Annotated in this window: 54 protein-coding genes and 2 pseudogenes (1 of these 56 running past the window's edge); 12 read left to right on the plus strand and 44 right to left on the minus strand. The window is 41.1% G+C overall.

Features of this window, described 5'->3' with window-relative positions:
• Nucleotides 1-561: 561 nt before the first annotated feature.
• The 8 genes and pseudogenes from ACPV3A_RS02035 to ACPV3A_RS02070 all read right to left on the minus strand — a co-directional run bounded on the left by ACPV3A_RS02035 (nucleotide 562) and on the right by ACPV3A_RS02070 (nucleotide 15,406).
• The gene (locus ACPV3A_RS02035) at nucleotides 562-2,322 is read right to left on the minus strand and encodes a TniQ family protein (protein ID WP_426197976.1); all 1,761 of its coding nucleotides are present in this window, start codon (nucleotides 2,320-2,322) and stop codon (nucleotides 562-564) included.
• Nucleotides 2,323-3,359: 1,037 nt separating this feature from the next.
• Entirely contained in the window at nucleotides 3,360-5,903 is a 2,544-nt protein-coding gene (locus ACPV3A_RS02040; protein ID WP_426197977.1) for a DEAD/DEAH box helicase, read from the minus strand.
• Nucleotides 5,904-5,906: 3 nt separating this feature from the next.
• On the minus strand, nucleotides 5,907-7,454 hold the full coding sequence (locus ACPV3A_RS02045) for a Hachiman antiphage defense system protein HamA (protein WP_426198225.1): 1,548 nt from the start codon (nucleotides 7,452-7,454) through the stop codon (nucleotides 5,907-5,909).
• A 28-nt stretch (nucleotides 7,455-7,482) separates the two neighbouring features.
• Entirely contained in the window at nucleotides 7,483-8,730 is a 1,248-nt protein-coding gene (locus ACPV3A_RS02050; RefSeq protein WP_426197978.1) for an MBL fold metallo-hydrolase, read from the minus strand.
• Nucleotides 8,731-9,074: 344 nt separating this feature from the next.
• Nucleotides 9,075-10,520, minus strand: a complete 1,446-nt coding sequence (locus ACPV3A_RS02055) for a hypothetical protein (RefSeq protein WP_426197979.1) — start codon at nucleotides 10,518-10,520, stop codon at nucleotides 9,075-9,077.
• A gap of 3 nt (nucleotides 10,521-10,523) precedes the next feature.
• Nucleotides 10,524-11,819 (minus strand): hypothetical protein, encoded by a 1,296-nt coding sequence (locus tag ACPV3A_RS02060; protein ID WP_426197980.1) that lies wholly within the window; start codon nucleotides 11,817-11,819, stop codon nucleotides 10,524-10,526.
• Between the two features lie 806 nt (nucleotides 11,820-12,625).
• Complete coding sequence (gene dhaK / locus ACPV3A_RS02065; protein ID WP_426197981.1) at nucleotides 12,626-14,386, minus strand: dihydroxyacetone kinase subunit DhaK; 1,761 nt, start codon at nucleotides 14,384-14,386, stop codon at nucleotides 12,626-12,628.
• 1 nt (nucleotide 14,387) lies between these two features.
• Nucleotides 14,388-15,406 (minus strand): annotated as a pseudogene (locus ACPV3A_RS02070) (glycerol dehydrogenase).
• Between the two features lie 204 nt (nucleotides 15,407-15,610).
• Between ACPV3A_RS02070 and ACPV3A_RS02075 the strand changes: the two are divergent.
• Entirely contained in the window at nucleotides 15,611-16,657 is a 1,047-nt protein-coding gene (locus ACPV3A_RS02075; RefSeq protein ID WP_426197982.1) for a PocR ligand-binding domain-containing protein, read from the plus strand.
• 86 nt (nucleotides 16,658-16,743) lie between these two features.
• Here the strand turns inward: ACPV3A_RS02075 and ACPV3A_RS02080 are convergent, their stop codons facing one another.
• The 8 genes from ACPV3A_RS02080 to ACPV3A_RS02115 form a co-directional block, all read right to left on the minus strand.
• Entirely contained in the window at nucleotides 16,744-17,322 is a 579-nt protein-coding gene (locus ACPV3A_RS02080; RefSeq protein ID WP_426197983.1) for a GNAT family N-acetyltransferase, read from the minus strand.
• A 1-nt stretch (nucleotide 17,323) separates the two neighbouring features.
• Nucleotides 17,324-18,337, minus strand: coding sequence for a nucleoside-triphosphatase (locus ACPV3A_RS02085; protein ID WP_426197984.1), 1,014 nt, complete (start codon nucleotides 18,335-18,337; stop codon nucleotides 17,324-17,326).
• Nucleotides 18,338-18,477: 140 nt separating this feature from the next.
• The gene (locus tag ACPV3A_RS02090) at nucleotides 18,478-19,236 is read right to left on the minus strand and encodes an ABC transporter ATP-binding protein (RefSeq protein ID WP_426197985.1); all 759 of its coding nucleotides are present in this window, start codon (nucleotides 19,234-19,236) and stop codon (nucleotides 18,478-18,480) included.
• 4 nt (nucleotides 19,237-19,240) lie between these two features.
• On the minus strand, nucleotides 19,241-21,448 hold the full coding sequence (locus ACPV3A_RS02095) for an FtsX-like permease family protein (RefSeq protein ID WP_426197986.1): 2,208 nt from the start codon (nucleotides 21,446-21,448) through the stop codon (nucleotides 19,241-19,243).
• 144 nt (nucleotides 21,449-21,592) lie between these two features.
• On the minus strand, nucleotides 21,593-22,240 hold the full coding sequence (locus ACPV3A_RS02100) for a TetR/AcrR family transcriptional regulator (RefSeq protein ID WP_426197987.1): 648 nt from the start codon (nucleotides 22,238-22,240) through the stop codon (nucleotides 21,593-21,595).
• Nucleotides 22,241-22,344: 104 nt separating this feature from the next.
• Complete coding sequence (locus tag ACPV3A_RS02105) at nucleotides 22,345-22,899, minus strand: GNAT family N-acetyltransferase (protein WP_426197988.1); 555 nt, start codon at nucleotides 22,897-22,899, stop codon at nucleotides 22,345-22,347.
• Nucleotides 22,896-24,005, minus strand: a complete 1,110-nt coding sequence (locus tag ACPV3A_RS02110) for a sensor histidine kinase (protein WP_426197989.1) — start codon at nucleotides 24,003-24,005, stop codon at nucleotides 22,896-22,898. The genes ACPV3A_RS02105 and ACPV3A_RS02110 overlap by 4 nt, the downstream gene beginning before the upstream one ends.
• Entirely contained in the window at nucleotides 23,996-24,715 is a 720-nt protein-coding gene (locus ACPV3A_RS02115) for a response regulator transcription factor (protein WP_426197990.1), read from the minus strand. Before ACPV3A_RS02115 ends, ACPV3A_RS02110 begins: the two co-directional genes overlap by 10 nt.
• 178 nt (nucleotides 24,716-24,893) lie before the next feature.
• Between ACPV3A_RS02115 and ACPV3A_RS02120 the strand changes: the two are divergent.
• The 3 genes and pseudogenes from ACPV3A_RS02120 to ACPV3A_RS02130 all read left to right on the plus strand — a co-directional run.
• A pseudogene (locus ACPV3A_RS02120) lies at nucleotides 24,894-25,622 on the plus strand (ABC transporter ATP-binding protein); the annotation flags it as partial.
• Nucleotides 25,618-26,316 (plus strand): ABC transporter permease, encoded by a 699-nt coding sequence (locus tag ACPV3A_RS02125; protein ID WP_426197991.1) that lies wholly within the window; start codon nucleotides 25,618-25,620, stop codon nucleotides 26,314-26,316. The pseudogene ACPV3A_RS02120 and the gene ACPV3A_RS02125, both read left to right, overlap by 5 nt.
• 32 nt (nucleotides 26,317-26,348) lie before the next feature.
• The gene (locus ACPV3A_RS02130) at nucleotides 26,349-27,215 is read left to right on the plus strand and encodes a DUF4097 family beta strand repeat-containing protein (RefSeq protein ID WP_426197992.1); all 867 of its coding nucleotides are present in this window, start codon (nucleotides 26,349-26,351) and stop codon (nucleotides 27,213-27,215) included.
• A gap of 123 nt (nucleotides 27,216-27,338) precedes the next feature.
• Here the strand turns inward: ACPV3A_RS02130 and ACPV3A_RS02135 are convergent, their stop codons facing one another.
• The 6 genes from ACPV3A_RS02135 to ACPV3A_RS02160 all read right to left on the minus strand — a co-directional run bounded on the left by ACPV3A_RS02135 (nucleotide 27,339) and on the right by ACPV3A_RS02160 (nucleotide 31,730).
• The gene (locus ACPV3A_RS02135) at nucleotides 27,339-28,127 is read right to left on the minus strand and encodes a hypothetical protein (protein WP_426197993.1); all 789 of its coding nucleotides are present in this window, start codon (nucleotides 28,125-28,127) and stop codon (nucleotides 27,339-27,341) included.
• A gap of 216 nt (nucleotides 28,128-28,343) precedes the next feature.
• Nucleotides 28,344-28,574, minus strand: coding sequence for a hypothetical protein (locus ACPV3A_RS02140; protein WP_426197994.1), 231 nt, complete (start codon nucleotides 28,572-28,574; stop codon nucleotides 28,344-28,346).
• Nucleotides 28,567-29,106, minus strand: coding sequence for a DinB family protein (locus tag ACPV3A_RS02145; protein ID WP_426197995.1), 540 nt, complete (start codon nucleotides 29,104-29,106; stop codon nucleotides 28,567-28,569). Before ACPV3A_RS02145 ends, ACPV3A_RS02140 begins: the two co-directional genes overlap by 8 nt.
• An 89-nt stretch (nucleotides 29,107-29,195) precedes the next feature.
• Entirely contained in the window at nucleotides 29,196-29,537 is a 342-nt protein-coding gene (locus ACPV3A_RS02150) for a hypothetical protein (protein ID WP_426197996.1), read from the minus strand.
• A gap of 16 nt (nucleotides 29,538-29,553) precedes the next feature.
• Nucleotides 29,554-30,102 (minus strand): HAD-IIIA family hydrolase, encoded by a 549-nt coding sequence (locus ACPV3A_RS02155; RefSeq protein WP_426197997.1) that lies wholly within the window; start codon nucleotides 30,100-30,102, stop codon nucleotides 29,554-29,556.
• Between the two features lie 593 nt (nucleotides 30,103-30,695).
• On the minus strand, nucleotides 30,696-31,730 hold the full coding sequence (locus tag ACPV3A_RS02160) for an alpha/beta fold hydrolase (RefSeq protein ID WP_426197998.1): 1,035 nt from the start codon (nucleotides 31,728-31,730) through the stop codon (nucleotides 30,696-30,698).
• Between the two features lie 363 nt (nucleotides 31,731-32,093).
• On the opposite strand from ACPV3A_RS02160, the gene ACPV3A_RS02165 reads away from it, so the two are divergent.
• The 3 genes from ACPV3A_RS02165 (at nucleotide 32,094) to ACPV3A_RS02175 (ending at nucleotide 34,183) form a co-directional block, all read left to right on the plus strand.
• Complete coding sequence (locus ACPV3A_RS02165) at nucleotides 32,094-32,525, plus strand: BlaI/MecI/CopY family transcriptional regulator (protein ID WP_426197999.1); 432 nt, start codon at nucleotides 32,094-32,096, stop codon at nucleotides 32,523-32,525.
• Nucleotides 32,522-33,322, plus strand: coding sequence for a M56 family metallopeptidase (locus tag ACPV3A_RS02170; RefSeq protein WP_426198000.1), 801 nt, complete (start codon nucleotides 32,522-32,524; stop codon nucleotides 33,320-33,322). Before ACPV3A_RS02165 ends, ACPV3A_RS02170 begins: the two co-directional genes overlap by 4 nt.
• A 102-nt stretch (nucleotides 33,323-33,424) precedes the next feature.
• Nucleotides 33,425-34,183 carry a prolipoprotein diacylglyceryl transferase gene (locus tag ACPV3A_RS02175; RefSeq protein WP_426198001.1) on the plus strand — a complete coding sequence of 253 codons (759 nt, stop codon included), beginning with the start codon at nucleotides 33,425-33,427 and terminating at the stop codon, nucleotides 34,181-34,183.
• Nucleotides 34,184-34,333: 150 nt separating this feature from the next.
• On the opposite strand, the gene ACPV3A_RS02180 is transcribed toward ACPV3A_RS02175, so the two are convergent.
• The 18 genes from ACPV3A_RS02180 to ACPV3A_RS02265 all read right to left on the minus strand — a co-directional run bounded on the left by ACPV3A_RS02180 (nucleotide 34,334) and on the right by ACPV3A_RS02265 (nucleotide 47,086).
• Nucleotides 34,334-34,858: a GNAT family N-acetyltransferase gene (locus ACPV3A_RS02180; protein ID WP_426198002.1), complete on the minus strand. Its 525-nt coding sequence runs from the start codon at nucleotides 34,856-34,858 to the stop codon at nucleotides 34,334-34,336.
• 96 nt (nucleotides 34,859-34,954) lie between these two features.
• On the minus strand, nucleotides 34,955-35,602 hold the full coding sequence (locus ACPV3A_RS02185) for a FusB/FusC family EF-G-binding protein (protein ID WP_194543827.1): 648 nt from the start codon (nucleotides 35,600-35,602) through the stop codon (nucleotides 34,955-34,957).
• Between the two features lie 277 nt (nucleotides 35,603-35,879).
• Nucleotides 35,880-36,338, minus strand: a complete 459-nt coding sequence (locus ACPV3A_RS02190) for a GyrI-like domain-containing protein (protein ID WP_426198003.1) — start codon at nucleotides 36,336-36,338, stop codon at nucleotides 35,880-35,882.
• Nucleotides 36,339-36,446: 108 nt separating this feature from the next.
• Nucleotides 36,447-36,854 (minus strand): NUDIX hydrolase, encoded by a 408-nt coding sequence (locus ACPV3A_RS02195; protein WP_426198004.1) that lies wholly within the window; start codon nucleotides 36,852-36,854, stop codon nucleotides 36,447-36,449.
• A 46-nt stretch (nucleotides 36,855-36,900) separates the two neighbouring features.
• Nucleotides 36,901-37,368 carry a GNAT family N-acetyltransferase gene (locus tag ACPV3A_RS02200; protein ID WP_426198005.1) on the minus strand — a complete coding sequence of 156 codons (468 nt, stop codon included), beginning with the start codon at nucleotides 37,366-37,368 and terminating at the stop codon, nucleotides 36,901-36,903.
• A 242-nt stretch (nucleotides 37,369-37,610) separates the two neighbouring features.
• The gene (locus tag ACPV3A_RS02205; protein ID WP_426198006.1) at nucleotides 37,611-38,099 is read right to left on the minus strand and encodes a GNAT family N-acetyltransferase; all 489 of its coding nucleotides are present in this window, start codon (nucleotides 38,097-38,099) and stop codon (nucleotides 37,611-37,613) included.
• A 51-nt stretch (nucleotides 38,100-38,150) separates the two neighbouring features.
• Nucleotides 38,151-38,696 carry a GrpB family protein gene (locus tag ACPV3A_RS02210; protein ID WP_426198007.1) on the minus strand — a complete coding sequence of 182 codons (546 nt, stop codon included), beginning with the start codon at nucleotides 38,694-38,696 and terminating at the stop codon, nucleotides 38,151-38,153.
• Between the two features lie 171 nt (nucleotides 38,697-38,867).
• Nucleotides 38,868-39,560 carry an alpha/beta fold hydrolase gene (locus ACPV3A_RS02215; protein WP_426198008.1) on the minus strand — a complete coding sequence of 231 codons (693 nt, stop codon included), beginning with the start codon at nucleotides 39,558-39,560 and terminating at the stop codon, nucleotides 38,868-38,870.
• A gap of 68 nt (nucleotides 39,561-39,628) precedes the next feature.
• Nucleotides 39,629-40,444: a GNAT family N-acetyltransferase gene (locus ACPV3A_RS02220; RefSeq protein WP_426198009.1), complete on the minus strand. Its 816-nt coding sequence runs from the start codon at nucleotides 40,442-40,444 to the stop codon at nucleotides 39,629-39,631.
• Nucleotides 40,445-40,607: 163 nt separating this feature from the next.
• Nucleotides 40,608-41,501: a carbon-nitrogen hydrolase family protein gene (locus tag ACPV3A_RS02225; RefSeq protein WP_426198010.1), complete on the minus strand. Its 894-nt coding sequence runs from the start codon at nucleotides 41,499-41,501 to the stop codon at nucleotides 40,608-40,610.
• A 287-nt stretch (nucleotides 41,502-41,788) separates the two neighbouring features.
• The gene (locus ACPV3A_RS02230; protein WP_426198011.1) at nucleotides 41,789-42,301 is read right to left on the minus strand and encodes a hypothetical protein; all 513 of its coding nucleotides are present in this window, start codon (nucleotides 42,299-42,301) and stop codon (nucleotides 41,789-41,791) included.
• 202 nt (nucleotides 42,302-42,503) lie between these two features.
• Nucleotides 42,504-43,673 carry an alanyl-tRNA editing protein gene (locus ACPV3A_RS02235; RefSeq protein WP_426198012.1) on the minus strand — a complete coding sequence of 390 codons (1,170 nt, stop codon included), beginning with the start codon at nucleotides 43,671-43,673 and terminating at the stop codon, nucleotides 42,504-42,506.
• A 137-nt stretch (nucleotides 43,674-43,810) separates the two neighbouring features.
• Nucleotides 43,811-44,260, minus strand: coding sequence for a GNAT family N-acetyltransferase (locus ACPV3A_RS02240; protein WP_426198013.1), 450 nt, complete (start codon nucleotides 44,258-44,260; stop codon nucleotides 43,811-43,813).
• Between the two features lie 382 nt (nucleotides 44,261-44,642).
• The gene (locus tag ACPV3A_RS02245; protein WP_426198014.1) at nucleotides 44,643-45,011 is read right to left on the minus strand and encodes an aspartyl protease family protein; all 369 of its coding nucleotides are present in this window, start codon (nucleotides 45,009-45,011) and stop codon (nucleotides 44,643-44,645) included.
• A complete protein-coding gene (locus ACPV3A_RS02250; RefSeq protein ID WP_220684376.1) occupies nucleotides 45,001-45,258 on the minus strand; it encodes a hypothetical protein in 258 nt (85 codons plus the stop codon). Before ACPV3A_RS02250 ends, ACPV3A_RS02245 begins: the two co-directional genes overlap by 11 nt.
• A 205-nt stretch (nucleotides 45,259-45,463) precedes the next feature.
• Nucleotides 45,464-45,934 (minus strand): hypothetical protein, encoded by a 471-nt coding sequence (locus ACPV3A_RS02255; protein WP_220684375.1) that lies wholly within the window; start codon nucleotides 45,932-45,934, stop codon nucleotides 45,464-45,466.
• A 53-nt stretch (nucleotides 45,935-45,987) separates the two neighbouring features.
• On the minus strand, nucleotides 45,988-46,491 hold the full coding sequence (locus ACPV3A_RS02260; RefSeq protein ID WP_426198015.1) for a DUF4275 family protein: 504 nt from the start codon (nucleotides 46,489-46,491) through the stop codon (nucleotides 45,988-45,990).
• Nucleotides 46,484-47,086, minus strand: a complete 603-nt coding sequence (locus tag ACPV3A_RS02265) for an HAD-IA family hydrolase (protein WP_426198016.1) — start codon at nucleotides 47,084-47,086, stop codon at nucleotides 46,484-46,486. The genes ACPV3A_RS02260 and ACPV3A_RS02265 overlap by 8 nt, the downstream gene beginning before the upstream one ends.
• Nucleotides 47,087-47,692: 606 nt before the next feature.
• Here ACPV3A_RS02265 and ACPV3A_RS02270 point away from each other — a divergent pair.
• From ACPV3A_RS02270 to ACPV3A_RS02290, 5 genes are all read left to right on the plus strand, one after another.
• On the plus strand, nucleotides 47,693-48,511 hold the full coding sequence (locus ACPV3A_RS02270; RefSeq protein WP_220684372.1) for a hypothetical protein: 819 nt from the start codon (nucleotides 47,693-47,695) through the stop codon (nucleotides 48,509-48,511).
• Nucleotides 48,512-49,581: 1,070 nt separating this feature from the next.
• Nucleotides 49,582-50,745, plus strand: a complete 1,164-nt coding sequence (locus tag ACPV3A_RS02275) for a betaine/proline/choline family ABC transporter ATP-binding protein (protein WP_339218762.1) — start codon at nucleotides 49,582-49,584, stop codon at nucleotides 50,743-50,745.
• Nucleotide 50,746: 1 nt separating this feature from the next.
• Nucleotides 50,747-51,412, plus strand: a complete 666-nt coding sequence (locus ACPV3A_RS02280) for an ABC transporter permease (RefSeq protein WP_194543842.1) — start codon at nucleotides 50,747-50,749, stop codon at nucleotides 51,410-51,412.
• On the plus strand, nucleotides 51,409-52,362 hold the full coding sequence (locus tag ACPV3A_RS02285) for a glycine betaine ABC transporter substrate-binding protein (RefSeq protein WP_426198017.1): 954 nt from the start codon (nucleotides 51,409-51,411) through the stop codon (nucleotides 52,360-52,362). The genes ACPV3A_RS02280 and ACPV3A_RS02285 overlap by 4 nt, the downstream gene beginning before the upstream one ends.
• Before the next feature lie 12 nt (nucleotides 52,363-52,374).
• Entirely contained in the window at nucleotides 52,375-53,073 is a 699-nt protein-coding gene (locus tag ACPV3A_RS02290; RefSeq protein WP_426198018.1) for an ABC transporter permease, read from the plus strand.
• A gap of 424 nt (nucleotides 53,074-53,497) precedes the next feature.
• Here the strand turns inward: ACPV3A_RS02290 and ACPV3A_RS02295 are convergent, their stop codons facing one another.
• The 4 genes from ACPV3A_RS02295 to ACPV3A_RS02310 all read right to left on the minus strand — a co-directional run.
• Nucleotides 53,498-53,755 (minus strand): hypothetical protein, encoded by a 258-nt coding sequence (locus tag ACPV3A_RS02295; RefSeq protein WP_426198019.1) that lies wholly within the window; start codon nucleotides 53,753-53,755, stop codon nucleotides 53,498-53,500.
• 79 nt (nucleotides 53,756-53,834) lie between these two features.
• Entirely contained in the window at nucleotides 53,835-54,368 is a 534-nt protein-coding gene (locus tag ACPV3A_RS02300) for an AAA family ATPase (RefSeq protein WP_426198020.1), read from the minus strand.
• A gap of 316 nt (nucleotides 54,369-54,684) precedes the next feature.
• On the minus strand, nucleotides 54,685-56,424 hold the full coding sequence (locus tag ACPV3A_RS02305; RefSeq protein ID WP_426198021.1) for an ABC transporter ATP-binding protein: 1,740 nt from the start codon (nucleotides 56,422-56,424) through the stop codon (nucleotides 54,685-54,687).
• A protein-coding gene (locus ACPV3A_RS02310; protein WP_426198022.1) for an ABC transporter ATP-binding protein crosses the window boundary here: on the minus strand, nucleotides 56,393-57,671 show its 3' portion. It continues 554 nt past the right edge of the window; only the last 1,279 of its 1,833 coding nucleotides appear in the window; its start codon lies beyond the right edge, outside the window; its stop codon occupies nucleotides 56,393-56,395. Before ACPV3A_RS02310 ends, ACPV3A_RS02305 begins: the two co-directional genes overlap by 32 nt.

Raw genomic sequence — 57,671 nt, forward strand, 5'->3', positions numbered from 1 at the left:
GTCGATGAAAGAGAAATCGATATACTTGTCCACTTTACGAAGCAGATTTGTCCACTTTACGAAGCAGATGATCTTGAGGAACCAATTCTTCAATCGAAACAAACTCGTAAGCCTGCTGTTTTTCTCGGTTAGAACGCAACATATTTAACACCCTTCCGAACGGTTTATTTAAAAATATTATACAATATTAACGCGGTGTCGTGTTGAATTAAATACGCAAAAAATAGCTGTCGAGACTTTCTCGACAGCCTGAAGGACTTAGATAAATCTAAGTCCTTTTTTGTGTTGATTACTTTTTATTTAAAGAGAAAAACTGGGCCCCTCAAAATTAAATAGACCACATCAACAGATAATGCCTTATTTTCATCAATTTCATGACGATTCAAATGTATTGCCAATGCAAAAACACCTCCAAGGTTGCCCCCATATTTTCCGACATGGTTCCATTCTCTTGAAGGTGAACTCCTTTATCTTCCCTGTAAGGGTGGCCATTTTTGATACTTTCCTGTAATTTTATTTACATAAAAAGATCCATAACTCACGATGAACTCGTCATGATCTTCAAATGCACGAATTACAAGACTTATTGTAAATCTCCAATAATTCTTCACTGTAATTAAATAAATACCCATTGCCTCCATCAACTTTAGGCCCACTAATTGGATATATATTTACTTTTGATAATTCTCGCAATAATACAATACCCTTTTTTCGTTCTTTATTCAAATTTATTAAATTCTTGAAGATAATAAATTTCTTTTGGAAATTTTCTATATCAGAATGATTAAATAAATAACCATTAGTAGGAGTTCTTTTTTGATAAGTAAGGAATTTTTTTGATGTCCAAAAAAGAAGCTCATTTCTGTGGACATTAAGTGATTTACTTACATCAGTCACATCTAAAAATCCCTCTTTATATAATTCTTCTAATTGAAATTTATTAAAATAAAACTTGTTTAAACCACTTTTTATTGGCTCATAATTTGTAGGCATAATCGAACCCGAGAAAATTTTTAATACAAAATCCGCAAGGTTAATACCGTATTTTGAAGAAATCCTTATCCCGCATTGGAAATCAATATTCTCACCGGGTTTTATTCTTGTATCATTATTAACTTGTTTTATTAAAGTATTCATTGCTAATTCGACTTCGGAGCTTGAGGCGAAATTAATAGGCAATTTATAAATTGAATGGTTTATTTTAATAATTTGGGTAATTTGTTCTTTACTAATTGAAAGAATTTTTCCAACTTCGGAGGCTGTTTCCTTGCTTGTATTTATGATTACTTTTCTAAGGCTCCCCCTTTCAATATTCATTAATTCTTCTCTAAGTAGCTCGATCTTAGCTTCCATATATAACGAAGTCTTATCAGGAATCATAAATCTATAGTTGTATCCAGTAACCCAGTAGTCACACACATATTTTATGAATTGCGTATAAATCTGCGTAGCATTAGTATCTTTGAATTTTTTTCGAAAACTAAATAGTAGCCTGCCATATGTCACACTGTTATCTCTATTGCTAAAACTAATATTTCTTACTCTTATTAAATCGATAAATTTATTGAAATTTTTCGGCCAATCTTCAAACAAGACATACACACTTTCAATTAGAAAATCAAGTTTTAGCTTTGATCGATTCATTTGTATATCCATATGAGATTGATGTAAAAAATATCTCATAATTTGGAGCACAAAAAAATTAGTAATAGATATTATTTGAAATAGTGAGTATTGTGTTAAATAATTTTCTTTGGAAAATACTTTCGTATTATCTAGTTTTTCATAAAGTAACAAGGACATTTTTGATTTGTATGATATATTGGGTTGGAATGTTGAATAATCAAAGCCACAATCGCATTTGTTTATACAATTTCTAAATGGTTTTATGGATAAATTACAGTATGGGCAGTGATCGATAAGAAGACAGTGATGGATATGACAGACTTTGTATAACGCAATTTCCCATACTTTCTTTTGATATGCATGATCTTTTAAACAAAGTGGACAAACTTGGCTGCTCTTATTCATAAATCCAAATTTAAAAACACCATCAATCTCATTTTTACTTAATGTATGTTCGGTGTGTTTTACGAAAGTCATTTCATTTAACTTTTCCACCGATTGCTGTGCTAGAACGCTTAAATTACTAAAATCAAATATCTCATTTCTAATTTTCAAGATGTCTTTATTTATTTTTTTAACGCCTAGCATAGTAATAATTTGATGAGGGATTGCTTTATTTTCTTCAGCTAATCTAACTAAATATCCCCTTATACCCTCATCAAAATAAGGATAAGGTATCTTTAAAAAGTGATTCATTTTTTCCCCCTACTTTATAGCCACTAGTTCAGTTTTTTATCAAGATTTAAGTCCAGTGAAGAAATAAGGTGCCAAGGAGCTTGTTTATGTTTAAAGATTAATGTTATTAATTATTATCCATTTTTCTTTATTTAAACTTTCTAAATTTACTCCATAGTACTCTCCAAGAAGCGGCGCTTTTTTAATCTTTAATCAAGAGTTTAGGATCCACTCTTCCAAGGGTAGACATTTAAAGACAGCCAACTTCTTGTGATTGAATGCTTCACTGTCATTAAGTTTGCATCAGCAGTTCTTCTTATAAAACTTTGCACAATTTCTTCAGGTAAAGGAATTAATCGAATGAGCAATCATTCAATTTCTTTTTTCCTCCTGGATATCTATACTTATCTACTGATTTCTTCTTATGTGTTTATCATTTTCATAACTATTAGGATATAAGCATCACATTTATTAGATGAATTAAAAAACGCAAATAGACCATATCAGAAGATATGGCCTTATTTACAGCAGTCTTTATGACGGTTTTACTATATTCTATTCAATAAAGAATGAGATTATACATATAAAACCACTTAGGCGTCAAAATAATTTTCTTTCAGAACATCCAGTGCTCTGTTAAATCTAATTTCATGTCACAAATATCACAATGAACTTGTATTACCAGTACAAGACTCGTTGGTGTAAATATCTAGGATAATTTAGTACATCAACTGGTTGCATGAATCCCATTTGCTGATCTTCACATTAATTTAATCCGTTATTTCAAACACCATAAGTTTTCCCTTTACTACTATGATCACGATTTCAACGTATATCGACAATTTTAAGTGTAACAATCTGCATCAGTCCAGGAAACTTTCTTCGAACTCATTATTATGCAGCCTAGGGAGCGTACCCCTGACCAATCGCTGCCAAGGAAATACAGGGGAAATCCTTGGCATGCAAGGCTTTCCTTGACTCTTTTATGCATTTGAGTTTAACATAATACTCAAAAAAGTAATGTAAAAGTGTGACCAAAAACACTGACAATGTTTGTGTTATAAGGTCGCCTGTAATCCATAAATCTCTTTTTTTAAATATTTTGCTACATCAATTGATTCAATATCTTGATTCTTTAACCATTCTATACAAATATCTGTAGTAATATTATCGTGAAATCCCATAATACGAGACAATTTGATTGCAGCTTCACGATGCAAACCAATTGCCATAAACTCTAATGCGGAAGTAGTGCAAGCTCCATACTCTAGATATGCCGATATATTTATTATTTTTTCAGAATCTTCTCTTCTATTAATGCTAATAAGGAAGGTTTTTAATACCTCAATATATGTTTGAGTATATTTAACTATTTGATATCTAATAATTTTATTTATAAATTCAATCTGATCTTTAACAAACTTAGTAATTTCTCTTTGTGTCCTGTTTAGCATCTGTCTATCGTAAAAAATCAGATTTGTCAAAGAGACTCCCTTCATCCATTTATCTCCTACTGTAGTAATCCTTTTAACCTGTTTTTCAGTCCATGAACTATCATTGAAGAAAACATTGATAGCATTAACTATTAAGTCAAAACGATCATAGCCACTTTCGTTTAATGGGAAAACTGGGCAGAGATAATCAACTTCACTCTCATTCTCAACCAAAAAATCCCACAATGCATTAATTTTCTGAGGCATAACCCCTGGATTCTTATTCAATAACTCTGTAGGTGGTTTGAACTCGTTAATTGTTGATCCAGTAATAGTGTCAATCTCTTTTAAAATATCTGAATTTTGATCTGTACTATACAGAGAATTTTCCAATCTCTCGCCAAGCAAATGCTCTTTAATAACTAGCGAGAATAACTGCTCATTGTAATCATCACTTTCTTGTTTTTTTGGATTTTCGCTCTTAATAAACTCTTTAAATTTCTCTGATTCCTTAACTAATCTGACTTCAGAAGAGGGAACTATATCCTGATATCTTTCTCCTATAACTGGATTTTTGGCCCAACTTTCTAATTCTATACATATAACGTTACCAGAAAAATCATTTCCGATTCGTCCAGCTCTACCGACTAAATTCCAGAAACTAAGGTTATCAATAGGGTTTTTCCTACCCTTTTTTGGCTTGTAAACAAAAATATTTTTAGCTGGCATGTTTACACCTTCTAATAAGGTTGATGTACAGCTCACTATTTTTAAGAGTCCTAATTTAAAAAGATCTTCAATACCTGATCTTATTATTGCAGGTAAAGAACCAAAATGAAATGCCAGCCCTCTTCTTATAAAATCTGCAAGTTCATAGCTTTCTGTAATATATTCTTCAATAAAATCGGCAAAATCATTTAAACGCACATCATCAAGAATGGGGAAATTTCCACTGTAATATAACTCTCTGATTACATCAGTGGAAAGCATTGGCTCATTTGAGTATACAATTGAAGTTTGATTATTCCAAAGGTCTAACGTTGTACTGGAAAGAATTTTAGAAATTGTTTTATTTCCCGAATAAGTAAAACTTTTCTTCCCTATAGATATTTCTTCTTTATTAAATAATGCGGTAACCAACAACGATTCTTCTAATAACTTTACAGTTATGATGTTCTGACGTACCAGTGGCAAATTATCTCTTTCATTTACACCATTCACGAAGTCAAATGTGTCCAATAATTTTTTTGGATTTTTAACAAGCGGGCTTGAAAACAGTACCTTTGTCTCTGGCCAGAGTATGCGAGAAAATTTAACTGCGTTCTCAAGTAATACTCCTCTCCCGCCATATTGAATGTTATGAGCCTCGTCCACAACAATAATGTTTGTTTTAACTCTATTTACTTCTTTTCTGTTACAAAGTTGATATAACCTTTCTTGGGTTAAAACGAGGATATTCGATCGTTGTGGATGCTCAATAAGGACTTCAATTTCCGAAGAACATCCTACATAGATGTTCTTTAGCCCCATTTCCAATATACTTGAAAGGAAATCGTTCATAACTTGCTTAATTAATGCTCTTGTTGGCACAATATAAATAGCAGTAGTACCCTTCTCTTTAACTATCTTATCTAGTAACACTTTGAGATATACAAATGATTTCCCAGCAGATGTAGGAGCAGAAATACTAATCCCATCTACCTCTTCCTCTATCATATCAACTACTTTTTTTTGGAAATTAGTTAAAAGATAATCTTTGCCTGATAAATTTCTAGTGTTAGCATTCTCAAACACATGTGCTTCGAAAAGTGCCATCCCATTTAATTGTCTTTTATAATTACTTAGTTTATTTCGATCTTCTAGCAATTTAATTCCAGGATAATTTCCAAGTTTCCTCAATATTAATGAAGAAGCCATTATAATCGAATTCGACGGTTTGATTAAAGGAAGAGTGGTAGCTATGTTTAATGCTTTTTGTTTATTTTCTATTTTAACTGATGCAGCTAATATATTTGCAGATTCCAAAAGTATCCTAATTTCTTCATCTGATAATTCTTCATCAGTTTGATTAAAGAATTCTAATTGGACCTCCATTTTCTTTATTTTCTTCATTAAGAAATCGAGATTTCCCGAGTATTCTATTCTGTTTATTAGGGACTCAAAGCTCATAAATCACACCTCCATTCCAATTTTATGCATAAATAGATTTTCGAAATCAATAATTTTATTAAAAGGAAGTATAAACCAATTAATTTTTACATTTTTAATATTACTTGTACTTAATAATTGATGGCAAATAGATTCGTAATTCTTCTTCAATTCACTAATAAAATATTGATTTAAAAGTTTCTCTAATGCAGGACCGTTTAATCCATCTTTTTCAAACATACGTAAAAGTTCAGAATTATAACCTGTAAATACAGTCACTTCTACATTAACTTTGCTCCAATCCCTTGTATCAAAGAAATTATCAATCAGAGTCTTTAACGGACCATGATTTAAAGTTTCATATGAATAATCATCATAAAAGAGAAAATCATTCTCTATCTTCACAATTTCCTCTAATTCTTCAAGAATTGTAGTAATAGCTATTTCAAAATTATCATGTAGGATGCCTCCACCAATAAATAGCGCCAACTGCCCATTCTTCAATCCTGCATGCACATCATCTGAGATATAATTTAGATCTGTAGACGGGATATTGCTTCTAATTCTTGTATACATTTTAGGCATTTCTAAAATTCCTTCTATTAACATCCACAAGAGCATAGAACCAAGTTTTCCATTTTTGCTAATTTCACTAACTATTTTATTATTATTCTTAAAAACCTCTAATTGTTTGCGTAGGTCATTTGATGATGAACTAATAATGGTTAGACTATTAGCATACTGCTGCAAAACAAGCGTTAAATGTTCAGCTAGTTCACTAATTCTTTTATTTCCTGACTCATGATATTTTACATAGTAGAAATCAACATCCATATTCAATTCCTGATTTATCATCGAATGGTTTACTTTGTTGAATATTTCGTTACACACACTCTTTTGCATATCCAATCTTTGTTTCAATATGTTATTGGTATTTGCTAGCGAAGAATTAATCAAAACTCCATTTTGCAACAAAAAATTGGCACACTTGAAGAAACTAACTGACTTCAGTTGACTCTTTAAAAGACTGTACTCCTCTTTTATTAAGATTCCAACAATTTTATTATCAACCAATAATGGAGCACCCGATAAGCCTGAAAGCCCGTATGGCCAGTCTTCTTTTATATAATTACTTGTTAATTGTTTATCATACTCTTTACTATCATCAAAACTGCTATCAAAGTAAAGTTGCCCTCTGAGATAACAATAAGTATCTCCCTCGGCCCCAGTATTCCAATCTTTGGGATACCCCATACTTTCCCATTCGATCTCCCTGCTATCATAACTATTTACGTCTATTGCTAGCCATTCTTCGATATGCGTTACTTTATCAGTAATTTCAAGCAGAGCCATATCGTCTTCGATTGAATCAGCTATTAAATTTGCATGCATTTTAAAAGATTTCGTACTTCCAGGGTAGAATTCAAGTTCTATTGGCTCATTATTGTCAATATGCTCTTTTATACAATGTCTTGCTGTTATAGCACGGTTTTCATCAATTAAAAAGGCAGTGCCTTGGTTACGGCAGATAATTTTCGCTGTAGTTTTATATAAATATTCAATAGTATCTATTTGAAACTTCCTCCTTAACTTTTTCGTTTTATTGAAATGAAATTACTGTAGGAACATCATCCAATGTGTTTGCCAAATCATTGGTGTAATGAATACTGTAGCTATACTTTTCCATCAAATCTGGATCATTAAATTTATTTAAAATCCTGAAAGGTTTATAGTTGAAAATTAGCTCCTTATCTGGAGTGATGTCAGTCGATATTATTCTGTAGATCGTTTCAATATCCGGATGACTAAAGTTCTTGCCTTTGCCGTTTGTTGAAAAAATATATTTATTGGAATGTATGAGTTCTAACATACTAACACTAGTATTGTGTTTACTTCCGTGATGAGAAACTTTAACCAAATCAAACCACATTTTCTCTTCTTTTCTCTGATTTAATAACTTTTTCAAATTATTTTCAATAATTTCTGAATGACAATCTCCTAAGAAAAGAAGCTTCTTAGAGTAAAACTCCAATATAAATGCAATAGAGCTTCCGTTTACTTCGGTTCTATCTGGTTCAAAAGGCTGTTGTACTATTTCTTCCAATGTATCTCTAATAGAACTAATATCTTGGACCTTTCTATGTTTTTGTTCCATTTGAATATTCGACATATAAAATTCGAAAGCATCGTCCAATATTTGATCACTATCAACTTTATCTTTATACCCGAGTGATGATAACTTTTCAGCCCATTTATTAGAAAGCAATTGGAGATTTTCAATGTTTGGAGATAACAAAGTTATTGATAACTCTGCATTCGAATAGTTTACCTTAATCTCAGTATTATCAACCACTACAGCTTTATGGTTAAAGCTAGTATTCCAATTTTTCTCATAACCATTTTGTAGTATTAATGATCCCAAAGATGAGCCTTGCTTATATCCTACATCTGCTACTTCTCTTACTCCTATTTCCCGCGGATATCCCATGGAAAGAATACTATTCATTCCACTGATAATAGAGAGCTCCTCTTTAGTTTGAATCTTATCAAACTGTAAGTGTCGAAAACTGTTATACCAAATTTCACTTATGCCAATTAAATTTGGATTATCGGAATGGCCATTTTTCTTAAAGAATCTAACTCCGCCAAGTATATGATCTTCATCTACATGGGTGAAAATTAACAAAGATATACCCTCTGCCTTTATTTTCTGAAGTTCCTCACTAATAAACTTTTCATAGGTAGTAGCAAAGCCCATATCTACTAAAATATGATTAACTTCTTTCCCTCTACAAGAAATAAGAAAACTATCACCATACGATGCAGGAAACATTTTCACCTCTAACATATATTCTCTTCCTTTTTAAATATTTACGACATTTGACTCAGTAATTAAGTCCTATATAAATAATAACTCAGTTCACATGAAAAAAATGTCGAAAATTGTATTACGATAAGTTTCATTAGATAAAATCAAACAACTATGGAAGCTTCATTTTATATCTCACGAGCGATACATTCTATTAACCCCCAAAAAAAGGTGAAATATAAAAAAGCCCCTGTGAGTGCTACTCAACAGGGGTTGCCGATTCTTTCGAACAAAACAAGTATAACAAAATTTTCAACATTTCCTTTTTAACCCGAAATCAGTTAATAATGTTATAGGCTATCCGTTTTTCATTATCGACTATTTTAATTTTTTTCAGACTTAACTTCCTTATCTCCTTTATAATTCTGCTTTATTTGTTCTCCATGCTCAGATTTTTTGCCCTTTACATTGGTCTCATTAGAAACATTCCTTGTCATTTTGTTAGCCTCTTGATCTTGCTTCTCAAACTTAGAACCTTCTGATCCTAGCTCTTTAAGTGCATCTTTTAGCCTTTCATTAGGTCTACTTTCCTCTTGTTCTTTATTCTCAGGTCTTAGACCTTCTGATTTGACTTGATTAGGAGCCTCTTTCAACCTTGTGTATGGTTTACTTTCTTCTTCATTCTTATTTTCAGGTTTTAAACCTTCTGAGCTATTCTCTACCTTACTCCACATTAATTTCCAATCTAATCCACAAGATTCTCTCACAAAAGAAAGTATATTACGTGATACTTTAAATTTTTCATCTGATAATGTATATCCGAACAAACTCCTAATTTCGTCATCCGTATAATCTCTGCCCTTTATACCTTGCTCAAAAAGTAAAAAATCGAGGTGCTGAGGCATTGACAAATATGCATTTGGACGAGCCAATGCTCTTTCAATGAGACCAATTAGACTAGAAGTGTAAGGGGGGGGGACGATTTCTCCAAAGTCAACATCTTTTGGCATCATTGCCTTAGGGACTGAAGTTTTGATTATTTCGTTTGCAAGCTCTTTGGCAGTGTTTATTAGATTTCTAGCCGTCCCAGGGTCAAGCTCTCCATACGTAAGCTTTGATGAAATATGTTCTCTCCTAACTTTTTCTGGTAGACCTAATACATCTGAACTTATCCACAATATTTGTAATCCAACTAAAACTGTTAATTCACATGCTAGATACTTAAGAGCGTCATAATGATCTTTGCTATGATTCCCTCCATGTTGAAAGCCTTTTGCAATGTGAGTAAGAAACTCCATACATATATTAATGGCAACGTAAGGGTTCTTATGAAGATATAACTTTTTAGTATTCAAAATGATATCATTCAAAAGAGAACTTGACTTTGCAGCATTCTTTATTTTCTGTTCATAGTGAGTATAAAATTGCCCGTCAGCTAATCCGTAAGAAGATTGATCCTTACGGTATTCACTCATGCTTTCACTAGTAAGAATTTTCACTCCACCTGAAGCTGCAAAACGAATAATTTCCCATTGTGTTTTGTTTAGAGCTACGAATACATTAGAAGCATTAACAAATTCACCGAGGCCTTTTGCCCAGAAAATTCTTTCAAAAGGTTTAGCTTTGGTTTTGTTTTTGCAATCGCATATTATCCTATGACCTTGAAAGGGATTAGTAAACACAATTCCCAATACATCTATATCAGTCGCATCATTCCCATAAGATAGGGGGACTCCTCTTCTAGTTAAGTAACCCTGGCTTTGAAACAAACTAGAAACATCATATTCAAACCCAATGCCCTTCTGATCAGCTTTATTATTATAAATCACAATTTACACCCCCGACGAAGTACGAATAGTAGTTAGCAACTTATTTCGCAAAGCTTCTACTGGGGCTGTGGATTTTGCGAAAATTTCACTTTTCCTTGTTTCAGGAATAATACAGCCACTTGGCTGGTATTGCAATAGATCGCCAATATTTGCCTCTGCTTCAAGAGCAACTTTATTATAAGTAATCATTTGTCGAACAAGTTCTCCCACCTCAAGTTGGCGTAACTTCATTTCAAAGCCATATGGTTCTGCCGGCCTCGTTTGTATTACACCATCAATTTCTAACAAGGCATAATCCTGCCCTATAGCTGTTGCAGGACCGACCCACTGTCCGCGGAGTAACTTATTTAGAATATTCATCATCTTGTCAAGAGTAGAAATTTTACCTCTCCCCCACGTCGACTTTGTTTGTCCAAAACGCAAACAACTTAATAGTATTTTCGCTTTATGGAAAACATCCTGAGATAGTGAGAAGCTCCCAATACCTTGACCTTTAATTTGAGGTGTCGTTAGGAAAGTGGCTGATCCTATTGCTGATTGTACAGTGATACCATCAACAAGCCCCACCCCTTCCATCATCTCCACAATATGCTTAGGAATATGCGATGGAATATGCTCGATTAGAAATCCCTGTGTCTCAGAGATCAAATTTTGAATTTCAAGTACCATATCTCGTTCATTGTTGTCTAGTGACGACAAAGCTTTTACTACCCTTTGTGGGTCTCCATTAAACGAATATTCGTTAAATAGTACTTTTTCACTGCTCTGCCCACTCTCTCTAACCAGTCCAAAAGATTGCTGTAACTTGATAGTTGTTTCAGCACATTCTTCAGATATACTACTGGCTGTCAAGTACTCCTTGAGTTCATCTGTAGTTCTTGGTAAATGAAAGGTGTGATTTAAACCGATTAAACTCGCATTCTCTTCTTGTTGAGGTTCGAGTGTTTCATAAATGGTTGAAACGCTTTCCAAAGCCTCCTTACCAGAGAAACAATAGATTTCAATTTCTTTTGGTCTGTTCAATGCATCAACCGAATAATCAACTTTTTCAGCTTGTCGTAAATAGCTTAAATATGTATTTAATTCTGCGGGAGAAATACTTGATTGACGAGCAAAGACTTTGGCATTCTGTATAGGAATAACTTCTTGTTTATCCGCTACCAGCCTACCAAGAAAAGCTCCAGCTTTTCCTGCTTGTTCTGTTGCTTCATAAAAAGCAAGTTCGCTTGTATACTGTTTAAGTTCAGCCAAATGCTTAACTGTATTTACAATCCAGGTACCTTTTGTAAGCTTATCCATCCTTATGCCTCCTATAATTTTGACAACCTAATATTTTTGATTATTCAATCTGAATGTACTCTTTTTTTATCAACATAACAACACTTTACGACGTATGATATTTTTTTCTAGGATGTATTGTCAAAAATATCAATTATATATTATATGTATTGTATGAACCACCACAATATTTGATAGGAAATACAACAATTTTATTGAGACGATTGTAGCCTATTGTAAATTGAAGAAAGTTGATTTGCTTTTTCGTCAGCAACATCTTGGCCTTTGTTGTCTGACATTCCACATAAGAGCAAAATAAACCAACTATTACGTTGCAATTTTGAGCTTCCCTCAAAAAACTGCTACTTGTACGTTTCATCCCATTTACTGCTGCTTACTGTCATGGTCCAGTTCACATCTCGACCATAACGATTCAAGTCTTCACCCGTATACTTGAAGCTGCGAGAACCCAGTATTTTTTCTCCCGATGAATAACTGAATGTATCCATGCGTGAGCTGACCTTAAATACATGCCTAGTTGCATAATCTCCAATCTGTTTCAATGCTATCTTTATGTTTTCGTCGGAAATGTCTAAAAATTTTAGATGAACTACAAACTATTGACATTTATGCTAACAACTATCGAAATAAGTTAATAATGAAAAGTCCCCTTAAATTTAGGGGACTTCAGTTTCACATTACATATGAGTGTATATTTATACATTTTTCATTAATTAAGGAATTTTTTTCTCAATAATTTTGATTTCATTCTCATAATTTATGACATCACACAGTAGTACCTGACAGGAACATAACCACATTCCAGATTACTTCATCGCTTTGGCAAGCTCCGTGAAAATAACCCCGAGCGCATGCGCCCCCGCATCCGGGTATCCGATGCTGCGTTCGCCGACCGTGCCTGCTCTTCCCATTCGGGCAACAATATCTGCCGTCTTCTGAGCGCCGARAACCGCCGCTTCGGCCGCCTTCATCGCTGCCGGCTTCATCTCCACGCCTTGCTCCGCACTCTGCGTCCAGGCATCCGCGAACGGCACGAGCGCATCGATCAATGTCTTGTCGCCGACGACGGCTCCTCTTCCAAACGATCTTTCGCCCGTATCCTGGATTCCCTTGACAACGGCCTGCATCATATCGGCAACCTCTTGAACGGACAATTCCTGCTTCTGACCGGCAGATTTGCTCGCCGCCCGGAATCCGGATCCCCAGATCGGTCCAGAAGCCCCGCCGCAATGCTCCATGATGATCATCGAGCAGGCGTCGAGGAAATCGCCGATATCGCGAAGATGGTGGGTCAGAATATCGTCCCACTCCGCTTTTAGCTGCTTGAAGCCCTTGGCGACACTCATGCCGAAATCGCCGTCTCCGGCATGGGCGTCGAGCTCGCAGAACGGAACTTCGTTCTCGATAATGACCTCACTCATTTGATCGATCAGATATACGATATTTTGCAAGGTCAGCCGGTTGTTCTTTACCATCGCTGCCGCAGGATCCGTATTGTTTTTATACGATACCGCGTTCTCTGACTTCTGTTCGTGAACAACCTCGGTATAGCTCACAGGCTCAAAAGGTCCCTTGACCGACAGTGCCGGCGTATCGCATGGCGCAGACAGCCACTTCTTGAGCGTTTCGTCCAGCTTCATGATTGTCACCGATGCGCCTGCCATATCGATGCTGGTCATATAGTTGCCGACGAATACTTTGAATACCCGTTTGCTCCGGGACGCCAATTCGCGCATGACGGAATTGTTCAGCAAATACAGCTCTTGCAGCGGCGTGCCGCCAAATCCGTTGATTAATACGGCTACTTCATGCTCCGCAGCATCATTCATCTGCAAGTTGTCCAGCAATGACGTGACCATCCGCTGCGCCAGCTCATCTGCAGAAACAGCCTTCTCCCTGCGGATTCCCGGTTCGCCGTGAATGCCGACGCCATACTCCATCTCGTCATCCTCGATATGAAACGTCGGAGTTCCCTTGGCGGGCACAGTGCAGGAGGTATACGCGAAGCCGATGCTGCGAACATGGTTAATCGCATGCTGCGCCGCTTCTTTCATTTCCGGCAGGGACAGCCCGGCTTCTGCAGCCGCTCCGGCTACCTTATGAACGAGCACCGTTCCGGCAACCCCTCTTCGTCCTACCGTATAGAGACTGTCTTCAACGGCAATGTCATCGTCGACCTTCACATAATCCACTTGGATACCGTCCTCGCTCGCGAGGTGGGCCGCATTTTTGAAGTTCATGATGTCGCCGCTGTAATTTTTGATAATAAGCAGCGTTCCCTTATTGCTTGCGGAGCTGCGGATCGCTTGATACACCTGAATTTGGGATGGGGAAGCAAACACATCGCCGCACACAGCCGCATCCAGCATGCCTTGTCCAACGAATCCGGCATGCGCCGGTTCGTGGCCGCTTCCGCCGCCGCTGATCAGCGTAACTTTATCTTGGTCGATCTCCTTTTTGGAAATCACCTTGAATTTAGGGTTGAACGCCAGCTCAGGATGCGCGAGCACAAGCCCATTGCACATTTCCCGAACCAAGGTTTCCGGTTTGTTCATGATTTTCTTCATCTTATATCTCCTTGCTCCATTTGTATTGACGGCCCAACTGGTCAGCGGCCATAATCGCGGAAGCTACCGCTTCCTCCGAAATCGGGAATGGCATCGAGTGGATGGATTCCTCGGCAATACATGCCTTCTTGGCCACTTCAAGCAGTTCCTCGTAGGTCACATGCTCGACGCCGATATCTTCCAGGCATACAGGAAGACCGATCGACAGACAGAAGTCCAGCACTTCCTTCATTTCGTTCCGGTCGGCATTCTCAAGCACCAATTGAGCAATCGTACTGAAGGCTACCTTCTCGCCGTGATAATAATGATGCGTTCCTTCCAGAGCCGTCAAGCCATTATGAATCGCGTGAATCGCTGCCAAACCGCCGCTCTCGAAGCCTAGTCCCGATAACAGAATATTCGTCTCGATGATATTCTCAAGCGCAGGCGTCACGATGTTTTGATCGCAGGCCAGTTTCGCTCTGTACCCGTTCTCAAGCAGCGTTTCATAGCACAGCTTGGCAAGTCCCAGCGCGGTAATCGTCCCTTTGGCTTCACCGCATACGCCTTCGCGAACGCCGCATGGCAAACCGGCATTGACATTGGAATACGATTGCGCCGTTGCTCTTGCTTCGAAATAGGTAGAGAGCGCATCCCCCATGCCAGCGACAAGGAATCTAGTCGGCGCTTTGGCAATAACTGTCGTATCAATCATGACAACGCTAGGACTTTGTTTGAAATAAGCATAATCATCGAATTCGCCTTCCGGGGTATAGAGGACCGCTGAATGGCTTGTCGGCGCATCGGTTGCCGCAATCGTCGGAACAATGATCAGGAACATTCTCCACGGAAGCCGCTTTCAACTAGCGTTATATTAAATTTCTGTTTTGTTGACTCCAATTTGTCTTTCACCCGTGCAACATCATCGGGATGGGCAATCAGCAGGGCGGAATCTCCGAATGTCTTTACAAAATAACCCAAATTCAACAGTTCGTTCTCACCCTGCACATATTTTGTCGGACTGATAAACGTTCTTCTCATGATCATTCCTCCTACTTAAACTATATTAATTATTATAGGTTGTACTTATTCGGGAAGCATGAAACAATGAGGTCGGAATAAAGCGTTTTCTTATCGTATTTTTTTGTCATCCCCATGGAAAATTGTATTATCTTGTTCTTCAGTGGAACCATTCGCTATAATATTCAATAGAGTTTCTATAACTTTTCATAGGAGAATGTTGTCATGTCCAAATCCCGATATGATTTAGAAGAAATCATTGATTTGGAGAAATGGGAGAAGCTGCAGGATTCTTTATCGCTTGTGACCAAAATGGCGATCCTTACGGTTGATTACAAGGGCGTTCCCGTCACCAAGCACAGCCACTGTCAGCCTTTCTGCCAAGGCGTTCGCCAGGATTCCCATCTCTCTTCATATTGTCAAAAATGCGACGCGCGAGCCGGCATTGAAGCAGTTCGCCAAAACAAGCCATATATCTATTTATGCCATTTCAACATTATCGATATCGCCATCCCGATCATTATCGATAACCAATATCTTGGTGCGATTATGGCCGGACAGCTCAAGCTCCGAGAACCTGATGCTCCGATGCTGGAGCAGATCGTATCTCGGCCGCCCAATGTGGAGTCAAACCGGCAGTTTAAGGAACTCGAAGGGGATTACGATGCACTGCCCGTCTTATCCTATGACGAGGTGACGAAGTGCGTGGATCTGCTGCTGCAATTAAGCACCTATATCGTGGAGGAAGCGATTCAGAAGCATACCACGATTGATTTGTACAAAAAAGTGCTCTCGTCCCACATGGATGCGCCAGCTTCCGTGGAAGCTTTTAAGGAGTCGGATCGTGCGGTCCGCAGCATCCAATCCATTCAGCAGGAGCTGTCAGGAGCGCTGATCGATACCAAATTGAAGAATGGCGCGGGACGGTTCGTCTCGTCGAATGCCGTACTTCAGCCCGCATTTGACTATATTTTTGCGCATAAGCATGAGAACTTCAGCCTGAAGGAGATGGCCAGGCTTTGCCATATCAGTCCCAGCTATTTCAGCCGCATATTTACGAAGGAAACAGGAGAGAATTTCTCCGTCTTCATCGCCAGGCTTAAGATTGAATGGGCCAAGCAGCTGCTGGAATCCACCGATTCGCCGATCCATCAAGTGAGCGATGATTTAGGGTTCTGCGATACGGGCTATTTCATTAAAACGTTCAAAAAGTTCGAGCACCTCACCCCGGCCGTGTACCGGAACTTGTATGCCGGGCGATCAGCTAAGTGACCGTTCTGCCTACCGATCATTCCAAGTAACCCCCTTCGCTCATAAACGAAGGGGGTTCTTACGATGGCGGTTATTCAACCAGCCCGTTAACGGGAGTTGCTCTGATTCCGGTAGTCATCCACAACAATAGAGTATAGTTTCAGATCTTCGTGCTTCCCTTTTACGAATATCGTCTGTCTTAATAAACCTTCATAGGACATGCCGGCCTTTTCCATCACTCTGGCTGATCCTAGGTTTGACGGCAGACAACTTGCCTCGATTCTAACCAGCTTCATTCTTTCAAATCCAAAAGAGATGATGGTCCTGATCACTTCGGTCATGTAACCACGATTCCAATAATCCTTGGACAGAGCATACCCCAATTCCGCTTTAGCATGTCGGACATCCCAAGCCATAAATCCTGAGGTTCCAATGACCTTTCCGGTTTCTTTGTCCACGATTCCCCAGGGGGCCACAGCATGCTGGCTGTATTTATGCAGGACCCTCATTAAATAGAGACGGGTATCTTCCATCGTTTGATGCGTCGGCCATGCCGTATATCTCGATACCTCCTCATCAGAGCCGTAATGAAATATATCCTGTTCGTCTTCGCTCCTCAGTTTTCTTAATATCGTTCTGTCTGTTTCTAACGTAGGGAGATCCGAAAAGACATCTTCGATCTGCATATCATTCACCCTCCACAGCTTTCATCATATCCTTTAACAAAGTTTCGGATATCGTGTCACGATTGGATGCGTTCATACTTAGAATCCTGACTTCCTTCCGATATTTGATGATGTCTATTTCAGGATGGCTCTCCAGAGGAATGGTCCCCAGAACAATTCGGGAACCTGAAATAATCGCTTGTACTATTTTTTGAAAAGACGAAGATAACATCTGCATAAAACCAATTTCGTCGATAACGATGATTTTCTTGGAGGACAAGGCATCCTCTAATATTTTCACGGCAAAATCCTCGAATGCTTCTACATCCATTCCGTATCTTCCAATACGAGTGCTGCTAGGGTTTTCTACATGTGCAATCTCGATGCTTACCCCACACACGGATACGCACTTGAAACCGATTCGACCACTCGAATTCGTGATTTCCTCCGTATAGAATCCACCGCAAATATCCGGACCGATGGCATTGATAAGTTGTTTGATCATCGTCGTTTTACCGATCCGAGGCTCCCCTGTCAGTAAAAATGCGTGCTTGGTCTCCAGGCGTTCCCCGTCCATTCTTGACAACAACTTATAACGAGGCGGGTTCAAATCCCACGTCTCATACGGGACTAAGCGGTCTGCATTCATTGCATCAAACGTTCGTGATTTGACATGGGGTCGTTTTATGTATTCATCCATATTCATATCGTGCAGATCTATAAATTTGGCCTCCAGAATTTCTTCCGGTTGAATGGTTATTTCTCCGCTAACATATTCCGCATGAAAAACGACAGACATAACATGAAGCCTCTCGTTGTAATAAACGCCGGATATGCCTAAAGGACGTATAACGACTCCTGTTTCCTCCAGAAACTCTCGGCATACCGCCGCATCTAACGGCTCGCCAGCATCAACGAAACCTCCGGGCATTTCCCACGTATCCGAACGAACATGAGTACGAACCATTAAAACATGTCCATCCTCATTCTTAACAAGTGCTGAAACCGCAACGAAATGTTTGGACTGATCATGCATCGTATAATACCATCCGTTTCATGATTGATGTTACGCTCAAATGACTGCTCAAGCGTAAATTATGGTGCGAATCAAGTGATTCCATAATTATACATTCGCTAACCAAGGGCGATAGTCCTGCGGCTTAAAATGATATCGATTTATATTCCGATTTCCTGCATTTTCAGCATAACTTTCTTGACCCTGCCATCCAAATCCGTTCCCACAAGCTTTGGAAGCTTGAGTTCGCCGACCACTTTCCCATCGCGCATAAACATAATGCGCTCCGTCCGCGCCGCAACTTGTGCATCGTGAGTGACAAGCATGACCGCCGTACCGTCTGCATTAATCTCCGAGAATATGTCCATGATTTCCTGAGCGGAAATGGAGTTGAGCGCTCCCGTTGGCTCGTCGCCGAAGATAATTCGCGGGTTGTTCATCAGTGCCCGGCATATTCCCGCACGCTGAAGCTGACCACCCGAAACCTGGGTGATGTTCCGTTTTTCAAGCTCTGCGATGCCTACCCTTTTCATAAGCTCCCTCGCCTTCACCGAAATGCTCGCGGCGTTTTTACGGTTATCCCGCATGGAAGGAAGAATGATATTGTCGAGGATATTCAAATTTTTCAGCATCGTCGGCTGTTGGAACACAAAAACCATTTGGGTTCTGCGTAGATCTGCAAGCTCATTCTCCCCAAGCGTCGATAAATCCTTGCCCTCAAAAACGACTTTTCCGCCATTCACGCCATCCGTCCCGCTCAGTGCAAACATTAGCGTGGATTTGCCCGAGCCTGATGGTCCCATAACAGCTACGAACTCGCCCTCGTGTATACAGGCGGATACCCCGTCCAGAACATTGCGCTGTTCGCCGCCCTCGCCGAAAGATTTGACGATATCCTCACCGATAATCATCTTTTTCATCTGCCTACTCCTTTATATTTTCGGATATTTTGATACGTCCTGCGCCCGAAGTGCCGATCATGGTTGCGATAAGTACCGCGGTTATCATCATAAGCGGGCTGTACAGATACGCCGAAAGCGGATTGACCACAAAATGAAACACTGACGCTCCAAACGAAGAGATAACCGCACCCGCAAGCCTTTCTCCGAGCGTGTTCGCCAGAAGAGTTCCAAGAACAATGCCGACCATCAGAACAAATACCGAACGCGAAGCATATTGCACCTTTATGTCCGAGTTAGTAAAACCGAGGGCTTTCATAACGGCAATGGAATATCTGTCCTTCGCAACAAGCATTTTTATAAACATCAGGGTAATCAGTACCGATATCATCAGCGCAACAGCAATTGCAGCGTCAGAGGCCTTCTTGACAGCATTTATCGTTGAGCCGAATGTCTGCGTAATAAATTCATCAATATCTGAAATCTTGGCAAAATCAAACCTGTCGGCGTAGTCTGAAATCTTAGCGCCGATGAGAGATATATCCGAAAGTTCTGCACAGATGATGCTCCACATCATATCCGCCGAATTGTCGGTGAATACCGCCTTTGCGGTTTTGCCGCCGTTGGTAATGTCGGAATATATCCCGCTCACCGTCAGTTCCTTCTCCTGTCCCTCTATTACCAGTGTAATGACATCGCCGACCTTCTTGCTCAGCTCATCGGCATTTATAGCCGACAGTGCAATTTCATCCTCTGCAGCGGGTGCTCTGCCAATGGAATAAGCAATCGGGAATATGGAATGGTCGCCGAGTTCGATTTTTATGTTTTCCTCAGAACCGTTTTCTGTTTTGATGTTAAATGCTTTTGTTGTAAGGACGGCAACCTTGGATATGGCGGGGGCGGAGGAGATGGTGTTGTACAAATTCTGTGGAACCATCATGATAAATGCTGAAATCACCAGTACCGTTAGGCTTGTAGCATAAAGCTTTTTCCTTGCGAGAACGTCTTTGATACCAAGGAAAACATTCGTATTCAACAGCCTGTTTCCACTTAGATTATAACGGTTGGCGCCTGAGCTTTTGTCCTGCGAAGTACCAAAGCGTATAGCTTCTGCAGCGGATATGTTCCGAAAACGTTTCAACACTGTGTTTACATAGGCGATGATGACAAGGAATACAAGCAGTATGCCGGTAATTCCCAACAACAAAGCATAAGCGGAATTTTCACTTTCTCCCATATACAGCCGTATATTTTCAAGAAGCATGCCTTTGAACATAAACGACAGTGCAAACCCGAGCATACAACCCGCCGCCGCAATCGCTGCGTATTTCGCAAGATACATCTTTTTTATGTCGGAAACACGCAGCCCAATTGCCTTCATCGCGCCAATCTCGCGGTAGTCGTCTTCGATTTTCGCCAGGAGCGTAAATCGTATGCACATCAATGCGATGGCCACGACAAGCGCGCTCACAAGAAGTATAACCGCGATCATCAATCCATCGGAAAGTGCGTTCATCATTTTGAAAAGCTTGTATGTAACGGTTGGTCCGTTTGCTTCAAGGCCTGCGGAGGCATAAGCCGTTTCAAATGAACCGAGCTCGGATAGATCCTTTAATCTAAACTCAATCAGATACTCCGTGCTGCCGAGGCTCTTAATTTCCGCATAATCATGTTTATGTACAAGAAATCTCTTGGAGGAGGAGAGCGTAGAGTTCATCTGTGAATCCCGGAGGAATCCTGCAACGATAAACTCCTTCCCGCTAATAACCGCCAGATCACCGACCTTGGTTGTGCCATCCCTCATATAGCTTACCGGAACATACAACTCGCCGATGGCGGGTTTAATGATGTTACCGTCGAGATCAAGCAGATAATCGAATTTTTGGCTCTGCATGCTAAATCCGTTATCCTGGACACTATTCGCAAGCGAATGCTCGCCTAATCGTATCCGCGCACCATCCATATTGAGAAATTCCATCACTTGAACGTCATCCACATTGTGATGCTGCTCCGCAAAAGCTGAAAGCCGCGCAGAATCTATTTCACCGGAATGCATCTGCATAAAATGCGGGGTTTTGGCTTGTATCATCAATGTGTTCAGCGCACCCGTGAGATTGACGACGAGGACCGCCGCAAGCGAAACAAGCATAGCCGCCGCAGCGACAAATATCATGGTCGTTAGCGTAATGGCCTTGTTTTTTAAAAGATCATTGCGGATGATTCTGGAGTACATAAGACACCTCTGCTTTCACGCATTTTAACCGCCTTAACTTATACAGAATGACCGAAGTCCCACATAACAGCATCCCGGCGATAATCATGAGAAATCCCATCCCTCTGCCGAAGCCCGCCGATGATATTCCCCCGCACTGTCAGTTTATTCATGGCTGCTTTCGTCTCCTCCACCAAACATCTGCATGACGTCCATAAGACTCCCGCTTGCTGCACCGAGCAGCCTTTCTACGTTGCAAACAAAGGCCAGTATTCGTGAGCCGCGCTCCTCATTCGTCAAGGTAATCATATCGTCATCAAAAACGGTATTCGCATAGATCACAACCATTTCCATGCATTCATACGGAAACGGCGTGCTGAACATCCCCTGCTCAATGCCTTCGCGGATGATTCCCGTCAGGATCGGCGGAACGCCGTTGATGATAACCTTGTGTATTTTTTGGTGCATAAGCGCGTTCTGCGGCTTGTGAATATGCTCCATAATCTCCTTGCTGCTTCCGCCGCTTAAGTTCAGAGCCATAACAACGCGGATCACGCGCTCGACTACGGGTATCGTCTTGTCTGCGGCAATGACCTGCGCTGCATCTAGAAGACCGTCACTATACCGATCAATCAACGCATCCATAATATCCTCCTTCGACTTGAAGTGATGATACAAGGTTCCCCGCGCAATGCCAACCTTTCCAAGAATATCGTTTGTACTTGTGCCGTCAAAGCCCTTCTGAGCAAACAGCTCATCCGCTGCATCAAGGATCTCGTTCCTGCGTTCCTCCGCTTTTTTTACAACTCTCATGGTTACACCCCCTCACCACAGACCGACTGCCTGTCGGTAATAGAATAACAGATTTCCTGTTATTGTCAAGATGTTTTTAAGTGAATCTAGGTGGGGGGGCCCCCTCACCTATTCTCTGAAACATATTCTTCTTTTAAAAGTCCATAATACACGAGATCTTCGTAGTTGCCCCCTTTTCTAACATGCTGCCTTAATCGCCCTTCATATTTCATTCCCAGCTTCTCCATGACTTTACCTGAAGCAGGGTTCTTCCCTAGATAACGGGCAAATATACGGTTTAATTTCAGTTCGTCAAACGCGTACCTAACGATACCTTCTGCCGCTTCCGTACAATATCCATTGTTCTTATACGGTCTCCCAATCCAATATGCAAGTTCACCATGATCAAACTTCCGAGTACATCCAATACATATTGCGCCTATTACATATTGTTCTTCTTTATGTACAATGGCCAGTTCCAGTGATCGGTCTTCATGAAAGTTATGAGCATGTGTTTCGATCCATTGTTCTGCCATCCCATCCTCATACGGATGCGGGATATACAATGTTGTTTCCGCAATATAGGGATCCCCTGCTAATTGTTGAACGACTTTGGCATCTTCTATACGGAAAGGCCGTAATATCAATCTTTCCAATGGAATGGTCGGCAGTTTCTTCAAATAGGTCTCCCTCCTTGTTTTTGCAATCGAATCGTGAACGTAGTGCCTTGCGAAGGCTCACTTTCTACATTGATTGCACCGTCATGGGCCTGAACCAGCCTGTAGACAATCGCCATTCCGAGTCCCGTGCCATCTGAGGAAGATTCCGTGGTGGTGCCCCGGTAATATTGCTGAAATAGATGTTCCAACGTATCAGCCGGCATGCCTATGCCATTGTCCATGATGCGGATCGCAGCATGCTCTCCTTCGTCCGTAATCTGTACATAAATATCCGTATGTTCAGGATTGTGGATAATGGAGTTCATCATCACATTTTGCAGGATGCGCTGCATGAATTTCGAATCAAAATCAACGCGAATAACAGGCGGGGCCGCTTGAAAATGCAAATGATAGTGGCTTGCTTGGGGATTGTTGCTAATATCGGCAACCACCCGCTTTGTAAATTCGACGATGTCTTGATTCGTCTTCTGTAACGGCAAAGCGCCGTCGGCGCGATTGAGCTGTGTGACGAGGCTTAAATCTTGAATCAATTCCTCCATATGCTTTCCTTTGTCGTCCATTTCCCGGATGAAAGAAATTGCCTCTTCTTTCGACCACTCGTACTGGTCATTCAATAAGAGGGCCGAGTAGCCTTTAATATAGGTTAAAGGTGTTTTCAAATCATGAGATATCCCCGCGATCCAGTCCTGCTTGGCTTCTTCGATTTGGGTTCGCTCGATTTCGTTCGCTTTCAAAATACTGCCTAAGGATTGAAGATGCTGAAGCACCTCCTGATACAGGCGGAACCGCATGCGAAGCTTTCCTTTTCGGGTATATATTTTGGATAAATTGGCCGGTTGCTTGTAATTGTCCTGCGATAGCTGATGAATCCAGGCCATGATGAAGCCGAGCGGGCCGCCAAAATACCATCCGAACAAGGCAATACACAGCAGCGTACTGACCCCGAAGAACCCTCCTACAATAAGACCTTCATTATCCATGCTGATATCGATAGCAAGCAAAGGAAGAAGGCCTTCAAGCATAATCACGAGGAGGATACCCGTCCCAAGAAGCCACAGGATGAGTCCTAATGCCAAGTGAATCGTGAACCGAGTTTTTATTCGCATAGCAGCGCCTCATTCGGAGGGATGAATTTATAACCGATTCCCCTTAAATTCACGATGATTTTTGGTTTTCGGGTGTCATCGCCGAGCTTTTTACGGAGCTTGGAGATATGGATCGTGACCGTTTTTTCTTCCCCGTACACATCGTTTCCCCATACCAATTCATAAAGCTGCGCCGTCGTAAAGATATGATTCGGATGTTTACAAAAGAAATGCAGCAGCTCCAGCTCCTTCGCCGTGCATTCTACAGATTGACTCTGCACGGTTAACGTTGCCGATTCAGGATGAAAAGAGAAGTACCCGTAATCGTACGCCGTGTTTTGTTGATGTGCATTCTCCGTAAGCCTTTGCCGGCGAAGGATCGCCTTGATTCGGGCAATGACCTCCATCGGATTAAACGGCTTGGTAATATAATCGTCTCCGCCGATCCCTAAACCTGTTAATTTGTCGAAGTCGGTGGAACGCGCGCTAATAAAAATAATCGGTGCATTCGTATGTCTACGGATCTCCGTACAGAGCTCAAAACCGCTTAGATCCGGGAGCATAATATCGAGCAATATCATATCATATGCCTTTTCTTTGATGCGCTGCAGCGCGCCTTTGCCCGATGATACGGTATCGATATTCGTGAAGTTCTCTTTCCGAAGCGTGATCTCCAATAACTTCAAAATACCGATTTCATCATCAACAGCTAGTATGGTTGCAGATTCCATTGCGATTTTCTCCTCACTTTAAACTTATCCTGCGAATTCATTTTCTATCTTACTCTATTTATAAGGTTACGAGATTACTCTATGTAAAATGTTACGTGTTTTTTCCATAGCGTTTACTTTATTTTTACTTTCATTCCCTAAGCTTAGTGTAGCACATCATTAAGGGAGGAAATCACAAGTGAACGCCGCCATTCAAATCAATGAAGTAAGCAAGGCATTCAAGGGCACAGAAACCATTACCAACGTCAATATGAGTATCAGCAGGGGAGAAATTTACGGGTTTTTAGGTCCGAATGGGGCCGGTAAAACAACCATTATGAAAATGATATTAAATCTGGTCAAACCGTCTTCCGGTGATATCCAAGTATTCGATCAACTGGTTCTGCCAACATCGGTTGAATACTTAAAAAGAATTGGCAGCATCATTGAATATCCTGTGTTTTACGACAGGCTGACAGCAGAGGCTAATTTGGCGCTTCATTGTAGATACATGGACTATCGCGATATGTCTGCGATCAAGGAAGCGCTGGAGATCGTAGGTCTTCAGGGTGTAGGGAAGAAAAAAATCCATGAATTCTCTCTAGGCATGAAGCAGCGGTTAGGGATTGCGCGCGCGATTGTTACGAGACCCGACATCCTCATCCTGGATGAACCTATCAACGGACTTGACCCGATCGGGATTAAGGAAATGCGGGAGCTTCTCTTGCATTTAAAGGAGAACTACGGAACGACCATTTTAATTTCGAGTCATATCGTATCCGAAATCGAATCGGTTGCCGATACGATTGGCATTATTCATCAGGGAAAACTATTAAAGGAAGTCAAGATGGAGGACATCCGAAGACAATATGCCGGATCGTTAGAAGAGTACTTCATCCATCTCATTCATGGAGGCAAACGATATGCTTAAACTCATACAGCTTGAATGGCAAAAAAGTAACATGACCCGTTATTTTAGAGGATTAGCCGTTTGTATTGTGGTTATTTTCGCCGCCGTTGCATTGATGGCTCTGGGCTCTCAGAGTGAGAACGAACCCATGAATTATGCGGAATTCATGTCTTTATCGGATATTTTGATTAGAATTACGTATATCATTTTCTCAAGTGTGATTATGTCACGTTTGGTTATTGAAGAATACAAGAGCAGCATGATCCAAGTGTTATTTACCTACCCGCTGCAGCGAAAAAAAATCATGCAAGCCAAGCTATCGATTGTGTTTGGATTTTGTTTGTTCAGCATCATCATCACTACGTTTATGATCAATCTATTAACGTACTTCTTGAACCCGATAATAGGGTTATTTGACGCACCGATTCGTATCGATGAAATGGTGGGTGCTATTCCATCAACGTTGATCAACGCATTCATGATCGCCGGAATCAGCCTGATTCCTTTAACTATTGGTATGAGAAAAAAATCAACGGCTTCCACGATAACCTCGGCTGTCATTATCGGCTTCGTGATTAACGCCACGGTGTCTGACGGGGGAAGCTCGACCAGTCTGTTTCAATTTATCGCCATCCCGATTGCACTCTGTCTACTTGGCCTGATCCTTGGCTATCTTTCTTTTTATAAAGTGGATCGAAGCGACGTGGCCTAAAACTTTACCGTACATAAATGGAGGACTTGAGCATGAGAAAAATTATAACCACTTCGCTTGTTTTGCTTATCGTTGGCGGGTTAGCTATAGGCTGCCAAGGTGTAGGGAAATCAGGTTATCACCATGAAGCATCCTTTGAGGCAAAACTCATTGAAGAAATTGAAATCAACAATGAATCCTGGGACATTGAATTCAAGCGTTCGGATTCCTCGAACATCACCATCGCTTGCGATGGCAAGCGTCAGGACAACAAGAGCGACCCTGTAACGATTGACCAGGAAGGGAATAAAATTGTTGTTACCCAGAATGACCAGGGTGGTGCTATCGCTGGATTCACTTTTGGCAAAAAAGGGACAATCTATATCTCAATTCCCGGCCAAGAAGTCGATACGATTACATTGAATAATGATGCGGGTGACATCAAGATGAAGGATGTATCGGCTCTAAACATCGCTTTCACCAACCATTCGGGCTCTGAAACCATCGAAGGACTTTCAGCTGACAAGGGGGAATTTACATCCAAAGACGGAGAGCTCAAATTGAAAAACAGCTCGCTTAACGAATTAACCGTAACTTCTGGCAGCGGTGACAGCTATATTACAGGCGTGACCAGCCCCGAGATGAACATCGCTTCAACAGCTGGGGAAGTATCCGTCAAAGAGATCGAAGAAGGAAAGAGGCTGCGCGTAGAAACCGGGTCCGGTGATATCGCCTTATCTTATAAAACGCCCCCTGCTTCGTTAAACCTTACCGCAACCAGCGATTCATCGGATATAAACATTGGTCTAGATGGCTTCAAAGAAAAACAGAGCACGGAACAATCAGTGGAAGGCACGATGGGGGATGCAGCCCATACATTGGAGCTTGTCAGCCGTTCCGGAACAATAGTTGTAAAATAGTTCAGTCCAAACGGCCAGCAGTATCATTTTGTCGTCAACCCCTAATAGCTGAGAACTCCTTAGGGTCGACGACAATAGTGGATTAGGATGGCCTTAGCATCAATATTAATACTAGATGGCATGTCATTGTCTGGGTAGCTTGTTCTCTGCAGCTTGAAGTAGACTACGAATATTCCTCTCCCATTCCAATGTTTTCATCTGTAAAGCATGAACTTGGTTCGTACTATCAACGATCAGTTTCAGATATGCAGCAGCGTCTACAGCGTCTCCCTGCTTGACAGCTGCTTTATAACGTTTATTTACTTCATTAATATTTCTATTGAAGTCCGTTATTTTTTTGTTCTCGGCTGTGATTTGTTTCTTTAACATTTGCACCGGTAATAACGCATCTTTAACGATTTTAGCTTTTGCGGCAGCCTGCTTCTTCGCAGCGGTTAAAGCATCCTTTTTCAATTTGATCTCCTGTCGCGCCGCATTCGCAGCATCCTTTATGCGATTTCGCTTAAGATCATACAGAAGAACAGATTTTCGATCTTTTCGCTTCCTCGCCTCTGTCAATTTCTTGCCGAGATCAGTATATTCCGCAAGCAAGGGAGCGTATTTATTCTGAGACTGGTCTGCTTCTGCCTTTAACTTATCGAGCTTCACCTTATCAATAAGCTTTATTTTCGCATTAATTTCCTTAAGCTTTTCATTGTTTTGCTTACGGAGCGCCTGTATTGACTGCTTGTCCTGTTTATTGGCCAACTCCAGTGAGGTAAGGCTGTCATGCAATTGATCGATACTAGTTAACGCAGCATCCCATCCCGTATTTGAAGCCTCTGCGTATGCGGGACTAGCCACAAGCAGGAAACAAATGACTAGAACGGCTAAAGCATGTATATACCGTTTCGTTCTTCTTTGTTTCAGCAATACAATCATCTCCCTTATCCAAATTATCCTCAAAGAATGCAAAAAGCACCCCACAAGAAAGGCCTTAGAGCCTGTCCTGCGAGGTGCTTCTCCCGCACTTCTTCCGATTTGATTATAGTATAAATTCGATCTATTTATATGTCAATCATTTTCTAGAACATTTGTTCTTATTCCGTGATCAATCCTTATCCCGATTAGGAAGGAATGTAGTTAAGTTTATTCATCATAGCTTTTAAAGATGCTTATGCCAGATATAACGCATACGAAGAACAGTAACCCTAATCTTAACCAATCCATCAAGAGCCAGAAGTCTCCGCCATTCACAATGTCTGGGCTCAAGCCGTATTCATCCACAAAAATACCCATATTCCAAAATAACTTTAACGAAATAAGCAGCGATAGCAAACTCAAGGAAAATACGAGGATGGATCGTATTCTTTTATTCATGATCCATGTCTCTCCTTTGCTCAGCGTACCACTTTCTAAGCTGATTAATATGGGCTTGGTGATAACGGTTATGATCGGCCATATGCCATAATCCCCATCGTATGGTGGCTTGCTTTTCATTTTCGTGACCAAATGTGACAATGTGATCCAGATCAGCATCCGTTAATTGCGTGCTTGTTTCTTTCAACATTTTTAATACGACTTCATATTTAGATATAAGCGTATCCAGAGGCATCCCTTCTACCATCGGCAGCCTGTAATGTTCATCGATCATCGGGCCGTATTCGTCTTTTAATGACTGGGGAAGCGCCTCCCCTTTAATCCTATAAACCCAATTCAGGTCGACGTACATGATATGTTTTATTAGTTGTGCGGCACTATTGAATTTGTTACCAGGGCCTTTGTAGTTTATTTCCTCTTGCGACATGCCCTCTGATATGGATTTTAGCCTTTGGCTGTTCTCTTTGACAGCGCCATATAACATTCCCACGATCGTTGACATATTCTCTTCGCCTTGCAAATCGTATAACATCCTAGCACAACCTCTCTTGTAAAAATAAATAGCATCCCAGCCTCACTATTTGGACTTTTGAATTTTTTGTTTCAGTCGTATCGATTTATTCAAGTGCAGAAAAATATGCCTTGTCGCTGGTGGACATCGTTATTTACGAGTACGCTCATCGTCATGTCTTCAATACGCGTGATATGCCACATATGCCATATTATGGAGTTCTTTGTATCAGGAGCCGTAACTGGATATTGACGGAATGTTTTCTCATGTAGATCTTTAACTAGTTCATCCTCAAGGGTCGCAATGGGTGAATGGCTCATTCTTGATGAATGTAACAAGCGATGCTGCTGCAAGAATAACTCAACTGCACTCTGATGCTTAGCCGGATCCAGAATGATCTGGGTTAGCTTTTTGTGATTTTCATTCCACTGTTTTCTTTGACTCAAATCCATGGAGAACCATCCTTTTTTAACCACCCTCTAATATCCATGTCACGGCTTCATTAAAGTCTGTCGCGATAAAATCGGGATACGCTTCTTTCCATTTGCCGAAGTACTCGTTGTTATTGAATTTTTCCAGTTCCTTGGCACCAGCTCCCGTCTTCACTAACACTTTCTTGCAACCGGCTTCTTTGGCAGCAACCATATCCCTCCATCTATCTCCTATGACAAAGCACTTCCTTAAATCCAGATTATTTTCTTCTGCGGCTTTCAACAGCAATCCAGGGGACGGCTTTCTACACGGACAACCCGCTCCATGCTCATGAGCACAAAGATAGATTTTGTCAAAACCAAAGCCTAATAATTCCGATTCGAATTCGTCCTTTGTTGCTTCGCCCCGAGTTATTCCAGGTTGATTCGTAAATGAACAAATCAGCATGCCTGCAGCTCTGAGTGAATCAATCGAATTCTGTACTTGCGGAAAAAGCTCAAATTCACCGGGCAAAACAMCCCGATCGGTTCCTCCGAGCGTTCCGTCCCTGTCAATGAAAACCGCCTGTCTTAAGGACTCTAGCAATTGGTTATGCTCCTTTCCTTATATAATCAAATATCAGGCTCTCTTCGAACCATATACAAATTTTTTGACCTACTTCCTGTTGGTTGTTATCGATCGTATAAGTGTTAGCCCACTAACAATTCCAAATACTGCACTTGCTTGAGGCAGGGTTGCGAGTTTATAAATAGTTACATTCGCCAAGCTATTAATATACATTACCAATATGGGATAAATAAGCAGCAAGAAGCAAGGGAGAAACACAAGTAGTAATAAGGGCCAATTAAGTTTAAATGATTTTGGTAACCCTTCTAGAAAAGCTAGATGCAAACCATAAATTAACGGAACGATTGCCAATATCCATACCGTACTTTCTATTTGAAATGTCTTCTTTGCTTCCTCAGAATAGTAACTACTTATCGAGTTTCCAAAATAGATTAAGAGACCACCTATAATTAACCATACAAGGTAATATACAACTTTCGATTTCTGTGGCTTCATCATACTATCACTCCATTCATATTGGTTCGAGAAAGAAACGATGTTGGCTACAACCACATTGATAACCCCATGTTACCCGAAGTTGATCTCAACGAACTCTTAGCTGACTGGTAACCTTATGATATATGATTTTGACTTGCTATAGATATTAGTATGTTTTCAATTTCTTTAGTATCCTCTGGATGAAACATATGAGATGATTTATCTAACCAAAAGATTTGTTTGCCTGCAGGCGCTTCCAGTTCATTAAAATAATCCTCCACTAAGTCTCCAAATATATGAACATCTTTTTTTCCATGTATAAAAAAAACAGGTACTTCCAACTTCCTTATCGTTCCTTTATAATCAATTTTTGCAAAATCCTCAATCAATGTTTGTGTATAACTCCTTTGAAATCCTCTAATTGTATTAAAAATATCTATTATTGAGTAATCTGGAGATCTCAAGATGATACTCATCGCCATTTTCATCCCCGGATGTTTTACATCTTGATAAGAGTAAACCATCGAATTATACCTGCCCATCCATTTTCTTAATGTACTCCATTGTTTAACACTCTTTATGTAGGGGGGATTACCACATTGTTGCAGTTCTTTAATCGCTTTGTTATTTCCATGTTTTTTTGCTTTATCTAGCGTCCATTCTAAACACAACACATCATTCTGAACCCAATTTATTATTTGTGATATCCCAATATAAGCATAATAATCGCTTGGATTCTCATCAACTAAACGCAATCCAATAATAGTTCCCCAAGAATATCCTGCGACATATATTTTCTGTTTATTGAATTTAATCTTTAAGAATTGCACTACTTCATTAGCATCTGATACGAATTGATCTATATTTAATGAATCTCTTATCTCCTGCTTGTTAAATGTTTTTCCGGAACCTCTTTGATCCCAAAATACAACGGTATAATGCTTGACCAATTCTTTCGTATTCGTTGCTATAACGTAGTCTCTTGAGCGGCTCGAAGTTCCAGGGATAGGTAAACCGGGGCCACCATGTAGAATAAGTAAAACAGGATTATTTATATTCTCTGATTGTATTAAAAGATATTGATGAATTCCACCAATTGCTACATTTTCTATTATACTTATCCCTTTCTCTGAAATTTCAAAGTCAATCTTGGATCTCAATAACTTCATAACACTTCCTCACTTCCTATTTTCGATTACTCCTTTTGCAGACCAATGGCCGATCGGAACAAAATTCTTGGCTAATTCTTAAGTTAACCATTCTACCTGTTCTGCACCTTTCTTTTTTGATCTTGCTATCAATTCCCAAAAGTGTTGAGTCGTCATAGAATTAGATCTCCTGTGGTTCTCTTATTCTCGATTGTAAGGCAAATAACCTTTCGTCCCCGACACTTTGCAAGTACCAAGAACAATGCCCAACCAAGAAAATACAACACAGACTAGCAAAGGGGAATAGCTATGCGAGTGTCGGCAGGAAGAAGTTGACATTGTCCAACAACCATACTACGATATGTAGTATGAGGTGAGATAGGAATGAAGATTAAGAAAATGAATATCGAAGGTGAAGGCCTGAATCGATTTTTTGGACCACTGGAGTCTCGAATTATGGATATTCTCTGGTCCTCAGAAGCACTCAGTATCAAGGAAGTGCAATCAATCCTGAATCAGGAGAGTCCAATCTCGATCAATACGGTAATGACCGTCATGAATCGTCTTCTGGATAAAGGCCTGCTGACAAAGGTCATGACGGGAACCGGCCGGACACGGGCAGCCAAGTTCAGCCCGCTGCAGTCGAGGGAGCAATTTCTCACTGAACAGACAAAGGAAGTGTCGCAGGGACTCATTCAAGAGTACGGGAGCTTGGTCGTGAACCACATGATCGATGCGCTGGATGATGTCGATCCTGAGGTGATCGCAAGGCTGGAGCGTAAATTAAACGATATCAAACACGGTAAAAAACAATGAATCCCACCACACGGCTAAGATGTACCTACGCGCTGATGATCGTATTCGTAGCTGTTGTCATCGTACATATGGGAATGTTCATTACCTACCAGGTCCGAAGCGGAGTATTTCAAGGTCCCGTTCTGAATTACGTCTTAATCGACATGATCATTGCGTATACACTTGTTCAGATCATTTGGCGAAGTACGAGGCAATTGGTTTTATCGCAAAAATGGTTAAAGCACTTCCGTGCCAACAGGCACGATAAATTAACCAAGCGCCTCAATTACAAGTACCGCGGCTGGGGAACGGAAATCATTGTTGTACAGGACAATGCCTTTGTGGCTCTGACGATTGGACTGCTGCGACCGAAAATTGTCGTATCCACAACGGTTTTAGAGATGTTTAATGACAAGGAAGTAAAGGCGATTTTACTGCATGAACGATACCACTGCCGTAATTATGATGGATTAAAAACATTCTTTTCGACCTTGCTGGCAGACGCCTTTGGATATTTGCCGATTGTTAAACCAATTCTTCGCTACTATCAGACGTGGCAAGAACTGTTTGCTGACCGATTCGCCATCCGGCAGATGGGCACCGAGCTGTATTTAGGCAGTGTCTTATTAAAATTAGCGAAACTCGGTAAGCTTCGACGGTATGAGGCAGCCGTTCATTTTGCGGATACAACATTGCAATACCGGGTCATGCAGGTTCTTGAGCCTGACCGAGGGGTGAATGTTCCGTTAGCCCTACTGAAGCCATTTCTCAGATCCTGTTCCATTTTGCTGCTCTTAATGTTGGGCGGGGATTCGTAGTCCCTTTTTTTTTTTGGATGATTACACTACACACTGTAGTTCAATCGCATCATGTAGAAACAGAAGATTTTATCAGGGAATCTATTATGGGGGAATGAAATTATGTACAACGAATTGATCAGGATTGGACCCGTGACCATTTATGGATATGGATTAATGATTGCGATCGGAATCCTTATCGCTTACAAGGTTGTTGTTTATAGAGCAGCTTCTAGACAAGTAGAACTATCCCATGTCTCCTCTCTAACGTTCTGGAGCTTATTAGGCGGATTGGCCGGAGCTAAACTTTTGTTTTGGATAACCCAAATGAACAATATCATCCACGATCCTTCAATGATTCTGAATTTTTCGGAAGGATTTGTGGTATACGGAGGAATTATCGGGGGGATTGGGGTTGGTTATGTCTATTGTAAGAAGAAAAAGCTCAACTTTCTAAAATACCTTGACCTATTTGTGCCCTCCGTTGCATTAGCCCAAGGATGCGGGAGAATCGGCTGTCTGCTCGCCGGTTGTTGCCATGGAAAAGAAACGGACAGTTGGTTTGGCATAACGTTTCACGAATCCGAGCTTGCCCCGAATGATGTCAAACTCATCCCTACACAAATATTAGAAAGCGTTCTTAGCTTATCAATTTTCTTCATACTGATGTATATTGCAAGAAGAAAAAGAACTAATGGCCTAATAGCAGGTCTATACCTCATTTTCTATAGTTTAGGGAGATTTATTATCGAATTTTTCAGAGGTGATATCATCCGGGGCCAGTTTGGTACTCTCGCTACTTCGCAGTGGATCGCATTAGCTGTTGTTTTGATCACTTGCATCGTATTCTTATCCAAGGCTCAAAAAATGAAGACCACATAAGATACGCACACTCATGAGAACTTTACTACATCGTGTTTTCCACCCTAGAGTAAGTGTTCGAACATGGTGGGCTCAGACTTCATCATTAAAAAAGCTGAGCCCCGATAGTATATCCAGTTTGCTTGTAGAAACTGATCTTGATCGCTACTATCACGTATTCTTAATCCAATATCTTTTAATTACGTTTCCATCCTCCTCTATGTAGTCTGTATCCGGCCTCCCGCCGTTCTTAATAATGGTTCTTTCCGATCCCACATTACCGGCATCACATACAACTAAGACATCGTTTATCCCCAGTTTCTTGGCCTCAATCAAGGACAATTCCAATAGTTTAGTCGCATAGCCTTTCCATCTTTCTGACGGGCGGATTCCATAGCCAATATGGCCGCCAGCATTATATAAATGTTCGGTTAATTGATGTCTAATATTAGCCGCACCTAATACTCTATGTTGTTTATCGATCAACCAAAAGGTTGAATCTGAGACCCAGCCTTCCTTTACACCAATGCCCTTCTCTTGATTAGAGAGTTCCTTCAGCATCCCCTGAAAATCACTTGGATCCTTACTTATAACCCAAGGAACCATATTCTCACCGGATTCTTTCCATTCTTGATAAAATGACAAATATTCTTCTTCAAGCTCTAGCTGAGGCTTAACTAATCTTACATCGTTCATAGGTTTCAACGTCCTTTCAATGACCATTGTGTCTTTAAACGGGAACATAGTACAAAATAGGCTGCCCTTAGAGGCAGCCTATTTCTAGTTCCTGTGTTACTTGCTGGCGGAGAGAATGAACTTCTCAAGTGCCCCTGTATCGGTAATGCTGTGATTACATGCTTGGCTATCCAGACATACGTATTGGCCAATGAACGAAAGATTATCCGGTGAAGCAACGGCCGGCTTGGTCTTGACCGAGAACAAGGCAAGCTCTTGATGCCGGTTGCAGAACAGACAGTAGCCTTTCTTGTTGGTCGGCGTAATTCTTCCCTCGATCCCGATGAATCTTCCTTCGAACGGATATACGATATATAACTTGTTTGTGGCAATATCCACCCAGCCCAAATACGTTACATATCGAAAGTCGATCGATTGCAGATCCGGAACTTTCAGTTTCTTATTTTTAGGAAATAACTTCTGAATCTGTTTCAGCGTAATCGTCGGATAAGGCTCCAGATAGGGTTCTAACGCGTTAAGATATCTCTGGAAATCCTCGGCCTTCTCAATGGTCGACATTTCTCCAAGCATCCGCTTCTGATCCTCTGTTAGAGACGGAAAAGCTTCCAAAGTGCTTGTTACGGCACGATACCTGACCGTTTCCAGGACTTTTCTATCCGCGATCGTTCGCAATGTTTTCAGAAGGAAATCCGATTGTTTTTTAATCACGTTAAACTGGTGGTTTCTAATAAATGGTGTACTCATAGCTTTCAGCCCCTTATTTTTATTAAAAATGAAGGTGCAAAGCCTGTTATTAGAAACGATAAAGTTAAGGTTGGGCGATCGAATTCATCTATCGCACCCCACGCAAAGTATCGCCCCAGATCAGGCTTTGCATGAGGACTTCCTAGCTAATGAGCAATTCAGCATTGCCATCGGTATAACCCCCAATCACATTTCATACGCAAAATTATAACAGCAAGTGCCAGTTGGCGCAATTTATTCCCTTGAAAGGGAACACTGTCTATATCAAACTTAAAATCTATTTAATGGTGTCATACAAGTCTGCTTCAATATGATTTACTTCCCCATGTCCCCATTCATCCGAAATCTCCAGATGCCAGGATCTCGGCAATCGTTCATGGTTATTTTCTAGTATCCAGCGATGGAGCTTTTCATATGTATTTCTAATTTCATCATTAGGCCCCTGGTGTCGTTGAACTGCGTATTTTTGTTTTGGAATGACTAATGAGACCATCCCTTCAGGAACTTGTTTCATGTCAAGTACCTCAACACAAACCCAATAACCATCTTCCCCTCCCGATACATCCTCAGCGATGAATGCACCAACAAGTCTAACCGGTTCTACAACCTCACGAATCTCTTGCAATCTATTTTTAAGTTCAACCGAAGCCTTGGGGATCTCTTTAACATACTGGTCACCGGGACATACTACTCTTATTCCGACTAATTTCATTTCATGAAGTTCGACTACCTTCACAGAGCTCACTCTCTTTCGTTGAATATTTATTTTATAATGGCGGGGTGCATTAAAATGTTGTTAAATGCAGCATGTGCATTTCTTAAATTATCTTCACGTTTGTTCCTTCTAGAACTCAATATATACCGGCTCATCAGCTGGTCTTAAGCAAATTTCGATTCTATCCCTAAAATTCATATAGGTCACCATATTCAATGCCTCATCCAATGGGAAGAATCCTGATTCAAGGCTTTCTGTTGTAGCTACGGGTGTACCCCCAATGTATTTAGCAAGAAATAGTGTATTACAAATACTCGCCTTCACATTTTGGAAAATCCCGCAAAACCTTATAATCTCAATATCCACTCCAGCCTCTTCTTTGGTTTCCCTGATTGCTGCTTGTGCCAAAGACTCTCCAATTTCAACGACTCCGCCCGGCATTTCCCAGCCCCTTTGCGGCCCCCGGATAAGTAATATTTCATTATTATCATTCAGTACAACTGCAGCAGCAGAGACAATATGTTTAGGTAGATTCATCTTACTTCTCCTTTATATATAAATTCCCTCCGTATTAACTACTTTACTAACATAGCATATTTTCCATTGGCTCTTTGCAGTGCTGATATCCATTTTTCTTGTAAAAATCAACCCCTTCATCACTAGGCCATACGATAATAAATTCATATTTGTTCTCTTTTGCCCATTCGTTGATTTTTGATATTAATTTACTTCCTATCCCTTTACCTCGATAATCAGGTTTTGTATATACATTCGTCATATATGCAAATGGATGTGTGATTCTCCCTGGTCTCGGTACCTTGTGAATAAGTTCTATGTATATGTTGGACACGACCATGCCGTCTTCTTCAGCAACCCAAATACTCCAAATATCACTTTGAAATGCCTTCCATAAAAAATCATAACACTCCTCGTAGAAGTCACTATAAGCTTCGTTTTTTAATGTTCCATCTAGATCGTCTTCCAGTGTAAAATCCCATCTCATCCGAATAAGTTGATCCATATCTTCCTTTGTCGCAATTCTAATAATCATGGAATCACCTCCGAATTCATTAACATCACTTCACCTTTCAAACATGATAAGTAAAATATATTTTTTCAACATGATCCGTAGAGCTGATGATTTGCTGAATTCTGATTGGACTAGAGAAATAAACAACTACACATATCAAGATGATTGATATTAGGATTACAAAATGACGAAGGCGTAACTTTCTCAATAAAAATCCTCCATTCGATTGCGATCCTGCATCACACCTCCAGCCGCTGAGGTTACTACTTTGTACTGAACTCTTGTATGTATTTCTTTGAATCTTCCCTGTATCTCTCTGTGTAATTATTCTTGGAATATTCACTGATTACGTTTCTCCAAAAAGATATGGCAGTTGTATTACTCTCCATTTGAGCTACTTTCCAATTTGCATTGAATAACCCAAATGCCTGTTTAGCTGCGGTGCGACCGATCCCGTTTCTTCTATATTTCTTCAAAATCATAAAATCATAAATTACATGCGTTGGGTCTGGATCTGTGTCTAGATTCTCAAACAGCACAACCAAGAACCCTACAATTGCTCCTGACGATACTATGAAATATGGGTTCCATCTAGGGTCACCTTCCCAATAGAAATCAATGTTCACCCCGTATCTTCCATCATCATTTAAGTTCTGATTAGTGTATTGACTAAAATCATAAAAATAAAATTGATACATGTTCGATAATGTTTCTTTCTCTTGAACTGAAACAGGAATAAGTTCGATTTCCATAACGTCTCCTTTTGTATCATCCTACTCCTTTTTGAAGTTTCATTGATTCGCCTACAGATCCGGTTTATCTGGTTTCCAACCTATTTCTTGTGACCAAACATGTGCCTTTTGTATTAACTCCCATACAATCGGGCCTTTGCCTTCAACATATTTATGTCTTTCATGATGGTACAATCCCATTAACCGGTGCTTCTCTGCCGAATATCTTAAGCAATCCTCTTTATGTTCTCTCAAATAATCTCTAAATAATAATGTCAATTGTTCTGAGTAACTCCCCGTTTGTCTTACATGAATATGTGTTCTCCGATGTCCCGGAATTTCTCGAAAATACCTTTTAGTCTTATCAGGATTTTCTTTACGAAATACAAACGCTATAGACTCTAATTTATTCTTATATTGATTCACATCTTCAAAATTACTAATTGAGATTTGAATATCAATAATTGGTTTGGCATCTAGTCCAACAATCGACGTAGATCCAACGTGGTCAATTCGATCTGCTATGTCCCCTAAAACTTCTCGTATGTTCCATGCTACCTCCAAGAACAAGTTTCGCCACTCTGGATCATACTCAGCTATTCGCCATTGCTCATCCATGTAATTGTCTCCTTAGGTTTAAACACTTTAGGAAGTGGTTTGGTTTCTCGGCACATTCAGTTTTCATCTTGTTCTAAGGATCCACTCGCTCAGATCCTTCGAAATGTCTCCGGTAGACCGAGCAGCCTAATGACAGCGATGAGTGTGATTATAAGGGAGTTCTTTCCCCGATTATTCTACAAATTCTTTTATGATTTTATATAGCTTTGATCTTTCTGTGCTTCGAAAGTCATGTCCGCTATTCTTTAATTCAGCTATTTGCAGGTTAGAAAATTGTTCTTTATATTCTTCCAATTCCTCACTAGATATTATAGAGCCTTCTAGTAGCCCTCTCATAACAAGTATGGGCTTTTCTGAACTAAACTTTATTGATCTTTGTACCGATTCACGTTGAATTCCCCTAACCGCTTCCGGGCGAATATGAGACAAACGATTAAAGGGTACTAAATAATTTTCAATATAGGCTTTAGGCCAATCCATGGGCATCGCTTTATGTTCAGACGGATAGTCCAAGATAATCAATTTGCCAATTTGGTCAGGATGTAATCTGGTATATTCCAAAGCGTAAGACACACCTCTTGAGAAGGCGTATAAATGAAAATGGTTTATCCCGGTGCTTTTCACTACGGATTCGATATCTGCAACATGGTCTTTCAAATCATAACCAGTCAGCGGGGTGCCACTTTGGCCTCCAATACATCTTCTGGGTATTAGGTATTCAAGTAAATCTTGATACTCTTCTGCTGTTTCGGAGAGACCAGGACATATAAGAAGTGGAGTTAACGAAAAGTCTGAATCAGGATGAGAATCAAGGTAGTGAATGCTTACACCATTATTTATTGAGGTTTGAGAAATGAGCTTCATTCAATGACTCCTTCATTTCGATTTAGAATATTTCGTCTCCCTCATCTACTGGACCTTATACCAGTGCCCTAAGATAAACCATACCATGATATTTGGTAGTCAAAATCAGGGGTCATTCCTACTTTCTCTGCAAGTCGAATAGACCCTGTATTCTCCGGAGTACAGTCCCAGTATGGACGAATTCCTTTTTGAAGACATTCCTGTACAAATGCCTGAGCTACTGCAGCACCATAATTTCTTCTTTTATGCTCTTCAAGCGTTTCGATATCAATTGCATGCGTTTTATCTACAACAAATGCTGAAAAACATAAACTCACCACATTGTGATTATCCTCAACAAAATATCCGAATCCTTGCTCTAAGAAAGAGTCTATAGAATCCCAAAATCGTAATATCTTCTTTTCTAAAAACGAATGGTTATCCAATCGTCTTGACTTCAATAACTCACGAGTTATCCGTTGAATATTTACAACGCTATCTTGAAATTCAATGTGTGGTGGCTTCCCTCTTAATGTGAACACATGTTGAGTATCACTCGAAATGCGGCGCTCCTGAAAAATGTTTTGTATCGTTTTATCCCAAGGATCAGGATCCAGACCAATCTCGACCCAATTTATATCTTGCTCCTGTAGCTTGGGTTCTATATGATTTCTCATGTATTCTGCTAGTTCTGTTATAAATGTTGTACTCTGAGCATCTCCAACAATCTGAAAACCCTTTTGTCCTTCAATCCAAATTAATGCTGCTGTGGGTTCTGTTGGATGATCTACATAGACCCCGCCCGGGTTATTGCCGCTAACCACAGCCCTAACCTCGATATTCTTACACTTATCCGTAATGTGTCTTATCTTATAAAACTCTGATTTATTAAGTTCTGTTATCACTTTTATTTCCCCCAAGCCTTACCCAAATATCTGATTAATAATTTCAATTTTTCTTTCTTCTTATTACAAAAGCTTTATCTGCCTTTTCGAATCCGATCCTCTCATAAAATCCTACGGCTTTCGGTGCTGAAGTTAGTACATATTGAATTTCGTCAGATTCCGTTTATTCCCGTATAAAAGGCTCTTCTACTTTTTCAGTTAGTAAATCTTTATAAGCTTTCACTTTCCTAAACGTATTGCCCATCATTTCTTTATTACGATACTTACGAATTTCATCCAGATTAAATTCAGCAATAAATATACCCTCTGACATATGATCTGCCAGCATAATGGTGTTATCGACCGATTTCCCATCAGAATCCCACATAATCGGGCTATAAGCACAAGAACAGCCCGCATGTTCACCAGGAGGATTGGCCATCGCAATGCCAACCATATTTTCATATGCTCTTGTAGATAGTGCCTGTAATCTAGGCTTCATGGTCCCGCAATCATTGGGAACCAGAATGATTTCTGCCCCTTTTAACATCAATACTCTTGCGCTTTCTGGGTATTCTCTGTCATAACAAATCATGACCCCAATCTTCACACCGTCGAAATCACATACTTTAAATTCAGTACCAGGCTCAAGCATACGTTCAGTATCAAAATCGCATGTATGGACTTTGCTGTACTTTAATAAAATTTCACCGTTCCGATCAATTACAAATGCTGAATTTTGAGGACGCTTTACCCCTTTTGTAAAACCCGTGATGACAATGCCAATAGATAATTCTTCCGCAATTGCTTGAAAAGATTTTAAGGCTGTATTATTTTCGTCTATTGCCGCCTCATACCAAGCTTTGAAATCAGGATGATTCTCTATCTCTTCTGCGGGAAGCTTGGTTTCAACAATGTCGGGAAAAGCATATGCAGTTATCCAACATTCAGGAAATAATACAATATCTGCTCCAAGGTCTTTGGCTTTTCTTATGAATCTTAATCCAATTTCCGTGTTTAGTTTTTGATCAGGCTCACTGCAATTATATTGTACGGTTGCGACTGTAAAGGTTTTCATATTTCTGCACCTCACATTAACTCTTTAGATTCTTAACTAAATAAATTAATAGATCATCATCAACGATTAGTCTTTTTATGTTTATGATGTCCTTCATGTTTGATCTCCTTCTGTGGACCCTATTGGGCGAAACGCAGCATGATTTCTTAGAAATACCTACACCTCATCATTTAATACTTCAAATCATTCAACTCTGGAGGAATCCAAATGCTTAAACACCATGTTACCTGTTGTTATTGTCTAATAGAGTATCAACTAGTCATTATCTCTCAAGATTTCTTACAAATCTATATGGTCATATCATTATCTATTGAGAGATTTATTGCTTCAGAGTGAAGTTCTCCTTCATTATCATTCCATGTAATGGTTAAAGTAGTACTTTGGTAGTTTTGTCTATCCTTCTTTAATTCATCGTAAGAGTACTCACTTTTGATAGAACCTGTATCATTAAGATTGGTTAAAATAGATACTGGCCCACCTTTAGAACTCGCTTCATTCGCATATACCGTTTCATATTCTCCAAATGGATTAATTTCTTTGAATTCAAGTTTATAATAGGTGCTATTCTCAATATCTGTCGGATCACCTTTGTATGTTAAATTCCCATGCCCTCGTAGAATACTATTAGCAGAAATGATTATTTTGTAATCAGTAATGTCCCACATCTCTCCTTTTCCATTCAGAGTGTGTACTTGAACCTCAATATTAGATGACTTATCAACACTACTAAAATAAATATAACTCCAGATACCATTTGAAATAACGATAATACCCAGTAATAAAACGATTGTCTTTTTCATATTCCACTCCTTGAACTGGAACTCATAATTGCACTTTCCACTTACCGGTCTGTGTATTAATGAAACGCCCCAGCTTAGATAGTTACTTATCTTAGGCTGAGGCGTGATTCCGAGAGTGTTTGTTTCACACTCTTTGGTATAAAAACAAGCTGCTAAACCCGCTTAAATGCTTTTAAGTTATAGACCATTACACCTCTTCAAGCTAACTTAATGACTGCGCCGCAAAATGGTAAAACGCCATGGCATCCTCCCCGTTGGCAAAACCAGCCTGTGCCAGCTTGTCGCTGCCTCCGCCTTTACCGCGATAATCAGCCAGATACTGCTTAAAGAATGCACCACAGGCGAGACCGCTCTTCCCTCCTTGAGCCAGGACAACTTTATGGTCTGCGCTGGACACAAAGAGCACGATAACGTCAGCTTCTTCGGTGAGCTTTACCGCCAGGTTCTGCATGTCCTTCAGCGGCTTGTCCGCAAAAACGTGTTGGATCAGGCTGCCCTGACGGTCTGCCAATAGCTTTCCTGCCAGGTAAACATCATTCTCAGCCTTCACGGCGTTCAATTCAGCCTGGAGCAACTTCTGTTCATGATCCCATTTTGCAATCCGGTCCAGAATCTCTTCCTTTGAGGTATTGAACCTGGTTGATAGGCTGCTTAAAATCTCCATTCCCGCATTGAATTCATTCAATGCACGATAACCGCATTTAAAATAGATACGCAAATGCCCTTTCTGTTTCTCGGCTCTGAGCAGTTTGATCATTCCGATCTCACCCGTTGCGGAGACATGTGTACCCCCACAAGCGTTATATTCGATACCTTCGATTTCTACGATCCGGATATCGTCGGTTACCTTCGGCTGCTTCACCAGCGGCAAGGCAGCAGCCTGCTCCCGGCTCACAAAATAATTCGTTACTTTTCGATTAAGGTAAAGCTGATCGTTAACTTCCAGTTCCAGCATCATCAGTTGGTCCTGAGACAGGTCAGATTGAGCGATATCAATCGTAGCGTAATCTTGACCCAAATGGAAACTGAGTGTTTCCGCCTGGCATACTTCCAGACACATGGCAGACAGGAGATGCTGGCCGCTATGATGCTGCATATGATCGAATCTTCTATCCCAATCCAAACGGCAGCTAACCTCTTCCTTCTCAGGCAAACGCTCGACTTTATGAAGAATTTCCCCTTCCTCCTGAACAACATCAAGAACAGGAATTTTATCGATCCACCCCAGGTCACAAGGCTGCCCTCCACCGTGCGGATAAAAGGCCGTCTCCTCCATGATCAGGTAGGTTCCGTCCTCCCGTTCCAGTTTCCGTGTGATTCGTGTCTCCCACTCCCGGATATAAGCGGAATCGTAATACAGCTTCTTCGTCATCTTCAATTCCTCACAGTTCCCTAAAATTCACTTAGTATCATGCTCACTACCTTAATAATAGAATAACAAAAAAAACATATAGAAGATGATGTCTCCACCAGATGGAACTTCATCTGGTATATTCCCGAGAAAATCAACTAGAAGGTCTTCTCAAAAATGTATAGGTCACCTTCTTCTCTGACTTTAGTGAATCCGCACTTTATATAGAAGTGATGATTTTTGACACTCCAGCTAGGCGTATCAAGCCACCATTTTGTGCTATCCGGAAAACTTCCTTCAATTTCTTTCATTACTTTTTTACCGATTCCTTGATTCTGATAGTTTTGATCAATAAAAATCCGTCCTAGATTATGTACTTGATTGCTTTCTATAAATATCAAAGCGCCCCCAATTATCTCTCCATTATAGAGCACTTTAAAGTATTCACAATTTTGCATCATCTCTTCTTGCCAACTTACGGAATTATATCCTAGTGGGCCACAGATTTCATTATTATTAAAATGTTTCGATTCATCATTAAAGCTGGCCTTTTGTATTTCAGTAAGTTTTGGGGCATCATTTTTCATTGCTCGTTCTAGTATCAACATGAGATACAACTCCATTTATGTGATTTATTTTCCTTTCGCAGGTATTTCTCCAAAATATTCTTTACTATGTTATAGGCATATTAAGACTAAATTAAAAATGACTATAATTTATTATTCCTTATCTTAATCGTCTCTTCTCTATAATGTAGAACTTATTTTATTATTGAGCTTTATAATTTCGTTGATTTCCTATAACGCCCTGCATCTATGGCGCGACCCGACCTTAGATAGCTCATATCTTAGGTCGGGTCGTGTTTGTCAGAATACTCTTCTGCTTGTGCACCTGAACAACCAAGGGAGCGAGTACCAGCAGCCTAGATGCATTGTTATATGATTTCAGCGACGGTTGGATTTCGCTTATTAATTCTTTTCAATCCATTGTTCAAATACGCAATTCTAATGTTTTCAAGTCAATAATAAAATTTTGTTGTTTCAAAATATCCAGTCCGAGTAGCCCTTTATGATCTTTAGGCAATATTCCTACATCTATTTCTATATTTTCAATGCTTCTTGCACCTATTTCAATCCTATCCATAATTTTTGTGTAGAACGGAATGCTTCCACCAATCCCGCATGCTTCATATATGGAGTCACCTGTTTCATAGGTCACACCGATTTCCTCTAAAATATCAGGACTAATTATAGTATGTGATCCTGTATCTATAATTACATCATCTATTTTCAACACACTTCCTCTGAACGTAACGGTAAGTGACGTCGTAATTAACTGTCCATCATAGTTAATTTTCATTGTAATTACGACTCACTCTCATTAATGGATCCCGACGAAGATGAATCACAAAGTCTTTATTTGAAGTATGGTAAACTAAATTCCCAGGCTTCGCTTGAAAAAACTCTTTATTAGCATCTTCTTCTGATATTGTGCGAATGGGTGCAACTTCATCTACTATTTTTTTGTTACCTTCCTCATGATAATTAAGTATGGAAACCAGAACAAATTGGTCAGGGAACATTTCTCTTACTTCTTGCCACTTCATTCGTTCTACCTCCTACAACTTCGTTCAATTTCTTCTTATAATTTTATCATACATAACGTTCTTATATTCAAGACGTCGGTACTCTGAATTGTTTGTCTAAGATCTGTACTCATTGCTCCTCCTCGAAACTCTTTCCATGATTGCATATGACTTTCTTGTATCTACGAGCCCTCACTTTATTGTTAGGATGCAGAATACTTCGCAATCACTCCTCATTAGAACCAACCATAGTACGATGCCCTCCAATCATACTGAATTGATTTTTTTCGGTTACTTCATTAAAGAAACCTTTAATCTCGATATGGGGATCTTCTAAGTCAATATTATGGTTCCCTTCATACATTTCCTTCGGAGCAAATACGGTAAGAAGTAATTCTTCTCCCGGACCAATATTGAGTTTATTATTTCTAGTTTCTATCTTAAAATCATTCCCTTTAACACCGTTTTCAAGTTTTATGGGAAAACTTAAATATACATTATTTTGTACTATAATATGACTAGATTTGTTATGCAGCTTTAGTGTGAACATGGTTCCATTTGATTCTTCTTTTTGTTCTTGTAGTTCTATACTTATTTTGCCAATGTCGTCAGAAGTAACTTCATGGTTATTACTGCAACCTACGCTAAGTAGTAAGCATAAGATGACAGAAATCATGATAAATGATTTTCTACCCACTTCCTGAATCCCTCCCAAATCTATATTCGCACGGTTCATATATCACGACGAAATTATTTCACTTTATAAAAATAGGGCCCACACATGTCTTCATGTGTATTGACATACGTCCAAGTAAAATTTTTATTAAATACATAGATATCTTGTTGAGAATCTAAATCCTCTGCGACTAATGCATTTGCATTACTGTATAGAAGTACACGGGGAGAGTTTTGGTACATAACATATACTTCATCTTTAATTTCAGCATTAAAAGCATTTCTTGCTTCATGTTGTTTCAAACAATCTTGTATTTCATAACTGAAAATATGCCACTTATATTGATCGTAATAAATACTTTCTTTTATATCGTCACTAATGTTTAGTGCAAACGTCTCGTCCCATTTATTAATAATTTCTGTTGCTCCATCAAAAAGATTTGAGATGATTACGCCTTTTTCAATTAAATTTTCTTTATATAAATATTCCTTTTGAATAAATTGAATAGACCAATAATTTTTTTGCAATTCTTCTTCCGGTAAGCTATCTAGAATTAATTGAATCTCTTTTCTAATCAAGTGTTCTCCTCCTCATTCCTATCATGGGTTCAACTTTTTCTATCCATTTATGCTCTTTATCTGCTAACAGGGTATTCCATCCAAGTTCGATAACCGGTTTCAGGTTCTTTTCCTGATCATCAATATAAACAACCGTTTGGCCTGCTTCAAATTGTTTGCCGACATGTTGATATATCTGTATATCTGGTTTTCTTAAACCTACTTGATTTGAAATCGTTATGCTCTTTGTATGGGGTTCTACTCTTTCTAAAATCGATTCCAACCATTCCTTACAATGGTTACTTAAGATATGGATATCTGCAATTTCACTCCACTCCGCCAAATAATTTAATCCAGGGAGAGGTTCCAGTGATTGAATTAATAACGTTCTGGCTCGCTCTTTGTTAATTTGCTTTATTCGCAGACTCATCCATTCCCAAAAATCATCTTCTTTGATCTTTCCAGTCCATAGATCTTTTCGAATCTCATCAAATTGTTCTCGGATGTCCTGAAACGAGATTTCGCTACCCTTAGATAATTGGAGCCAAAACGTAGATGAGAAGTTACTGACTAATACACCAGCTAAATCTAATACCAGTTGTGGCTTTGCAGTCATTGAATCGTCTCCTTTCTTTGTTACATAAGACCATTTATAAGATGGCTATACTAACGCCTCAATTTATCCTATCCCTTACTTTCCTTTTCGTTCTCTCGCTCAGTATTCGTTTTGACCTCAACTTCCTGGCCCAATAGGCCAAGTTCACTCTCCGCTTTAAGATATTCCATATTCTCTAGATCGTTCCAGCATTTCAGTCATGTTACCACCTGCGCAACTGCATGCATTAATTTCATGATTTGTGACATTTAGTGTTGCAATGATAATGAACATTAAGCACTACCCATATTTTTTCATTTTGACTCCTTGGTAGGAAGCTACAATTTATACCGGACTGCATGAAGCATAGATGCTTCGTTATACGAATCGATTGTTAATACTACTATTTTTAGGTGTCTCATCTAATCTTAAGGTAATTCCTTCCATGATTATACATCTGACTACCAAGCGGCGGTAGTCAATCGTTTGAGTTTCGCTCAAATCCCCTTGGAGTTCAATAATAGGTCATAACTTTTTTGGCTAAAATCCTTGTTATGATTCATATGGTAACAACCGATAATAACATCAAGGAAATATTCACCATTTTGTTATAAGGGACGTGTTTAAATGCCTCAAATTTCAAGCTTATCAAGCAGACCACAGTCCACACAGCCAGTAAAATCTAGAACAAATATTATGTCTCCCATTGACCGGGAGATTGAGCAGCTAATCAATCAAAAAGGAATTATTCATGAAAAAATCGCGAGTATTAAATCAGATGAAAAGCTGGAATCTAAACAAAAAGATGAAAGAATTAAACTTTTAACCATGGATTTGCAATTACTTGAATCTCAAATCATGCAGAAGAGAATGGAGAAGACTGAGGAGAATAAAAATGACAACAGTGCTTCTTCTAAAAAGGAGAATTTGAGTAAAAGAATCGAAATAGATGCAGGTAAGCAAGATGTATCCGGCATATCGATGGAAAAGTTTTTACAAGCTAGCAATCTACATGACCAATTGACCAAAATGGCAAGCGTGCGTAGATCACTGAAAGTGGAAACCGACACTCTTAGGCATGAAGTAAGAAAGGGAAGAGAACTTCTTGGAGGTGAGAACGAACCTGGCGACCCAGGCAAATCGGAAATGAGAAAGAATCTGGAATTGACAGTGAATAAATCGAAAACTGAAGAAGCACTAAACATTGAGAAGAAAATTACTGAATTGGATCGTAAAATAAGTGAAAAGATCGAAGCCACTAAAGAGAGTATTCAGAACGACGAAAACAAAGTCATCACGGGAGAGGTTGATAATCAAGAGGATGTGTCCGTATCTGATCAACCTGAAAGCGTTAGGGATACGATAAAGCAGAATCAGGATACTGACAAGAATATGAATACTAACCTTCAAGCACAACAGAATATTAGTATTGACATTCGCGTTTAGAAGAGACATCTGCTCAAAAAATACATATATTTATCCTGACAAAAGAACCCGTTGGGTCAAGGATTGACCATGAATAGCACCGTGTGAACAGTGATTGACTGTTTGTAACGGTGCTTTCCATCTATCGCTGAACTTCTTGCCACTTCATGTTTTATCCCTCTCCAGGAATCCCATCCATGATTATACATCTGACTATTTTTCTACTCATGTGTTGCTGCCATTTTAAAAATCTCATTAACAGCTTGATGGTACCCACCCGATTGTCCAATCGTTGGATTGATATGTCCCTCTCCCACCCATGTTCGAATCAAACATGGAATCAAGTTTATCATAGTACAATACTCAAACATCTCAAAACTTGGGTCGCCATATTTTCCGGTTGAGCAAGTCTTTACAGAGCTTGTTTTGCTCTCGCGGACGACTTGGGTTGATTCTGGACCCGAGGTACCACATATTCAATATCGTTCCATATACATGTTTCAATCCAATGCTAACTGGGTAATAGAATTAAACATATTATTGCATGAGCAGTTATACGGTCCTACTCAAAAGGGAATCGTTGCTTGCTTACGTATTTTGCATATATCCATTTGGGCCGAGGGAAGCAGTGACACAATGACCTTGCTGCTTGATTCGCGCAGGTATAACAGGGATTCATGTATGAGAACGCATATTTTCCCGATACGAACAGGGGCATACAGGCTTGGAATACTTCTTCGGATGGATGTAACAAGGGATTGCATAGTTTGGAAAGCTACATTGCATATAAAGGTGGAATTTTGGGTATGTAAGTCAATGCCATAACGAAGATTTTTAACTTAAATTGTTAGTACCCTCAGGGCTTCCCTCTTAGATCTTTCTCCACCCCTTAATCATGCGCTTAATCCTATTCCATTTTGATTTCTTTTAATGCTAACTTGCTTAGGTATTTTCCATTTCTACATAACAAGGCTGAAGCCTTCTCATATCTCTGGCACCGCGCTTTTCCCCTCAACAGTTTTTGGGTCCCCGATGGATGATATGCCAAATGCTCCGCATAATATGGATACTGCTTGCAAAGGGGCGATTGAATGATAGTACTGGAGCATGTGAACAAGGTTTACGATAATGGCTTTCACGCGCTGAAAGACATTAATCTGGAATTCAAAAAAGGGGAAATTACCGTCCTCATCGGACCGAGCGGCTGTGGCAAATCGACTACCATGAAGCTGATCAACGCGCTCAATACGCCATCCTCGGGCAAAGTTCTGATTGACGGTAAGGATATCTCGAGATTGAATCCGGTTGAACTTCGACGCAATATCGGCTATGTCATTCAAAGCGTTGGTTTATTTCCGCATATGAATATCTCCAAGAACGCGGGCGTGGTTCCGCGTCTGAAGAAATGGGATAAAGACAAAACAGATCAAAAAGTAAATGAATTGTTGGACATGGTCGGACTGGACCACACCATATATGGTACGCGCTATCCATCTGAGCTTAGCGGCGGACAACAGCAGCGTGTAGGCGTAGTGCGCGCGCTGGCAGCTGAACCCGATATTATCCTGATGGACGAGCCATTCTCCGCACTGGATCCCATCAGCCGCGAGCAGCTTCAGGATGAGCTGATCCGTCTTCAGCAGGAGCTCAATAAAACCATTATTTTTGTGACGCATGATATGGATGAAGCTATTAAAATCGCGGATACCATCGTTCTGATGAAAGATGGCGAAGTAATCCAAACAGGTAGACCGGACACCATTTTACGGCATCCCGCAAACGAATTTGTACGTGACTTTATCGGTTCGAAACGTCTGCAAAATGAAAATGAAAGCGCCTATGAAATTCCGCTTGTGGATGAAGTGATGATTACGAATCCGGTCACGGCATTCCCGAGCCGGGGATTGGCTGAAGCCATCAAGATGATGGAAATGAAGCGAGTCGACTCGCTGCTGATTGTGGACCGTAACCGTCAGCTACAAGGCGCGGTTTCGATCTACCGCGTGCTCGACCAATACGGCGAAGAAGGCAAAACCGTGGCAGACGTTATGCATCCGGTCCGTTTTTCCGTGGCTTCGGGAAGCACGCTTCCACAGGCTATTGAGATTATGGACAGTCATCAGCTCAGCAACCTCCCTGTCGTAGACAGCAATAACCGTTTCCTCGGATTAATCACAAGAGGCAGTGTGGTTAAACATTTGGCCGAAGTCTATCCTACGATGGTTCCTCCGGTGCTGATCGGAGAGGATGAGTGATATGAACGCATTCTGGAGTTTTATTACGGATCGTTATCCAGATATTCTAAGGGCATTGCAGGAGCATCTGGTCCTCTCATTCTCTGCCGTTCTTTTGGGGACTGTTATTGCCGTACCGATCGGTATCCTGCTCGTATACAACCGGGTAGGCTGGATGAACAGCATCGTATTTTTCATTACGAACCTGTTTCAGACGGTTCCGAGCCTGGCGCTTCTGGCTATTCTGATTCCGCTGCTCGGCATCGGCATGAAACCGGCCATCCTTGCGCTGTTTCTGTACTCCCTTATGCCCATCCTGCGGAATACCTATGACGGTTTTCACTCCGTGGATAAAGGCGTGCTCAATTCGGCCAGGGGGATGGGATACAGCACCGCCCAAACGATTTTGCGGATTCAGCTTCCCTTATCGCTTCCTTACATCATGTCCGGTGTCCGCATTACGACCGTGTATATCATCAGTTGGGCAACACTGGCTTCCCTGATTGGTGCTGGCGGTTTAGGCCAGCTTATTGTATCTGGACTTGGTGTCAACAAGCCCGAGATGATCTTCATCGGTGGCATTGGCGCTATTCTCTTGGCACTTGTAGCTGACGGATTGCTTGGGCTGCTTGAGGGCTGGCTAAGCAAACACTACCACCAGACTCAGACCCGGGACGCTGCGATATGAGTCACATCAACCGTAGACAGCGAGCCGGACGGAACAAGGAAGGCGTGATGAATCTGAAAAAACTTAAATGGACTCCGTTGTTCATCTGCATGATAGCTTTTGCTGCTTTTACCTCCGCATGCGGAATTCAAAGCGAGATTACAATCGGGACGCAAACCTATACCGAAACCAAGATTATTGCTGAAATGTATAAAGCGCTCATTGAAGACCAAACCGATCTGAAGGTCGATATTATCCCGGATCTGGCATCAAGTTCATTGGTCATCAATGCGATGAAACGAAACGACGTTCAGATGGCGACACTATATACCGGTGAGATTTTCAACAACCATTTCCCGATCAGCGGCACCAAAGACCGCGATAAAGTCTTGAAGGAAGCGCAGGATGGATTCCAGGAACACTTCGGGTTCACCTGGATGAACCCTTTGGGTTTTGAGAACACCTACGCGTTCACGGTAAGAAAGGATCTTGCCGAAGCCAACGGGTACACCAAAATTTCCGATGTCAAAAAAGACATGGGCACCATGAAGCTTGGGGTAGATACGACATGGCTGGAGAGAAGCACGGACGGATATCCTGCATTCTCTAAAGCGTATGACATCAAATTCGGTCAGGTCTTCCCTATGGAAATTAGCCTGGTATACAGCGCGGTAGCCAATGAGCAGGTGGATATCGTGCTGGCCTACTCAACGGATTCCCGGCTGAAAGCCTACCAATTGCAGACGCTTCAGGATGACCAGCAATTCTTCCCTCCATATGATGCAAGTCCGGTATTGCGTTCGGACCTTTTGAAGAAGCATCCTGAAATTCAGGATACGATAGCGCCTTTAATCGGTCATCTGGATGCAGATACGATGATATCGCTTAATTATCAGGTGGACATTGAGAAGAAAAGCGAGCGGGAGGTCGTAATCGCGTATTTGAAAGAGCAGGGCCTCTTGAAAAGCTAAAGGAGGGTAAGCATGGAAAGTGAACATTTAACATTTGCCGACTTTTTGTCGTATATATCACGAAATCAGGGGTTGCTCTGGGAGTATTTCATCCAGCATATTACGATGGTCGTTATCGGTCTGGGCCTGGCATTCATCGTTGGAGTGCCGCTTGGCATCCTCTGCTCTAAGAGCAAATGGGCAGCCAAAATCATTTTGTTTATCACCAATATCCTACAGGTGGTACCGAGCTTGGCCATGCTCGTGGTGCTCATGTTATGGATGGGACTCGGGACGACAACGGTCATGGTGGGACTCTTCCTGTATTCCCTGAATCCAATCGCGCGGAATACGTATGTTGGGTTAAAACAGGTGGATCCCAGCTATCTTGAATCCGGAAAAGGAATCGGAATGAGCCCCTTCCAAATGCTCGTGAACGTGCGTTTCCCGCTTGCGCTGACGTATATCATGTCAGGCCTGCGTATTGCGGCCGTCATCGCCATCGGTGTGGTAACAATTGCCCCTCTCGTAGGAGGAGGCGGGCTGGGACGGGAAATCTACGCTGGACTGAACAGCAATAACTCCCTCCGTATCTTTGCAGGTGCCATTCCAGCCGCAGTGCTGGCAATCGTTGTGGATCTTGTGCTTGGCATGCTCCAGCGTAAGATGGATCTAGCCAAACGAAAGTCAGGTGCGGCTCCATCGCCTGCAAAAATGCAAAATATCAACTGAGCTTGCAAAACGTACATTTTAAAGGGCATCCCAAAAGATCCAAGATCTTACGGGATGCCCTGTTTACTTATTTAGGAATTCCATATATATCCTTACAAGCTTACTTAATATCTCAATACTTTCCTCAACATTATTGGTCTCTAAAGCATGATTTGCATTAGGAATTTCAATGACCTCTCTGACATTGTCTATGTTGATTTGGTTTGCATGTTCCTTACTAAACACTTCATCCTTTGTTCCATAAACCACAAGTCCATTGAATTTGTTGATATAGTAAATGGTGTCTTTAATTGGTGTCAAAAATAAATGTTGGATTGGAATTTCGAGTTTCCCATGAACTTCTCCAGCAACGATCGTTCCTATGCTCTTACTAATAAAAACAACTTGTTTATACTTGCTAATGATTCGTTGAACCGATTCGTGGCTATCTTCTATTTACTCTTTGCAGTTCATTAACATCCAAATCCGTTCTCGCAGCTTGATAGCCGTATTCCAATATCATTAAGTCAAAACCACTTTGAAGTGCGGAGGTTCCAGCAAAATGTAGAATTGGTTTATCACAAGGAAAGTTTTTTCCGGGAAACAGAACAACCAACTTGCTGTTTTCCTCATAAAGTTGAAAATATTTTTGCTTCATTTCAGTTTTCCAATACGAGGGAACATTTAAAATCTCTAATTTCATCGTTTCCCATCCTTTCCTGTTTTAAATGATTTCGTCTAATGCTTAAATAATATTCACAAAGAACCTTCAAGCGTCGATTTTACTCGATGATAATTTCCCCTTCACCAGTAGGTACTTCAAAACCCTTGAGGAAAGAAGACAATATTTCTTCTGTTATTGTAAATGCAGCATTAGCATCGAATCTCTGGCTCCGAATGCGAAGTCGTTCACGCAAATCATTAGGATGAACTTTCAAATAAATAAGCCTCCACTCTCCTCCTCCATCTTCAATTAGCTTCTTATAATCATTTCGTTTCATACGTTGCCAGAAACTGAAATCAATGACCACATTGCGCTTTTCCTTTAACAGATTTACTAGTTCCTTATACAGCTTTAACTCGGCTTGAACTTTAAGTTGCTCATACATTTCAACTGGATAATCAATTCCGTATCGACCATTTGTAGACCATATCTCTTCATCTATGGAGAGACGTACAAAGCCCCTCTGCTCTAGCCGTTGAGCAAATGTTGTTTTTCCTGACCCAGCCACACCACACATCATGACTACTAATGGAATTGAAACATCTGCTTGATGGATCAGATTTTCTAATTCTAGATTTTCAAGCACCCACATTCTCCTTTCAGCCTTGAGTCCGGTTAATACTGATGTATCCATTGCGGATTTGCGAATATAGTAAAGAGAATACCATGAGAATTTCCATCTTGGATACAGCTATTTCATTAGAAAAGCTTTATATTCCACTTCTCCTATGGCTGCTCGCTGTAGTAGACTAGTGCTCGATGCCCTGCGGATCTCAAGGTTTATAAAGTGCTGGAGATTTTGATTTAATTAGAAAACGGAGCCCGTAAAACCACGTGGCTCCGTCTCTGATTCGGATCATAAGATGGCCATAGGATGGAAACGTCAGGATTGCCGGTTCGTATGAACTCTATCCAAGCCCTGCTGACAGCATTCCTGCATCATGCTGCCGTCTCCACAGCCGGGCATACAGGCCACTCGACGAAAGCAATTCGTCATGGCGGCCTTGCTCCACAATCCGCCCTTGATCTAATACAACAATCTGGTCGGCATGCTGCACGGTCTTAAGCCGGTGAGCGACGACGATGACGGTTCGGCCTCGAACAAGCCGATCAATCGCTTTCTGAATCTCCGCTTCGTTCTCGGGATCAAGAGAAGCGGTTGCTTCATCAAGGAGAATGATTGGCGCATTTTTCAGCATCGCCCTTGCAATGGAAATTCGCTGTTTTTCACCGCCCGACAGTGTGCTTCCGCCTTCACCGACCATCGTGTCGTAACCCTGCGGCAACTTCAGGATAAAATCGTGACAACAAGCAAGCCGGGCCGCTTCCTCGATTTCCTCGTGCGTTGCGTCGCTTCGTCCGAACCGGATATTGCCTTCAATCGTATCCTGAAAGAGGTACACATCCTGAAACACCATAGATACTTTACGCAACAACGCTTCCGAGTCCATTGCGCGAATATCCTCCCCGCCCATCGTCACCATCCCCTTATCCGGGTCGTAAAAACGGGCAATGAGCCGAAGAATGGTACTTTTACCGCTGCCCGAAAGGCCGACCAATGCGGTGAAGGAACCTGCCGGCATGCTTACGCTCACGTCTCGCAATACGGGTTGATCCAGATAGCCGAACGTAACCTGCTTCAATTCGATATCATGATCTGCAGGGGGCTGCCGTTCTCCTTGCATGATCGGCTCCCGCAGGAGCTGCACGATGCGTTCGCCCGCCTGCTCGAGATAGCGAAACTGTGCATACCCGGCGAGCGCTGTCGTCAGCGGATCGAAGATTCGGGTTCCGATGATCAGGAACGCTGCAAATGTGATAACATCCAGGCTCCCGCCGAGCAGCAGATGTACCCCAGCCGTGACCATCAGGGTAAGGCCGGCACGAAAACAGGCAATCGCGCTCAGCACAATCGGCCCCAACAACCCTTCGAGGCGGATGCTCTGCCGCATCAATTCCCTGAATGACCGATCAAGCCGGACAAAACGTTCTCCGGTCAAGTTATAAGCTTTAATCACCCGAATACCGTTCAAGTATTCTTGCAGTCGATTGGAGGTCTCGATCTTGGCCTGTATATGCTGCGAGCCGAGTTTGCGCTGGATGCCGGAGGTCAAAAGCACCAGCAGGATTGCCACCGGCATCGCAGCGAATAGGGAAAGCGCTAGGCGCCAATCGAGGAAAAACAGGCCAATCAAGGCCAGAACCGGCATGACGGCGGCTCCGATCATTTGCGGAACCACATGGGAGATGCCATGTTCCAGCATCGCAAAATCGCCCATCATCATATTGGCAAGATCGCCCGGATCGCGTTTGTTCAGATACCCTAATGACAGCTTGCGCAAATGCTCGGCCAGCCGCGTCCGTCCGTCCGCCGCCGCGCTGTATGCGTCGCGGAATTGAGAACGACTGGCGAGAGTTTCGCAGGCGAACAAGAGAACAAGCGAAACCGCCAGCCCGCCGCACACCCACCAAAGCCGTGCCGTATCCAGGGGGATAGCGGGATGGACAAACGGGGTAAAGAACAATCTTACTGCTTCCACCAACAGCACAAAAGGGATCACGCCCGCCAAATTGGCAACGGTCGTGTAAAATACAGGTTTAACCAACGAGCGCGGATTATCCGCTGTAAGGCTGCGCAGGATGTTCATATTCTGCATCCACCTCCCTTTTGCCCATATGCCATTGCGTTGCTTGGCGGTACGAACGCCACATGCGTGCGTACAAGCCGTCAGCAGTTAAGAGGGCTTCATGCCTTCCCCGCTCGACGATTCTCCCGCTTTCCATCACGAGAATTTGCTGTGCATCCTGAATGGTGGACAGGCGATGGGCAATGACGATGACCGTCTTGTTTGCCATCAACGCTTTCAACGCCAGCTGCATCTCATATTCATTCTCCGGATCGGCAAACGCCGTCGCTTCATCCAGCACAAGAATGGGGGCGTTCTTCAGAATCGCTCTGGCCACGGTGATCCGCTGTTCCTCTCCGCCTGACAAATAGACGCCTCCTTCCCCAATCCGCGTGTCATATCCAAGCGGAAGGTTCTCGATGAACGGATGACACTGCGCTGCCTGCGCCGCAGCGTACACTTCTTCCGGTGACGCGTCCGGCCGTCCGACCGCAATGTTGTTGTATACCGTATCGGAAAACAAAAACGATTCCTGAAACACGAATGCGACGGTGTTCATCAGATCGGATGTCGCTATTTCGCGAATATCTATATCGCCGATGCGGATCGCTCCCATGTTCGCATCCCAGAATCGAGGCACCAGATGGGCAATGGTCGATTTGCCCGCTCCCGACGGACCTACGAGCGCCGTCACTTCCCCTTGGCGGGCGGTAAAGGATATGTCCGTAAGTACGGCGCCATCTGCCGATCCCGTTTCATATGAAAAAGAAACATGATCAAATGAAACATCAAATGTAGCCGGCCGTCTCGGACTCTCGGGCTCCGGTACAAGCCCTTCCGCCAGTATGCGGTCCATGCGCTGAACGCCCTCGTTGATATCCTCGAGCGTATGAATCAGGAACATGATTTTAAGCATAGGAGCGGATATTCCCGGTGCCATGACCAGGAAAAACAACAGAACGGAGGCGAATGAGACGATGCCCGGATCGCGGCTCAATAAAAACACGCCGACAGGCAGAACAAATACGACAAACGAGCTGATTATCACTTTAAACAGCACAAATCCGTTTTGAAACAGATCCGCCAATTTCACGCCATAGTCACGGTAGCGGATCATGTCCTGGTAAAATTGGCGAAACGATTTCACGGTTTGCCCGAACACCTTGACGGCCGGCATCCCCCGCACGTACTGGACGGCGGAAGCGTTCATCCGTTCCAACGAATCATGATACTGTTTGAGGTATTCTTTCGTCTTTGGTGCATTAAAC

This window comes from Paenibacillus sp. Dod16 (assembly GCF_049893405.1).
In the GTDB taxonomy this organism is placed as follows: Bacteria; Bacillota; Bacilli; order Paenibacillales; family Paenibacillaceae; genus Paenibacillus_AQ.

Excerpts from the sequence above, each read along its gene's own strand:
- ACPV3A_RS02110 (WP_426197989.1), bottom strand. The coding sequence starts at position 24,005 with ATGCGAATAAAAACTCGGTTCACGATTCACTTGGCATTAGGACTCATC.
- ACPV3A_RS02180 (WP_426198002.1), bottom strand. The coding sequence starts at position 34,858 with ATGAACGATGTAAGATTAGTTAAGCCTCAGCTAGAGCTTGAAGAAGAA.
- ACPV3A_RS02175 (WP_426198001.1), top strand. The coding sequence starts at position 33,425 with ATGTACAACGAATTGATCAGGATTGGACCCGTGACCATTTATGGATAT.
- ACPV3A_RS02040 (WP_426197977.1), bottom strand. The coding sequence starts at position 5,903 with ATGAGCTTTGAGTCCCTAATAAACAGAATAGAATACTCGGGAAATCTC.
- ACPV3A_RS02245 (WP_426198014.1), bottom strand. The coding sequence starts at position 45,011 with ATGAAAATTAACTATGATGGACAGTTAATTACGACGTCACTTACCGTT.
- ACPV3A_RS02225 (WP_426198010.1), bottom strand. The coding sequence starts at position 41,501 with ATGAAAACCTTTACAGTCGCAACCGTACAATATAATTGCAGTGAGCCT.
- ACPV3A_RS02090 (WP_426197985.1), bottom strand. The coding sequence starts at position 19,236 with ATGAAAAAGATGATTATCGGTGAGGATATCGTCAAATCTTTCGGCGAG.
- ACPV3A_RS02075 (WP_426197982.1), top strand. The coding sequence starts at position 15,611 with ATGTCCAAATCCCGATATGATTTAGAAGAAATCATTGATTTGGAGAAA.
- ACPV3A_RS02185 (WP_194543827.1), bottom strand. The coding sequence starts at position 35,602 with ATGAGTACACCATTTATTAGAAACCACCAGTTTAACGTGATTAAAAAA.
- ACPV3A_RS02170 (WP_426198000.1), top strand. The coding sequence starts at position 32,522 with ATGAATCCCACCACACGGCTAAGATGTACCTACGCGCTGATGATCGTA.
- ACPV3A_RS02035 (WP_426197976.1), bottom strand. The coding sequence starts at position 2,322 with ATGAATCACTTTTTAAAGATACCTTATCCTTATTTTGATGAGGGTATA.
- ACPV3A_RS02240 (WP_426198013.1), bottom strand. The coding sequence starts at position 44,260 with ATGTTGATACTAGAACGAGCAATGAAAAATGATGCCCCAAAACTTACT.
- ACPV3A_RS02150 (WP_426197996.1), bottom strand. The coding sequence starts at position 29,537 with ATGGATTTGAGTCAAAGAAAACAGTGGAATGAAAATCACAAAAAGCTA.
- ACPV3A_RS02050 (WP_426197978.1), bottom strand. The coding sequence starts at position 8,730 with ATGTTAGAGGTGAAAATGTTTCCTGCATCGTATGGTGATAGTTTTCTT.
- ACPV3A_RS02280 (WP_194543842.1), top strand. The coding sequence starts at position 50,747 with ATGAACGCATTCTGGAGTTTTATTACGGATCGTTATCCAGATATTCTA.
- ACPV3A_RS02250 (WP_220684376.1), bottom strand. The coding sequence starts at position 45,258 with ATGAAGTGGCAAGAAGTAAGAGAAATGTTCCCTGACCAATTTGTTCTG.
- ACPV3A_RS02205 (WP_426198006.1), bottom strand. The coding sequence starts at position 38,099 with ATGGAAATCGAACTTATTCCTGTTTCAGTTCAAGAGAAAGAAACATTA.
- ACPV3A_RS02145 (WP_426197995.1), bottom strand. The coding sequence starts at position 29,106 with ATGTTATACGATTTGCAAGGCGAAGAGAATATGTCAACGATCGTGGGA.
- ACPV3A_RS02295 (WP_426198019.1), bottom strand. The coding sequence starts at position 53,755 with ATGAAATTAGAGATTTTAAATGTTCCCTCGTATTGGAAAACTGAAATG.
- ACPV3A_RS02100 (WP_426197987.1), bottom strand. The coding sequence starts at position 22,240 with ATGAGAGTTGTAAAAAAAGCGGAGGAACGCAGGAACGAGATCCTTGAT.
- ACPV3A_RS02060 (WP_426197980.1), bottom strand. The coding sequence starts at position 11,819 with ATGGATAAGCTTACAAAAGGTACCTGGATTGTAAATACAGTTAAGCAT.
- ACPV3A_RS02270 (WP_220684372.1), top strand. The coding sequence starts at position 47,693 with ATGCCTCAAATTTCAAGCTTATCAAGCAGACCACAGTCCACACAGCCA.
- ACPV3A_RS02115 (WP_426197990.1), bottom strand. The coding sequence starts at position 24,715 with ATGGAATCTGCAACCATACTAGCTGTTGATGATGAAATCGGTATTTTG.
- ACPV3A_RS02230 (WP_426198011.1), bottom strand. The coding sequence starts at position 42,301 with ATGAAAAAGACAATCGTTTTATTACTGGGTATTATCGTTATTTCAAAT.
- ACPV3A_RS02285 (WP_426198017.1), top strand. The coding sequence starts at position 51,409 with ATGAGTCACATCAACCGTAGACAGCGAGCCGGACGGAACAAGGAAGGC.
- ACPV3A_RS02160 (WP_426197998.1), bottom strand. The coding sequence starts at position 31,730 with ATGAAGTTATTGAGATCCAAGATTGACTTTGAAATTTCAGAGAAAGGG.
- ACPV3A_RS02275 (WP_339218762.1), top strand. The coding sequence starts at position 49,582 with ATGATAGTACTGGAGCATGTGAACAAGGTTTACGATAATGGCTTTCAC.
- ACPV3A_RS02080 (WP_426197983.1), bottom strand. The coding sequence starts at position 17,322 with ATGCAGATCGAAGATGTCTTTTCGGATCTCCCTACGTTAGAAACAGAC.
- ACPV3A_RS02265 (WP_426198016.1), bottom strand. The coding sequence starts at position 47,086 with ATGACTGCAAAGCCACAACTGGTATTAGATTTAGCTGGTGTATTAGTC.
- ACPV3A_RS02300 (WP_426198020.1), bottom strand. The coding sequence starts at position 54,368 with ATGTGGGTGCTTGAAAATCTAGAATTAGAAAATCTGATCCATCAAGCA.
- ACPV3A_RS02215 (WP_426198008.1), bottom strand. The coding sequence starts at position 39,560 with ATGAAGCTCATTTCTCAAACCTCAATAAATAATGGTGTAAGCATTCAC.
- ACPV3A_RS02305 (WP_426198021.1), bottom strand. The coding sequence starts at position 56,424 with ATGAACATCCTGCGCAGCCTTACAGCGGATAATCCGCGCTCGTTGGTT.
- ACPV3A_RS02085 (WP_426197984.1), bottom strand. The coding sequence starts at position 18,337 with ATGCATGATCAGTCCAAACATTTCGTTGCGGTTTCAGCACTTGTTAAG.
- ACPV3A_RS02095 (WP_426197986.1), bottom strand. The coding sequence starts at position 21,448 with ATGTACTCCAGAATCATCCGCAATGATCTTTTAAAAAACAAGGCCATT.
- ACPV3A_RS02125 (WP_426197991.1), top strand. The coding sequence starts at position 25,618 with ATGCTTAAACTCATACAGCTTGAATGGCAAAAAAGTAACATGACCCGT.
- ACPV3A_RS02165 (WP_426197999.1), top strand. The coding sequence starts at position 32,094 with ATGAAGATTAAGAAAATGAATATCGAAGGTGAAGGCCTGAATCGATTT.
- ACPV3A_RS02195 (WP_426198004.1), bottom strand. The coding sequence starts at position 36,854 with ATGAATCTACCTAAACATATTGTCTCTGCTGCTGCAGTTGTACTGAAT.
- ACPV3A_RS02290 (WP_426198018.1), top strand. The coding sequence starts at position 52,375 with ATGGAAAGTGAACATTTAACATTTGCCGACTTTTTGTCGTATATATCA.
- ACPV3A_RS02235 (WP_426198012.1), bottom strand. The coding sequence starts at position 43,673 with ATGACGAAGAAGCTGTATTACGATTCCGCTTATATCCGGGAGTGGGAG.
- ACPV3A_RS02210 (WP_426198007.1), bottom strand. The coding sequence starts at position 38,696 with ATGGATGAGCAATGGCGAATAGCTGAGTATGATCCAGAGTGGCGAAAC.
- ACPV3A_RS02140 (WP_426197994.1), bottom strand. The coding sequence starts at position 28,574 with ATGAATAAAAGAATACGATCCATCCTCGTATTTTCCTTGAGTTTGCTA.
- ACPV3A_RS02130 (WP_426197992.1), top strand. The coding sequence starts at position 26,349 with ATGAGAAAAATTATAACCACTTCGCTTGTTTTGCTTATCGTTGGCGGG.
- ACPV3A_RS02200 (WP_426198005.1), bottom strand. The coding sequence starts at position 37,368 with ATGATTATTAGAATTGCGACAAAGGAAGATATGGATCAACTTATTCGG.